At 69.5% G+C, this 54,667-nt stretch carries 54 protein-coding genes, 2 tRNA genes and 6 pseudogenes (1 of these 62 cut by a window edge); 22 read left to right on the top strand and 40 right to left on the bottom strand.

Annotated elements, in window-relative coordinates; translation table 11 throughout:
* Nucleotides 1–273, bottom strand: the beginning of a protein-coding gene (gene aroA / locus ACOFKS_RS08320; RefSeq protein WP_419808781.1) for a 3-phosphoshikimate 1-carboxyvinyltransferase. It extends 1,074 nt beyond the left edge of the window; the window shows 273 of its 1,347 coding nt (coding positions 1–273); its start codon is at nucleotides 271–273; the stop codon falls past the left edge of the window.
* 110 nt (nucleotides 274–383) lie between these two features.
* Here aroA and ACOFKS_RS08315 point away from each other — a divergent pair, with 110 nt between their 5' ends.
* A complete protein-coding gene (locus ACOFKS_RS08315) occupies nucleotides 384–710 on the top strand; it encodes a TIGR02300 family protein (RefSeq protein ID WP_419808780.1) in 327 nt (108 codons plus the stop codon).
* Nucleotides 711–801: 91 nt separating this feature from the next.
* A tRNA-Ala gene (locus tag ACOFKS_RS08310) sits at nucleotides 802–877 on the top strand.
* A 54-nt stretch (nucleotides 878–931) separates the two neighbouring features.
* Here the strand turns inward: ACOFKS_RS08310 and ACOFKS_RS08305 are convergent.
* Nucleotides 932–1,762 (bottom strand): aldo/keto reductase, encoded by an 831-nt coding sequence (locus ACOFKS_RS08305; RefSeq protein ID WP_419808779.1) that lies wholly within the window; start codon nucleotides 1,760–1,762, stop codon nucleotides 932–934.
* Between the two features lie 76 nt (nucleotides 1,763–1,838).
* Nucleotides 1,839–2,081, bottom strand: a complete 243-nt coding sequence (locus tag ACOFKS_RS08300) for a DUF3253 domain-containing protein (protein ID WP_419808778.1) — start codon at nucleotides 2,079–2,081, stop codon at nucleotides 1,839–1,841.
* 90 nt (nucleotides 2,082–2,171) lie between these two features.
* Here ACOFKS_RS08300 and ACOFKS_RS08295 point away from each other — a divergent pair, with 90 nt between their 5' ends.
* Nucleotides 2,172–3,596: an amidase gene (locus tag ACOFKS_RS08295; protein ID WP_419808777.1), complete on the top strand. Its 1,425-nt coding sequence runs from the start codon at nucleotides 2,172–2,174 to the stop codon at nucleotides 3,594–3,596.
* 3 nt (nucleotides 3,597–3,599) lie between these two features.
* Here ACOFKS_RS08295 and ACOFKS_RS08290 read toward each other — a convergent pair whose 3' ends face one another.
* Nucleotides 3,600–4,529 (bottom strand): DUF6454 family protein, encoded by a 930-nt coding sequence (locus ACOFKS_RS08290; protein WP_419808776.1) that lies wholly within the window; start codon nucleotides 4,527–4,529, stop codon nucleotides 3,600–3,602.
* Nucleotides 4,530–4,625: 96 nt separating this feature from the next.
* Between ACOFKS_RS08290 and ACOFKS_RS08285 the strand changes: the two genes are divergently transcribed.
* The 5 genes from ACOFKS_RS08285 to ACOFKS_RS08265 are packed head-to-tail and all read left to right on the top strand — an operon-like array spanning nucleotide 4,626 to nucleotide 11,240.
* Nucleotides 4,626–7,049 (top strand): TonB-dependent receptor, encoded by a 2,424-nt coding sequence (locus tag ACOFKS_RS08285; RefSeq protein WP_419808775.1) that lies wholly within the window; start codon nucleotides 4,626–4,628, stop codon nucleotides 7,047–7,049.
* Nucleotides 7,050–7,052: 3 nt separating this feature from the next.
* Nucleotides 7,053–8,336 (top strand): D-arabinono-1,4-lactone oxidase, encoded by a 1,284-nt coding sequence (locus tag ACOFKS_RS08280; RefSeq protein ID WP_419808774.1) that lies wholly within the window; start codon nucleotides 7,053–7,055, stop codon nucleotides 8,334–8,336.
* Nucleotides 8,333–9,475: a DSD1 family PLP-dependent enzyme gene (locus tag ACOFKS_RS08275; RefSeq protein ID WP_419808773.1), complete on the top strand. Its 1,143-nt coding sequence runs from the start codon at nucleotides 8,333–8,335 to the stop codon at nucleotides 9,473–9,475. The genes ACOFKS_RS08280 and ACOFKS_RS08275 overlap by 4 nt, the downstream gene beginning before the upstream one ends.
* Nucleotides 9,472–10,626 (top strand): hypothetical protein, encoded by a 1,155-nt coding sequence (locus tag ACOFKS_RS08270; RefSeq protein ID WP_419808772.1) that lies wholly within the window; start codon nucleotides 9,472–9,474, stop codon nucleotides 10,624–10,626. Before ACOFKS_RS08275 ends, ACOFKS_RS08270 begins: the two co-directional genes overlap by 4 nt.
* Nucleotides 10,623–11,240: a TetR/AcrR family transcriptional regulator gene (locus ACOFKS_RS08265; RefSeq protein WP_419808771.1), complete on the top strand. Its 618-nt coding sequence runs from the start codon at nucleotides 10,623–10,625 to the stop codon at nucleotides 11,238–11,240. Before ACOFKS_RS08270 ends, ACOFKS_RS08265 begins: the two co-directional genes overlap by 4 nt.
* Here ACOFKS_RS08265 and ACOFKS_RS08260 read toward each other — a convergent pair.
* Both ACOFKS_RS08260 and ACOFKS_RS08255 read right to left on the bottom strand, forming a co-directional pair.
* Nucleotides 11,185–13,212, bottom strand: coding sequence for a PAS domain-containing protein (locus ACOFKS_RS08260; RefSeq protein ID WP_419808770.1), 2,028 nt, complete (start codon nucleotides 13,210–13,212; stop codon nucleotides 11,185–11,187). The genes ACOFKS_RS08265 and ACOFKS_RS08260 overlap by 56 nt on opposite strands.
* Before the next feature lie 61 nt (nucleotides 13,213–13,273).
* Nucleotides 13,274–14,776, bottom strand: a complete 1,503-nt coding sequence (locus tag ACOFKS_RS08255) for an ATPase domain-containing protein (RefSeq protein ID WP_419808769.1) — start codon at nucleotides 14,774–14,776, stop codon at nucleotides 13,274–13,276.
* Nucleotides 14,777–14,884: 108 nt separating this feature from the next.
* Between ACOFKS_RS08255 and ACOFKS_RS08250 the strand changes: the two genes are divergently transcribed.
* Nucleotides 14,885–16,048 carry a glycosyltransferase gene (locus tag ACOFKS_RS08250; protein ID WP_419808768.1) on the top strand — a complete coding sequence of 388 codons (1,164 nt, stop codon included), beginning with the start codon at nucleotides 14,885–14,887 and terminating at the stop codon, nucleotides 16,046–16,048.
* Here ACOFKS_RS08250 and ACOFKS_RS08245 read toward each other — a convergent pair.
* The 6 genes from ACOFKS_RS08245 to yajC all read right to left on the bottom strand — a co-directional run bounded on the left by ACOFKS_RS08245 (nucleotide 16,045) and on the right by yajC (nucleotide 21,458).
* Nucleotides 16,045–17,289, bottom strand: a complete 1,245-nt coding sequence (locus tag ACOFKS_RS08245) for a DUF3089 domain-containing protein (protein ID WP_419808767.1) — start codon at nucleotides 17,287–17,289, stop codon at nucleotides 16,045–16,047. The genes ACOFKS_RS08250 and ACOFKS_RS08245 overlap by 4 nt on opposite strands.
* A gap of 153 nt (nucleotides 17,290–17,442) precedes the next feature.
* Nucleotides 17,443–18,000, bottom strand: coding sequence for an FxDxF family PEP-CTERM protein (locus tag ACOFKS_RS08240; RefSeq protein ID WP_419808766.1), 558 nt, complete (start codon nucleotides 17,998–18,000; stop codon nucleotides 17,443–17,445).
* A 131-nt stretch (nucleotides 18,001–18,131) separates the two neighbouring features.
* Complete coding sequence (locus ACOFKS_RS08235; RefSeq protein WP_419808765.1) at nucleotides 18,132–18,500, bottom strand: Mth938-like domain-containing protein; 369 nt, start codon at nucleotides 18,498–18,500, stop codon at nucleotides 18,132–18,134.
* 10 nt (nucleotides 18,501–18,510) lie between these two features.
* Entirely contained in the window at nucleotides 18,511–19,494 is a 984-nt protein-coding gene (secF, locus tag ACOFKS_RS08230) for a protein translocase subunit SecF (RefSeq protein WP_419808764.1), read from the bottom strand.
* Nucleotides 19,495–19,507: 13 nt separating this feature from the next.
* Nucleotides 19,508–21,112: a protein translocase subunit SecD gene (gene secD / locus ACOFKS_RS08225; protein ID WP_419808763.1), complete on the bottom strand. Its 1,605-nt coding sequence runs from the start codon at nucleotides 21,110–21,112 to the stop codon at nucleotides 19,508–19,510.
* Nucleotide 21,113: 1 nt separating this feature from the next.
* Nucleotides 21,114–21,458 (bottom strand): preprotein translocase subunit YajC, encoded by a 345-nt coding sequence (gene yajC, locus ACOFKS_RS08220; protein WP_419808762.1) that lies wholly within the window; start codon nucleotides 21,456–21,458, stop codon nucleotides 21,114–21,116.
* A 144-nt stretch (nucleotides 21,459–21,602) separates the two neighbouring features.
* Between yajC and ACOFKS_RS08215 the strand changes: the two genes are divergently transcribed.
* Entirely contained in the window at nucleotides 21,603–21,911 is a 309-nt protein-coding gene (locus tag ACOFKS_RS08215) for a putative quinol monooxygenase (RefSeq protein ID WP_419808761.1), read from the top strand.
* Between the two features lie 64 nt (nucleotides 21,912–21,975).
* A tRNA-Pro gene (locus ACOFKS_RS08210) sits at nucleotides 21,976–22,052 on the top strand.
* A 21-nt stretch (nucleotides 22,053–22,073) separates the two neighbouring features.
* Here ACOFKS_RS08210 and ACOFKS_RS08205 read toward each other — a convergent pair.
* The 3 genes from ACOFKS_RS08205 to ACOFKS_RS08195 are packed head-to-tail and all read right to left on the bottom strand — an operon-like array spanning nucleotide 22,074 to nucleotide 25,796.
* Nucleotides 22,074–24,071, bottom strand: a complete 1,998-nt coding sequence (locus tag ACOFKS_RS08205; RefSeq protein ID WP_419808760.1) for a M3 family metallopeptidase — start codon at nucleotides 24,069–24,071, stop codon at nucleotides 22,074–22,076.
* Nucleotides 24,064–24,876, bottom strand: coding sequence for a transglutaminase-like domain-containing protein (locus ACOFKS_RS08200; RefSeq protein WP_419808759.1), 813 nt, complete (start codon nucleotides 24,874–24,876; stop codon nucleotides 24,064–24,066). Before ACOFKS_RS08200 ends, ACOFKS_RS08205 begins: the two co-directional genes overlap by 8 nt.
* A complete protein-coding gene (locus tag ACOFKS_RS08195) occupies nucleotides 24,870–25,796 on the bottom strand; it encodes a transglutaminase family protein (protein ID WP_419808758.1) in 927 nt (308 codons plus the stop codon). The genes ACOFKS_RS08200 and ACOFKS_RS08195 overlap by 7 nt, the downstream gene beginning before the upstream one ends.
* Between ACOFKS_RS08195 and ACOFKS_RS08190 the strand changes: the two genes are divergently transcribed.
* Complete coding sequence (locus tag ACOFKS_RS08190) at nucleotides 25,790–26,608, top strand: N-formylglutamate amidohydrolase (protein WP_419808757.1); 819 nt, start codon at nucleotides 25,790–25,792, stop codon at nucleotides 26,606–26,608. The two genes, ACOFKS_RS08195 and ACOFKS_RS08190, sit on opposite strands and share 7 nt — an antisense overlap.
* A 395-nt stretch (nucleotides 26,609–27,003) precedes the next feature.
* On the opposite strand, the gene ACOFKS_RS08185 is transcribed toward ACOFKS_RS08190, so the two are convergent.
* Entirely contained in the window at nucleotides 27,004–27,219 is a 216-nt protein-coding gene (locus tag ACOFKS_RS08185; RefSeq protein ID WP_419808756.1) for a hypothetical protein, read from the bottom strand.
* 14 nt (nucleotides 27,220–27,233) lie between these two features.
* On the opposite strand from ACOFKS_RS08185, the gene ACOFKS_RS08180 reads away from it, so the two are divergent.
* On the top strand, nucleotides 27,234–27,611 hold the full coding sequence (locus ACOFKS_RS08180; RefSeq protein WP_419808755.1) for a hypothetical protein: 378 nt from the start codon (nucleotides 27,234–27,236) through the stop codon (nucleotides 27,609–27,611).
* Here ACOFKS_RS08180 and ACOFKS_RS08175 read toward each other — a convergent pair.
* The 3 genes from ACOFKS_RS08175 to ACOFKS_RS08165 form a co-directional block, all read right to left on the bottom strand.
* Nucleotides 27,581–29,071: a YcaO-like family protein gene (locus ACOFKS_RS08175; protein ID WP_419808754.1), complete on the bottom strand. Its 1,491-nt coding sequence runs from the start codon at nucleotides 29,069–29,071 to the stop codon at nucleotides 27,581–27,583. The genes ACOFKS_RS08180 and ACOFKS_RS08175 overlap by 31 nt on opposite strands.
* Before the next feature lie 2 nt (nucleotides 29,072–29,073).
* Nucleotides 29,074–29,823, bottom strand: coding sequence for a hypothetical protein (locus ACOFKS_RS08170; protein WP_419808753.1), 750 nt, complete (start codon nucleotides 29,821–29,823; stop codon nucleotides 29,074–29,076).
* 273 nt (nucleotides 29,824–30,096) lie between these two features.
* Complete coding sequence (locus tag ACOFKS_RS08165) at nucleotides 30,097–30,858, bottom strand: histidine phosphatase family protein (protein ID WP_419808752.1); 762 nt, start codon at nucleotides 30,856–30,858, stop codon at nucleotides 30,097–30,099.
* A 192-nt stretch (nucleotides 30,859–31,050) separates the two neighbouring features.
* Here ACOFKS_RS08165 and ACOFKS_RS08160 point away from each other — a divergent pair, with 192 nt between their 5' ends.
* Nucleotides 31,051–31,590: a glycoside hydrolase family 108 protein gene (locus ACOFKS_RS08160; protein WP_419808751.1), complete on the top strand. Its 540-nt coding sequence runs from the start codon at nucleotides 31,051–31,053 to the stop codon at nucleotides 31,588–31,590.
* 48 nt (nucleotides 31,591–31,638) lie between these two features.
* On the top strand, nucleotides 31,639–32,052 hold the full coding sequence (locus ACOFKS_RS08155) for a holin family protein (protein WP_419808750.1): 414 nt from the start codon (nucleotides 31,639–31,641) through the stop codon (nucleotides 32,050–32,052).
* A 122-nt stretch (nucleotides 32,053–32,174) separates the two neighbouring features.
* Here the strand turns inward: ACOFKS_RS08155 and ACOFKS_RS08150 are convergent, their stop codons facing one another.
* Nucleotides 32,175–33,467: a Yip1 family protein gene (locus ACOFKS_RS08150; protein WP_419808749.1), complete on the bottom strand. Its 1,293-nt coding sequence runs from the start codon at nucleotides 33,465–33,467 to the stop codon at nucleotides 32,175–32,177.
* Nucleotides 33,468–33,571: 104 nt separating this feature from the next.
* Between ACOFKS_RS08150 and hslV the strand changes: the two genes are divergently transcribed.
* Nucleotides 33,572–34,138, top strand: coding sequence for an ATP-dependent protease subunit HslV (gene hslV / locus ACOFKS_RS08145; protein WP_419808748.1), 567 nt, complete (start codon nucleotides 33,572–33,574; stop codon nucleotides 34,136–34,138).
* A 7-nt stretch (nucleotides 34,139–34,145) separates the two neighbouring features.
* Nucleotides 34,146–35,450 carry an ATP-dependent protease ATPase subunit HslU gene (gene hslU, locus ACOFKS_RS08140; RefSeq protein WP_419808747.1) on the top strand — a complete coding sequence of 435 codons (1,305 nt, stop codon included), beginning with the start codon at nucleotides 34,146–34,148 and terminating at the stop codon, nucleotides 35,448–35,450.
* On the opposite strand, the gene ACOFKS_RS08135 is transcribed toward hslU, so the two are convergent.
* The 17 genes and pseudogenes from ACOFKS_RS08135 to ACOFKS_RS08055 form a co-directional block, all read right to left on the bottom strand.
* A complete protein-coding gene (locus ACOFKS_RS08135) occupies nucleotides 35,447–35,794 on the bottom strand; it encodes a hypothetical protein (RefSeq protein ID WP_419808746.1) in 348 nt (115 codons plus the stop codon). The genes hslU and ACOFKS_RS08135 overlap by 4 nt on opposite strands.
* Nucleotides 35,791–36,195 carry a hypothetical protein gene (locus ACOFKS_RS08130; RefSeq protein ID WP_419808745.1) on the bottom strand — a complete coding sequence of 135 codons (405 nt, stop codon included), beginning with the start codon at nucleotides 36,193–36,195 and terminating at the stop codon, nucleotides 35,791–35,793. The genes ACOFKS_RS08135 and ACOFKS_RS08130 overlap by 4 nt, the downstream gene beginning before the upstream one ends.
* Nucleotides 36,196–36,218: 23 nt before the next feature.
* Nucleotides 36,219–36,932, bottom strand: a complete 714-nt coding sequence (gloB, locus tag ACOFKS_RS08125) for a hydroxyacylglutathione hydrolase (protein ID WP_419808744.1) — start codon at nucleotides 36,930–36,932, stop codon at nucleotides 36,219–36,221.
* Nucleotides 36,932–37,978, bottom strand: coding sequence for an NAD(P)H-dependent flavin oxidoreductase (locus ACOFKS_RS08120; RefSeq protein ID WP_419809272.1), 1,047 nt, complete (start codon nucleotides 37,976–37,978; stop codon nucleotides 36,932–36,934). Before ACOFKS_RS08120 ends, gloB begins: the two co-directional genes overlap by 1 nt.
* A 9-nt stretch (nucleotides 37,979–37,987) precedes the next feature.
* Nucleotides 37,988–38,416: pseudogene (locus ACOFKS_RS08115) on the bottom strand (VOC family protein); the annotation flags it as partial.
* A gap of 74 nt (nucleotides 38,417–38,490) precedes the next feature.
* On the bottom strand, nucleotides 38,491–39,141 hold the full coding sequence (locus tag ACOFKS_RS08110) for a tetratricopeptide repeat protein (protein ID WP_419808743.1): 651 nt from the start codon (nucleotides 39,139–39,141) through the stop codon (nucleotides 38,491–38,493).
* Nucleotides 39,129–39,854 (bottom strand): alpha/beta hydrolase, encoded by a 726-nt coding sequence (locus tag ACOFKS_RS08105; protein ID WP_419808742.1) that lies wholly within the window; start codon nucleotides 39,852–39,854, stop codon nucleotides 39,129–39,131. Before ACOFKS_RS08105 ends, ACOFKS_RS08110 begins: the two co-directional genes overlap by 13 nt.
* Before the next feature lie 145 nt (nucleotides 39,855–39,999).
* Entirely contained in the window at nucleotides 40,000–40,320 is a 321-nt protein-coding gene (locus ACOFKS_RS08100; protein ID WP_419808741.1) for a M48 family metalloprotease, read from the bottom strand.
* A gap of 115 nt (nucleotides 40,321–40,435) precedes the next feature.
* Entirely contained in the window at nucleotides 40,436–41,095 is a 660-nt protein-coding gene (locus ACOFKS_RS08095) for a hypothetical protein (RefSeq protein WP_419808740.1), read from the bottom strand.
* A gap of 1 nt (nucleotide 41,096) precedes the next feature.
* On the bottom strand, nucleotides 41,097–41,909 hold the full coding sequence (locus ACOFKS_RS08090) for a DUF898 family protein (RefSeq protein WP_419808739.1): 813 nt from the start codon (nucleotides 41,907–41,909) through the stop codon (nucleotides 41,097–41,099).
* A 91-nt stretch (nucleotides 41,910–42,000) separates the two neighbouring features.
* Nucleotides 42,001–42,201: pseudogene (locus ACOFKS_RS08085) on the bottom strand (DUF898 family protein); the annotation flags it as partial.
* Between the two features lie 71 nt (nucleotides 42,202–42,272).
* The gene (locus tag ACOFKS_RS08080; protein ID WP_419808738.1) at nucleotides 42,273–42,797 is read right to left on the bottom strand and encodes an alpha/beta fold hydrolase; all 525 of its coding nucleotides are present in this window, start codon (nucleotides 42,795–42,797) and stop codon (nucleotides 42,273–42,275) included.
* 73 nt (nucleotides 42,798–42,870) lie between these two features.
* A pseudogene (locus tag ACOFKS_RS08075) lies at nucleotides 42,871–43,032 on the bottom strand (alpha/beta hydrolase); the annotation flags it as partial.
* A 166-nt stretch (nucleotides 43,033–43,198) separates the two neighbouring features.
* The gene (locus tag ACOFKS_RS08070) at nucleotides 43,199–43,402 is read right to left on the bottom strand and encodes a helix-turn-helix transcriptional regulator (protein WP_419808737.1); all 204 of its coding nucleotides are present in this window, start codon (nucleotides 43,400–43,402) and stop codon (nucleotides 43,199–43,201) included.
* Nucleotides 43,399–43,809, bottom strand: a complete 411-nt coding sequence (locus tag ACOFKS_RS08065) for a hypothetical protein (protein ID WP_419808736.1) — start codon at nucleotides 43,807–43,809, stop codon at nucleotides 43,399–43,401. Before ACOFKS_RS08065 ends, ACOFKS_RS08070 begins: the two co-directional genes overlap by 4 nt.
* A gap of 238 nt (nucleotides 43,810–44,047) precedes the next feature.
* Nucleotides 44,048–44,302, bottom strand: coding sequence for a DUF6356 family protein (locus ACOFKS_RS08060; RefSeq protein ID WP_419808735.1), 255 nt, complete (start codon nucleotides 44,300–44,302; stop codon nucleotides 44,048–44,050).
* Nucleotides 44,303–44,320: 18 nt separating this feature from the next.
* A pseudogene (locus ACOFKS_RS08055) lies at nucleotides 44,321–45,744 on the bottom strand (glutamate ligase domain-containing protein).
* A gap of 51 nt (nucleotides 45,745–45,795) precedes the next feature.
* Between ACOFKS_RS08055 and ACOFKS_RS08050 the strand changes: the two are divergent.
* The 4 genes and pseudogenes from ACOFKS_RS08050 to infC all read left to right on the top strand — a co-directional run bounded on the left by ACOFKS_RS08050 (nucleotide 45,796) and on the right by infC (nucleotide 50,520).
* Entirely contained in the window at nucleotides 45,796–46,611 is an 816-nt protein-coding gene (locus ACOFKS_RS08050) for an LD-carboxypeptidase (protein WP_419808734.1), read from the top strand.
* 262 nt (nucleotides 46,612–46,873) lie between these two features.
* Nucleotides 46,874–48,885, top strand: a pseudogene (thrS, locus tag ACOFKS_RS08045) (threonine--tRNA ligase).
* Nucleotides 48,886–48,983: 98 nt separating this feature from the next.
* On the top strand, nucleotides 48,984–49,904 hold the full coding sequence (locus ACOFKS_RS08040; RefSeq protein WP_419808733.1) for a hypothetical protein: 921 nt from the start codon (nucleotides 48,984–48,986) through the stop codon (nucleotides 49,902–49,904).
* 85 nt (nucleotides 49,905–49,989) lie between these two features.
* Entirely contained in the window at nucleotides 49,990–50,520 is a 531-nt protein-coding gene (gene infC, locus ACOFKS_RS08035) for a translation initiation factor IF-3 (protein WP_419808732.1), read from the top strand.
* A 147-nt stretch (nucleotides 50,521–50,667) separates the two neighbouring features.
* Here the strand turns inward: infC and ACOFKS_RS08030 are convergent, their stop codons facing one another.
* From ACOFKS_RS08030 to ACOFKS_RS08020, 3 genes and pseudogenes are all read right to left on the bottom strand, one after another.
* Nucleotides 50,668–50,823 (bottom strand): hypothetical protein, encoded by a 156-nt coding sequence (locus tag ACOFKS_RS08030; RefSeq protein WP_419808731.1) that lies wholly within the window; start codon nucleotides 50,821–50,823, stop codon nucleotides 50,668–50,670.
* A complete protein-coding gene (locus ACOFKS_RS08025; RefSeq protein ID WP_419808730.1) occupies nucleotides 50,820–51,200 on the bottom strand; it encodes a VOC family protein in 381 nt (126 codons plus the stop codon). Before ACOFKS_RS08025 ends, ACOFKS_RS08030 begins: the two co-directional genes overlap by 4 nt.
* 11 nt (nucleotides 51,201–51,211) lie before the next feature.
* Nucleotides 51,212–53,958 (bottom strand): annotated as a pseudogene (locus ACOFKS_RS08020) ([protein-PII] uridylyltransferase).
* Between the two features lie 107 nt (nucleotides 53,959–54,065).
* Between ACOFKS_RS08020 and ACOFKS_RS08015 the strand changes: the two are divergent.
* Nucleotides 54,066–54,281, top strand: a complete 216-nt coding sequence (locus ACOFKS_RS08015; RefSeq protein ID WP_419808729.1) for a hypothetical protein — start codon at nucleotides 54,066–54,068, stop codon at nucleotides 54,279–54,281.
* Nucleotides 54,282–54,667: the final 386 nt, after the last annotated feature.

Below are 54,667 nucleotides of genomic sequence, written 5' to 3'. Positions count from 1 at the left end.
CTCCGGCTGGAGCAGCCCGCCGACCCCGACGCCGTGGATGCGCCAGACACCGGCGTCGTCGCGCGCGATGTCGGCACCCATCGCCCGCATCGCGGCGGCGGTGGCGAGGACGTCCTCGCCCTCCAGCAGTCCCTCGATCCGGCTTTCCCCGACCGCCAGCGACGCGAACATCACCGCGCGGTGGCTGATCGACTTGTCGCCGGGCACCGTCACCTCGCCGAGGAGCGGACCCGACGCGGCGAGCTGAAAGGGGCGGGGCGGGGCGGGCGACATGAAGGGCCGGGCTTTTGACAGCGGGGTTGTGCCATGGCAAGGCGCGCGCCACATCGGACGGGTCAATCCCTGACATCCGATCCCCACACCCTACCGAAAGGCCGAACGGCATGATAAAGCCGGAATGGGGCACGAAGCGCACGTGCCCGAAATGCGCGACACGCTTCTACGACCTCAGCAAGGATGATCCGGTCGCCTGCATCAACTGCAACTACAGCTGGATGCCCGAGCCGATCCTGAAGTCGAAGCAGCCGCTGGCGTTCGAGGTCGCCAAGACCGAGGACAAGACTCCCGACGCCGATCTGGAAGGTGGCGAGGAAGAGGACATCGCCGCGATCACCGGCGAGAACGAGGAGCCGTCGGCCGACGACGAGGTCGATCTGGGAGGTGACGACGACCTGGGCGTCGAGACCGTCAAGGAAGACGACGAGCATTGATCGGACAGGGCAGGCGGCGCGGCGGCAAAGAGTTCGCCCGCCGCTTGCCAGCCGCGCGGACCCTCGCTAGGGACGCGCCTTCCCGACGGATGGGGCCGTAGCTCAGCTGGGAGAGCGCTGCAATGGCATTGCAGAGGTCAGGGGTTCGATCCCCCTCGGCTCCACCATTCGTCCGTCCCGCAGCGTGCGGCACGATCCGCCGGTGCGTGGTCCTGCTCTGCTCATAGCATCTCCAACGGACGGCGACCGCGTGGGCGCGGGAATGCATCGTCCAGCGCGGCGAGATCGGCTGCGGATAGCGTGAGGTCGGCGGCGGCGCGGTTTTCCCGCACATGGTCGACCGTCCCCGCCTTCGGGATCGCGATCACGTCGCCGTTGCGGATCGTCCACGCCAGCGCGACCTGCGCCGGTGTCGCGCCGACCGATGTCGCGATGTGGTTGAGCGTCGGATCGGCGATCAGTCGTCCCTGCTCGACCGGGCTGTAGGCCATCGCCGGCATCGCGTGATTCGCGAGCCAGGGAAGCAGATCATGCTCCGGGCCGCGCCGCGTCAGGTTGTAAAGGATCTGATCGGTGGCGCATCCTTCGCCGCCGGCCGCGACCAGCTCGACCATGTCCGCGGTGTCGAGGTTGCTGACGCCCCATGCGCCGATCCTCCCCGCTGCGTGGAGCGCCGCCATCGCGTCGACCGTCTCGCCGAGCGGGATGTCACCGCGCCAGTGGAGCAAATAGAGGTCGATCCGATCCGTGCCGAGCCGCGTCAGGCTACGCTCGCACGCGCGGGGCAGGCGGTCGCGTGAGGCGTTGTGAGGATAGGCCTTGCTGACCAGGAACACGCGGTCGCGGATGCCGGCGATCGCCTCGCCGACCAGTTCCTCGGCCGCGCCGTCGCCATACATCTCGGCGGTGTCGATCAGCGTCATGCCGAGCGCCACGCCTTCGCGCAACGCGGCGATCTCGGCGGCGCGGCGGGCGGGGGTCTCGGCCATCTGCCAGGTGCCTTGGCCAAGGCAGGGGACCGGGGTGCCATCGGGAAGCTGGGTGACTTTCATCCGGGAGGAACGTCCGGCGGAGGGATCGGGGGTCATTCGCCGGCGGCGAAGGTGATAACCGGTGAAACGCTCACCCTCACTCGCGGGTGCGCGCGATGCGGTAGGGGCCGGCTCTGATCGGCAGCGCGGCGCCCTTCCAGCTCAGGCGCACCTCGCCCTCGGCGACCAGCGCGTCGACCGCGGCGTGGACGGCCGGCATCGCCTCACGCCAGCCTGCCGCGCCGGCGACAAGCGCCTTCGCCACTTCGCTGGGGCAAATCGTCGCGTCGGGCGCGCGTCTGGCCAACAGGGCGAGCGTGGTGTCGCGGGCATCGGTCACGGTGAGCTCCCTCGATCGCGACCGTATAGCGGCTCGCTCGTTGCCCGTTGCATGAAACCGGCGCATCCTGTGCCGCGACAGGGAGCGGATATGCAGGATTATTCGTCATATGACGCGCTCGGGCTGGCGGCGCTGGTGCGGGCGGGCGACGTCGGCGCGGTGGAGCTGGTCGATGCGGCGGCGGCGCGGATCGAGCGGCTGGACCCGGCGGTGAACGCGGTCGTCTTCGCCGATGTCGATCGGGCACGCGCGACGGCGGCGGGGCCGTTGCCGGACGGGCCGTTCACGGGCGTGCCGTTCCTGGTCAAGGACTTCGGGATCGGCGTCGAAGGCTGGCCGCGCACCAGCGGCAGTGTATTCTGCAAGGCCGTGGTCGATCGCGAGGATACGGGGCTGGCGCGACGTTACCGCGAGGCGGGCGTGGTGATGCTCGGTCGCGGCGCGTCGTCCGAATACGGCATCGTCGGCAATGTCGAGACGACGGCGCACGGCGCGGTGCGGAACCCGTGGAACCCCGCGCATATCGCGGGCGGCTCGTCGGGCGGGTCGGCGGCGGCGGTGGCGGCGGGCATCGTGCCGATGGCGCATGCGTCCGATGGGCTCGGCTCGATCCGCATCCCGGCCGCGTGCTGCGGGCTGGTGGGGATGAAGCCGACGCGCGATCGTGTGCCTAACCTGCCCGACGGGTTCGACTATGCGATGGGCTTCTGCGTCGACCATGTCGTGACGCGCAGCGTGCGCGACAGTGCGGCGATGCTGGACGCGACGGGGGTGCCGGAGGCGGGGTCGCCCTATGCGGTGCCCGCCAAGGCCGGGGCGTATCTGGCCGAGGTCGAGCGCGGCGCGGGGCGGCTCCGCATCGCCTGGTCCAGCGAGACGCCGTCGGGCAAGCCGATCGACCCGGACGTGCGCGCGGCCTTGGAACGGACCGCCGCGACGCTGGCGGCGTTGGGGCATGAGGTGCGCGAGGACGGGCTGGGCGTCGATCAGCGTGCGCTGGCGCGGGCGCGGGCGCCGGTGTCGGCGGCCAACTTCGCGGCGGGGATGCGCCGGGTGATCGACGAGGTCGGGCGCGAGCCGCGCGAGGACGAGCTGGAGCCGCTGACCTGGACGGCGTTGCAGGCGTCGCGGGCGGTGACGGGCGAGCAGGCGTTCTGGGGCTATCAGGAGCTGCGGAAGCTGACGCGCGCCGTGGTGCGGCGCTTCGACGAGATCGACGTGTTCCTGTGCCCGGTGATGAGCGCGCCGCCGCCCCCGATCGGCTTCACCGACCCCGCCACCGTGCCGCCGGGCGAGATCGGCAAGCGCCAGGTCGCGCTGTTCCCGTTTGCGGCGGTGTTCAACTTCACCGGCCAGCCTTCGGTCTCGTTGCCGCTCGGCACCTCTACGGACGGGCTGCCGATCGGGATGATGTTCACCGCGCGCTATGCCGACGAGGCGACGCTGTATCGGCTGGCGGGGCAGCTGGAGAAGGAGATGCCCTGGGTCGATCGGCGGCCGGCGGTCTGGATGTAGCTGTCAGGGCAGCTCGGCGTCGTAGATGAACAGCGTGGAGGCGTCGTCGTCGGGGATGAAATAGGCGCGCAGCCCCGTCGCGGTCGCCTCGATCCAGAACGGGTTCTGCGTCATCGCGCGGCCCGACGGCGCCCACAGCGGGATCGGCGTCTGCCACACCGGCCGATGCGTCACCAGGTCGACCAGGTCGAGACCGCCGAGCGGGAATACCGGCGCGTCCGGGCCGGTGCGGTATTCGGCCAGTCCGGCGCACAGCATCCGCCGCGCACCCGCATAGTGGCAGTCCTGATAGTCGATATAGCTTTCGGGATTGGCCACCGGCGTCGACGAGGGCGTGACGGTGCCGTCGGCGGCGATCGGCCAGGCGTAGAAGCGGCGCGACCCCCAGCTGACGCCGGCGATGCGCCCGCCGTCCCGGTCGTGGACGACCCCGCCGATATGGTCGGCGACGCGGAACGCCTCGGTCGCGGTCATCGTCGCGGGCGCGACTCGATAGACGATGCTGCGGCTGTTGGGGCTATACTCGGCGACCGGCAACCAGATCGAGGTGCCGTCGTAATCGATGCCGCCGGGATGGTAGATCGAGCCCTCGCCGAGCACGAGATCGCCCAGCAGCGCGCCGTCCGGTCCGATCCTGAACAGATGTCCGACCCCGACGCCCGCGTCATAGCTGTGACCGTCGCGCGGCTGTGCGAGCTTCTGCGGCTCGCGGCGTACCTCCACCGACGACAGGTAGAAATCGTTGCCGATCCTGACCATGCCCTGGGGATGAAAGGTGCGGAAGGGCAGCCGGACCGCCGCGACCTGCGTCCATGTCGTCGCGCGGTTCAGCATCGTCACCCGCTGCGCCACCAACGGATCGGTCGGCCCGGCCGACGCGGGCGCACCGATCGCGAGGAGGAGAAGGGTCAGCGCCCGCGCCACGATTTTCATCGACCGTTCCTTTGGGGCAGAAACATACATCATCGCCTACTTTCGGTATGCATCACTATATGATAGCCATCGCTTTCGGTAACGGGGGGATCGATCGTGACAAAGGGCAATCTGGTAGGTTTGTTGCTGTCGGGTGCGGCGATGACGACCGTCACGCCGGCCGTGGCGCAGGTTGCGGCGGGCGGTACGCCCGACGCGGCGGTGCCGACCCAGCCACCTTCGGCGCAGACGGATGCCGCGCCGGCCGACCAACTGACGCTCGGCGACATCGTCGTCACCGCGCAGAAGCGCGAGCAGTCGCTGCAACGCGTGCCGATCAGCATCAACGCCTTCGACAGCGCGGCGATCGAGGCGCTGTCGGCGGAGACGATCGGCGACCTCGACACCTTTACGCCGGGCCTGACGATCAACGACAGCTCGGTGACGCAGCCCAATTATGCGATCCGCGGCGTCCAGACCGACGACTTCGGGATCGGCACCGAGCCGTCGGTCGGCATCTTCATCGATGGCGTCTATTCGGGCCGCTCGGGCGCATCGTTGATCTTTTTCAACGACATCGCCCGCGTCGAGGTGCTGAAGGGACCGCAAGGTACGCTGTTCGGGCGCAACACGTCGGCGGGCGCGATCTCGATCATCACCAATCAGCCCGTTGCCGAGCCGATGATGCGCGGGACGGTGCAATACGGCAACTACGACAAGGTGCGGCTGGACGTGACCGGTAACTCGCCGATCACCGACAATCTGTTCCTCCGCATCAACGGCGTGGTAAACCGGCGCAGCGGCTATTTGCGCGATGCGCTGACCGGCGAGCGCCGCGAGCGCGAGGACAACACCTCCGGTCGCGCGGCGCTGCGGTGGGAGCCGACGAGCGCGATCTACCTGACGCTCGCGTACGACCACGACGACACCGCCAAGGACGGCCCGACCGCGGTCGGCATCAGCCGCAATGCGCTCAGCCTGTCGCCGTTCGGTCCCTTCTCCAACGACGTCATCGACAACAAGGAGACGCGGCTGCTCAACGACGTGACGTTCACCGCCAACGCCCGAATGGGCGCGGTGACGCTCACCAGCATCTCGTCGTTCAAGCATTTCGAGACGCACAATCGCGAGGACGAGGACGGCACCGCCGACCCGACCCGGTATCTCGATACCGAGAACATCGAGCGCAACAGCAGCATCTATCAGGAATTCCGTGCTGGCTATGCCAGCGACTTCGTCACCGGGATCGTCGGCGCCAGCTATTTCCACGAACGCGGGCGTCAGACCAGCGCGGTGACGCTGCTGTCGGATTCGGTCGATAGACTGATCGGAGGGCTTTACTCGGCGCTTGCGGCGACCGGCGTGTCCGGCCTGTTCGGGCAGCAATACCGGGAAGACATGAACAACCGTGCGGCGAACGAAAGCTACGCGCTGTTCGGCGACGCGACGTTCCGGCTGACCGATCAGCTGAGTCTGATCGGCGGCATCCGCTATACGCATGACGACAAGCGCTTCACCTGGCTCAACGGCGGCTTCGACGGGGGCGGTTTGGAGACGACGGGCGCCAACGGCGCAGTCTACAACGCGATCCTGGGCGGCCCGGTGTTGCCACCGGGCACGTTCTTCAGTGCGGCCGATTTCTTGCGTGCGATCACGGGTGGCCCGCAGGGATTGATCTTCGACGTGGGAGCGTTGGAGGGAGTCCGGTTTACCCGACGCGAGCGCTTCAACGACGTGTCGCCGCGCTTCGTCGTCCAGTATCAGTACGATCCCAACCTGCTGCTGTTCGCCTCGGCGACGCGCGGCTACAAGGCGGGCGGGTTCAACTCGGTCCAGATCAACTCGTTCTTCTCGCCGGAGAACGTCTGGAACTATGAGGGCGGGATGAAGTCCGAGCTGTTCGGACGCCGGGTCCGGCTCAATGCCTCGGGCTATTATTTCACTTACAAGAACCGCCAGTCGATCAGCCTGGAAGATACCGGCGGGCAGTTGCCGCAGTACATCACCCGCTCCGGCGACTCGCGCGCCTATGGCGTCGATCTGGAAGCGCGCGTGCTGGTCGCGCGCGACCTGACGCTGTCGGCGGTCGCGAGCGCGATCGACTCGCAATGGAAGACGCGGCTCGAGCGCGGCATCGACATCTCCGGCCAGACGACCGGCGAGCCACGCTTCCGCAGCGTCGTGTCGGCGCATTACGACCATCGGATGGGTAGTGGCGGCAGCGTGTTCGGTGACACCAGCTGGAGCTACACGTCGCGCGTCCCGCTGAACGACGCCAACCGCGACAGCAATGCCGCGATCGCGCCGTTCGTCGACTTCTCGCAGCTCCGCAAACTGTACAGCGCGCGCAGCAACGTCAACGCGCGGGTCGGCTGGCGGCTGCCGGGCGACAACTTCACGATCTCGGTGTTCGGCGAGAACATCCTCGACGATCAGCGGCCGCGCACGTTGAACACGATCAGCGCCGACATCTTCAACACGCCCTATGTCCGGCTCGATCGACCGGCCTTTTACGGCGTCGAGCTGGGATTCAGGTTCTAGGATATGGCGACGAAAGCACGGGCGGCATCACCGGGTCACTGGTCGAACTGGTCGGGCAGCGTCGAGGCGCGGGCGGAGGTTCTGCACCCGCGCGACGAGGCGGAGCTGGCGCGCATCGTTACCAGCGCCCGCACGGTACGCGCGACGGGGGCGGGGCATTCGTTCATGCCGCTGTGTCAGTCCGACGACGTGATCGTCAGCCTGGCGGAGATGGCGGGGACGCTGACCGTCGCGCCCGATCGGTCGAAGGTGCGTGCGCCGGCCGGGTGGAGCCTGAACCGGCTGACGGCGGCGTTGTGGGAAGAGGGGCTGGCGCTCGCCAACCAGGGCGACGTCAACCCGCAATCGTTGGCGGGATCGACCGCGACGGGCACGCACGGCACCGGCCGCGAGCTGGGCTCGCTGTCGACCTTCGTGCGCGGGATGCGGCTGGTCGGGCCGGACGGCACGGCGCGATGGTGCAGCTGCATCGAAAACCCCGAGCTGTACCAGGCGGCGCGACTGTCGCTGGGGACGGTCGGGATCGCGACCGAGATCGAGGTCGCGGTGGTGCCCGCATTCTGCCTGACGGAGCGGATCGAGAAGCGGCCGTGGGGCGAAATCCGCGAGCGGTTCGACGAGCTTGTCGAACGGCATCGCCATATCGAGTTCTGGTTCTTTCCCCATGCCGACAGCGTCATCCTGAAAACCCTGGACCTGTGCGACGCCTGCGAGCCGCCGCGCTCGACCACCGACATGGAGGAGACGACGTTCCGTCGCGTGCTCAATCTGGGCGCGGTGGTGCCGCCGCTGGTGCCGTTCCTTCAGCGGATGATGATGAAGACGCCGATGAGCGCGCGGCGGCGCGGGCCGGCGCATTCGATCTTCCCGTCCAATCGGTCGCTGCGCTTCGAGGAGATGGAATATGAGATGCCGCGCGCGGTCGGGCTCGACACGCTGGACGAGGTGATCGGCTGGATCCGCGCCAAGCGGCTGCCGGTGTCGTTCCCGTTCGAGTACCGCGTCGTCGCGGCCGACGACATCTGGCTGAGCCCGATGCATGCCGGGCCGGTCGCGTCGATCTCGATGCACCAGTACGCCAAGATGCCGTGGCGCTCGCTGTTCGCCGACGCGGAGGCGATCTTCCGCGCGGGCGGGGGGCGGCCGCACTGGGCGAAACGGCATACGATGACGCGCGACGACGTCGATGCGCTGTATCCCAAGGCAGAGGCGTTCCGGGTGCAGCGGCGGCTCGCCGATCCCGAGGGCAAGTTCCTCAACCCGCATCTCGCCGAACTGCTGTCGTGACCGACGAGGAACTGCATGGCGCGCTGATCGGGCAGCAGGGATCGCGCGCGGCGTTGAACACGCCGGTGCTGGTGCTCGACCGGGCGGCGTTGGACCGGAACATCGCGAGCATGGCGGCGCTGGCGGCGCAGCACGGCGTCGCGCTGCGTCCGCACGCCAAGACGCACAAGAGCGTCGACATCGCGCGACGTCAGATCGCGGCGGGCGCGGTCGGGCAATGCTGCGCCAAGATCGGCGAGGCGGAGGTGCTGGCGGACGGCGGCATCGAGGGATTGCTCGTCACCTCGCCCGTCGCGGCACCGGCGGCGATCGAGCGACTGGCGGCGCTGGCGGCGCGGTCGCCGGCGCTGATGGCGACCGTCGATCATCCCGACGTCGTGGCGGCGATCGCGCGCGCGCTGGAGACGGCGGACGCGACGCTGGAGGTCGTCATCGACATCGATCCTGGCATCCGTCGCACCGGCGTCGCATCGGCCGAGGCGGCGGTGGCGCTGGCGCAGGCGATCGCGACGCAGCCGCGACTGCGCTATCGTGGCGTGCAATTCTACTGCGGCGCGCAACAGCATGTCGAGGACTTCGCCGAGCGCCGCGCCGCGATCGGCGAACGCACCGACTATCTGTGCGCGGTGATCGAGGCGCTTGGCGAGGCGGGCTTCACCCCGGCGATCGTCACCGGCGGCGGCACCGGTTCGCACCGCATCGACCTGGACCTGGGCGTGTTCACCGAGCTGCAGGTCGGCTCCTATGTGTTCATGGACCGCCAGTATCTCGACTGCGATCTGACCGGCGACGGCGTGGTGCCGTTCGAGACGTCGCTCGCCGTCGATGCGCGGGTGGTCAGCGCCAACCACGACCTGCTCGTCACGATCGATGCGGGGTTCAAGTCGTTGTCTACCGACGGCGGCGTCGCGACCGTGCTGCGCGGCGCGCCCGCCGATACGCGGTTCGCGTTCATGGGCGACGAGCATGCCGCGCTGATCGCGCCGGGGATCGGCGCGACGCTGCGGCCGGGCGACGCGGTGACGCTCACCGTGCCGCACTGCGACCCGACGGTGAACCTCTACGACACTTACCATGTCGTTGCCGACGAGACGCTGGTCGCGATGTGGCCGGTGTCGGCGCGCGGGCGGGCGCGATGAGCGACGGCATGAGCGGCACGTTCACGCTGGCCGAGCGCGCGGCGGTGCTGGCGGTCGGCATCGTCGGTGTGCTGATCGCGGGACTGCAACCGCAGCTGCTCGGCGCGCTGGCGGTGGAGGGGCGGGTCGGTGAGAGCCTGCTCGGTCATGTCGCCACCGCCGAACTGCTGGCGATGGGGATCGCGGCGGGCGCGGCGGGGCTGGTGCTGCCGATCACGCGCCTGCGGGTGACGGCCGGCGTCGCGATCGCGGTGGCGGTGGTGCTCGACCTGCTGACGCCCGGCATGACCGGCGGCGCGCTGGTCGCGATCCGCGCCGCGACCGGCCTGGCGGAGGGCGTGCTGATCTGGCTGGCGATCGGGCTGATCGTCCGGTCCGCCGAACCGGCGCGGATGTCCGGCATCTACCTCGCGACGCAGACGCTGGCGCAGTTCGCGATCGCGACGCTGCTGGGGGTCTGGGTGATCCCGGCGGCGGGGGCGCCCGGCGGCTTCGCGGCGCTGGCGGTCGCCAGCCTGATCGGGCTTGTCGCGGTGCCGTGGATGCCGCGCCGCTACCAGCCGCTGGATCGCGAGCCGGGAGCGGCACCGATGCCGGTGCCGCTGCGTGGTGCCGTCGCGCTGGCGGGCGTCGTGCTCTATCTGGCGTTCGTCGTCGCGGTGTGGGTCTATGTCGAGCCGCTGGCCGCCGAGCGCGGCATCGGCGCGCGCGCGATCGCCGTCATCGCGCCGCTGTCGCTCGCGATGCAGGTGGTCGGCGCGGGGCTGGCGACGCTGCTCGCCGGCCGGGTGCGGGCGCTGCCGACGTTGCTGGCGGTCGGGGTCGCCAACCTGCTGCTGCTCGGTGCGATGGCGACGGTGACGAGCGCGACCGCGTTCATCGTCGCGACCTCGGTGTTCGGCTTCCTGTGGCTGTTCGCGTTGCCGTTCCAGGTGCCGGTGGTGATCGCCGCCGACCCCTCGCGGAACGCCGCCGCGCTGATCGGCGGCGCGCAGCTGGTCGGCGCCAGCATGGGGCCGTTCACGGCGGCGCTGTTGCTCGGATCGGGGAGCGTGCAGCCGGTGCTGTGGTTCGGTGCGGCGTGCATTGTCGCGGCGCTGGTTCTGACGTTGCTGGCGTCGATGCGCGGTGCCGGAGCCTCCGCCGGATGACCGCGCCGGGCCGCCCGCTGCCCAAACAGGAGCGCGCGCAGCAGACCTATGACCGGCTGCTCGCGGTCGCGGGCGAGTTGCTGGGCGAGGTCGGGATCGACCAGATTTCCACCAACCTGATCTGCACGCGCGCCGGGGTGACGCCGCCCGCGCTGTACCGCTATTTCGCGGACAAATACGCGGTGCTGGAGGCGCTGGGCCGGCGACTGATGGATCGGCAGAACGCGGTGCTGGAGGCATGGATCGCCCGCCATGTCGACGGCGGGGCGGCGGCGTTGCGCGGCCATAACGAGGAACTGCTGCGCGAGACGATGGCGGTCACCAATGCAGAGCCGGGCGCGGTGTGGATTCTGCGCGCGCTCCACGCATCGCCGCGGCTGATCCATGTCCGGCTGGAGTCGCATCGGCTGGTCACCGACCTGCTAACCGACGCCTATGCGCGACATCTGCCCGACGCCGATCGTGACGCGCTGTGGCGGCAGTTGCGACTGTCGGTGGAGATCGGCTTCTGCGGGATCGAGATGCTGCACGAGGAGACGTCGATGCCCGCCGACGAGGTCATCGCTCAGGTGGTGGCGATGCTGGCGCGGGAGCAGCTGGAGCCGCCCGCGTGACGACCATCTCGCCGATCTTGCGGGCTAGCTCGTCGACCGCGAACGGTTTGGCGATCATGCTCATATTGGTGCCGAGAAAGCCTGCGCGGATCGCCGCGTTTTCCGCATAGCCGGTGATGAACAGCACCGGCAGGTCGGGGCGATGCTCGCGCGCGATCTCCGCCAGCTGCCGTCCGTTCATGCCCGGCAGGCCGACATCGGAGATCATCAGGTCGATCGGTTCGCCCGAGGCCAGAATCGAAATCGCGGCATCGGCATCGCCCGCCTCTCGCGTCACGTACGAGAGTTCCTCCAGCACGTCGCGGACCAGCAGGCGCACCGAGACGTCGTCCTCGACCAGCAGCACGGTCTGGCCTGCGCCCTGGACGGGCGGTGCCGTCGCGCGGCCCTCGGGGGAGGCGACGGTCGCGTCGGTGGCGGGAAGGTAGATCTTGACCGACGTGCCTTCGCCCGGCGTGCTGTGGACGCGAACATGGCCGCCCGATTGCTGTGCGAAGCCATAGACCATCGACAGGCCCAGCCCCGTGCCCTGGCCGATCGGCTTCGTCGTAAAGAACGGGTCGAACACCTTGGCAAGGACTTCGGGCGCCATGCCGACGCCCGTGTCCGACACCGCCACCACGACGTAGCGACCCGGCGTCGCGTCTGGCCGTGTCGCCGCGTAGGACCGGTCGTGGTCGACGACGTCCGTCTCGACGGTGAGCTGGCCGCCGTCCGGCATCGCGTCGCGCGCGTTGATCGCGAGGTTGATGATCGCGTTTTCCAGCTGATTGGCGTCGGTGATCGCCGGCGGCAGCGTGCCCGACGCGACGATGCGAAGCGTTACGTTCTCTGGAATGGTGCGGCGGAGCAGTTCCTCCAGCGACAGGGTCAGCGCGTTGATGTCGGTCGGCTTCGGATCGAGCGACTGCCGTCTGGAAAACGCCAGCAACCGCGCGGTGAGTGCTGCGGCGCGTTGCGCGGATACCGTCGCCGCGTCCATGAACCGGTCCAGGTCTCCGTAGCGCCCGTCCGCGATCCGCCGCTTGACGATGTCGAGCCCGCCGATGACGCCGGTCAGCATGTTATTGAAATCATGCGCGATGCCGCCGGTCAGTTGACCCACTGCCTCCATCTTGTGGCTCTGGCGCAGTGCGGCTTCCGCCTCTTCGCGGATCGTCATCTCGCGTTCCAGCGCGGCGGTGCGTTCGACCACGCGCTGCTCCAGCCGCTGCGCCGCCAGCTTCAGCTCGGTGATATCCTGCACGAAGGCGTGGAAACCGTCGACGCTGCCGTCCGCCGCGACGCGCGGCAGGTAGCGGATTTCGGCCACGCGCGGGCGGCCGTCGGCATGGGGCCAGTCCATTTCCAGACGGACCGCGTCACCCGCCAGCGCGCGCTGCATCGCGGGCATCCGCGCGGCCGCCGCCTCGACGCCGATCGCCTGTGCGACCGTGCGTCCGACGACCTGATCGGGGGTAAGGGAGAACCAGTCCTCATACGCCTTGTTGGCGAAGCGATAGGTCAGGTCGCGGTCGATAAAGCCGATCAGCACGGGCAGCGCATCGGTGACGAGGCGCAGCTCGGCCTCGCTGGCGGCAAGCTCGCGCTGACTGCCGCTCAGCTCGGTGATGCGGTCGCGCATCTCGAATTGCCGCTGGCGCGACCGCATCGCGGAGGCGACCGCGCTGACCAGCGATGCGGCCCCGAGCGGCCGGTCGAGCACGATCGCGTTGGCGCGTTCCGGCAGCCGCTGCCGGACGATCTCCGCCGAGGGCGCACGGCCGGCGCGCTGCGACGCGAGCAGGACGAACGGCGGATCCGACCACGCGGGCTGGCGCGTGAGCGCGGCCTCCAGCGCGCCACGGTCGTCGACCAGGCCCTCTTCGGTGACCAGCACCGCGCCGACCTGCTCGTCCAGTGCGTCGGCGATGCCGACAACGTCGCGACAGACCTGGACGTCATAGCGCTGGCGGCGCAGCAGTTCGGCCACGCTGTCGGCGTCGCGCCCGAACGGTGCCAGGACGAGAACGCGGTGGCCTTCCGCAGCGGTCCTATGTCCCAACGGCGCGTTCTTCGAGCAGAGGCGACTTCTGGCCGGTATATTCGGGCGTCCCGGTGAGCACGCCTTTGAAGTCCACCAGCGGTTCGCCGACGCGGATACCTTCGCGATCGATCCGCAGCTCGCGGATCGTATCCTCGTGCATGCCGCCGCGGTTCTTGAGCACGGAGATCGCCTTGCGGATGCGACCCTCCGCCTCGAAGAAGCGCAACAGGATCACGGCGTCGGCGATGTAGGAGATGTTGAGGCCGGTCGCTATCGTGCCGAGCAGCCCCTGTTGCGGGTTGATGAGGAACGTGACCACCCCGCGCTGGCTGAGATACGAGAGCAGCTCGTGCATCTGGAGGATCAGCTGCTGTTCCTGCGGCATCGCGGCGAGATAGCCGTTGAGGCTGTCGATCACGATCATCCTGACGTCGCGATCCTCGACCTCATGGCGGATGCGCGCGGCGAACTCGCCGGGCGACAGCTCCGCCGGATCGATCTGCTGGATCACCAGGCATCCTGAGTCGACATGGCGCTGGAGATCGAGGTTGAACGCCCGCGACCGCGCCATCAGCGTGCCGACCCGTTCGTCGAACTCGAGCACCGTGCAAGCCTCGCCACGCTCGCACGCCGCGTGCAGATATTGCAGCGCCAATGTGGTCTTGCCGGTCCCGGCGGGGCCGGTGATGAGCGTGCTGGTGCCACGCAGCGGCCCGCCCGCGAGCAGGTCGTCGAGCGCGGCCAGCCCGCTCGGCGCGGGATCGCCGACGAAGTCCGCGTGGTGGTCGAGCGCGATCAGCCGGGGGTAGATTTCCAGCCCGCCCTTGCGGATGTTGAGGTCGTGATAGCCGGCGACGAAGTCGACGCCACGCAGCTTCTGCACCTGCATCCGCCGCCGCGCCGCGCCGAAGTCGAGCGTCAGCCGCTCCAGCGTGATGACGCCATGACACAGGCTGTGCAGATGCGGATCGCGACCACCATCGGAGCCGGTCATGTCGTCGACCAGGACCACCGTCGTTTTCCGCCCGGCGAAGAACTGCTTCAGCGCCAGCACCTGACGCCGGTAGCGCAGCGAGTCCTGCGCGAGCAGCCGCATTTCCGACAGGCTGTCGAAGACGACCCGGCACGGGTTGATCCGTTCGACTTCGGCCTCGATCAGCCTGACGGTTTCGGTCAGCTCCATCTCCCACGAATGGAGGATCGACTGCTGCCGGCCTTTGTCGAGCACCTCGGCCGCCGATCCGAATTCGAACACCTCGAACTCGTCGATGCTGAACCCGTGCGACGCGGCGACGACAGCGAGTTCCTCGCGGGTTTCCGACAGCGTGATGTAGAGCGCGGGCTCGCCAAGACGGACACCTTCGCGCAGGAACTGCAATGCCAGTGTCGTTTTTCCCGATCCGGGCGCGCCCTCCAACAGGTACAGACGGTTGGCAGGGAGGCCGCCCTTGAGGATCAGGTCGAGACCTTCGTTCCCCGTAGATGCGATCGCGGGGGTCGTGGGTGTCATCGCGATGTCGGGGGCCATACCGGTTTGTAAGGCATGTGGACCCCGTTTCACAACAGTCTCGCCGTGATCGTCGAACGAAGGTTAACGCCTGAGCGCTATAGATCCGGTGTGCTTCGCGTCCTGACCCTCTCCACGCTGTTCCCCGACACGACGCGGCCGAACTTCGGCGGGTTCGTGGAGCGGCAGACGCTCGGGCTGGCGGCGCTGCCCGATACGGCGGTGACGGTGGTGGCGCCGGTCGGGCTGCCGCCTTGGCTGATGCGGCGGAGCGGCCACCGCGCGCTCGCCGGGTTACCGCGCGTAGAAGCGTGGAAAGGGCTTACAGTGCATCGGCCGCGCTTCGCGACGCTGCCGGGCACCGGCGCGCGCTGGCATGCGGCGAGCCTCGTCCGCGCGCTGATGCCGGTGCTCGACGGGCTGCCCGCCTTTGACGTGATCGACGCCTCGTTCTTCTTCCCGGACGGACCGGCGGCGGTAGCGCTCGGGATGCGCTTCGCCGTGCCGGTGTCGATCAAGGCGCGTGGCGCGGACATCCATCACTGGGGTCGCGTCCGCCGCGAACAGGTGGTCGCGGCGGGGCTGGCGGCGGACGGGCTGCTCGCGGTGTCGGAGTCGCTGCGCGACGACATGATCGCGCTCGGGTTGCCGGCGGCGACGATCGCGGTCCACCGCACCGGCATCGACCGCGCGCGGTTCCGGCCCGGCGATCGGGCGCGGGCGCAGGCGGCGCTCGGTATCCACGGCCCGGCGGTGCTGTCGCTGGGCGCGCTGATCCCGCGCAAGGGGCACGGCATCGTCGTCGAGGCGGTCGCGCGGTTGCCCGGCGTGACGCTGATGATCGCGGGCGAGGGGCCGGAGCGGCCGGCGCTGGTGGCGCAGGCGGCCCGGCTGGGGGTGAGCGATCGGGTCCGCCTGCTGGGCGCGGTGCCGCACGCGACGTTACCCGACCTGCTCGCCGCCGCCGACGTCATGGCGCTAGCGTCGTCGTCGGAGGGATTGGCCAACGCCTGGGTGGAGGCGCTCGCGTGCGGCCGGCCGATCGTGATCCCCGATGCGGGCGGCGCGCGCGAGGTGGTGACCTCGCCCGCCGCCGGCCGCATCGTCCCGCGCACCCCCGCCGCGTTCGCGGAGGCGATCGCCGCCTTGCTCGCCGATCCGCCGCCGACCGCGGCCGTGACCGCCGCCGCCGATCCGTTCAGCTGGGAGCGCAACGCCCACGAACTCCGCGCGCATCTGGCCGGGCTGGTCGCCAGCCGAACGCCGGCCGGTTAGCGCCGCCGATTGTCGGTCGGCAGCCCGATCCCGCGCCACGCCTGCGCCTGACGATCCGCCAGCTCGACCAGATTTCCCATTGTCACGGGCATGTCGAGCAGGTGCAGGCCCCAGTCCTTCAACGTCACGCCGTTCGCGACCACGTCGCCGGTGATGGTGTCGGTGCGAGGGTCGGCGGGGTCCGCGTTCACCGTCACCGCGAGATAGCTGAACGCGCCGGTACGGGTGCATTCGGCGGCGATCAGCCCCGGCACCTTGACGAAGGGGGTGGTCGGCGCCGGACCGCTGCTCCACGCGGGCTGCGGCACGGAGGCGTTGCCCGCCCCGCGCGTGGAGAAGATCGCGTCGGTCACCGCCTTGCCGCCCGCCAGCGCGGCGGGATTGGTGCAGGCGGCGACCATGCCCGGCTGCGGCACCTTGCCGAAGCGGCTGTTCTCCGGCGGCGGTGCGTCGGCGCGGAACGTGACATAGGTCACGACGCAGCCATATTGCCCTTCGGCCGTGCACAGCTTCATCCGCTTGAAGTCGCCGCCCACCGTCTGCCCCTCGGGCACGGCGACGTTGGTCCCGAGCAGCATCGCCGAGATGACGTTGCGCTGGATCGGCTGCCCTTCGATGTAGCGCGCGATCAGTTCCTTGAGCACGCCCGACCCCTGGCTATGCCCGATCAGCACGACGCCGCGTCCGCCATTGTCGCGGCGCAGATAGTCGTTCCACGCGGCGTAGACGTCGGCCAGCGCCAGCCCGCGGTCGACGCCGACCGGCTGTCCGGTCATGATCTGGCGCAGCGCGGTCAGGGTCACCTGACGATAGAGCGGGACGAAGACGCGGCATTTTGCGGTGAAACGCGCGGCCTGGGCGATCGCGACCTGCTGTTCCTCCGGCTCGGCGGTCATGTCGCTGTTCGGCGTTGGGTCCATCGACACGGTCGGATAGACGTAGAAACAGTCGAACGCGGGCGTCGATGCCCGACGGAAGCGCTCGACTTTGGTGCGGCCGTTCGCCTGGACCACCGTCACGTCCTGATTGGCCGCGCAAGAGTCCTGTCGGCCGGGGCGACAGAGCCAGGCGGCGTCCTGCGCATAGTCGGGAGCGGGCGCGGCCGGTGCGACGGCGGCCGGTGGTGTAGCTGGCGATTGCGGGGCCGGGGCTGGTACGGCAGGCGTGGCCGGGGCGCCCGCCACTTGCGCGACGGCGGGGCCGGCCAAGACGGCCAACGCTGCAAAGGTGATCGGCTTCATCGACACTCTCCCTGATCCGCGCGGAGTCACTCCCGCATCATGCCCGAGGAAGAATATCAGCGCGGTCCGGCGCGTCGAGAGGCTATCGTCGCAAAGCGTAAGGGCCGCCGGTCGGGTGACCGGCGACCCCTCGTCCCGCCCGTGGGCGAGCGATCAGGCGTAGGTGACTGAGGTCGACCCGGCGGTACGACGACGCAGCGCGAAGCCGACCGCGCCGAACCCCAGGATCATCAGCGCCCAGGTCGCCGGCTCCGGCACGCCGCCGACCGTGGCGGACAGAATGCCCTCATAGGTGCCGATGCCGCCACCCAGCGTCAACGGGTTGATGTGAACGCCCGTGCCGCCGATGTTCAAGTAGTTGCCGCCCAGGGTGATCGAGTCCGCCGTGTTGATCGTGCCGCTGTAGTTCACGTCGTAACTGACCGGACTGCCGTTGAGCGTGCCCGTAAGCGTGAACACGCCACCGAACGGTGCCGGGCTGACGCGGTTGAGACCGATCGTGAAGGTTACGTCGTTGATGTTGTAGGTGCCGGGACCGGCATACGTCCCCGCGATCGGCGTGAAGTCGACGATGTCGAAGGTCTGATCGGGATAGGCCGGGTCCGCGCCGATGCCCGTGTAATTCGCCGTGCCACCTGCATAGGTCTGTGCCGCCGCCGGCGCGGCAATCGTCAAGGTGAGGGCCGTTGCGGCCAGTGCGAGATGCTTCATTTCAAACCCCCGTTTGAAGCGAAGCATCATCGCCCCGCGACTCCGCAACCTACAGTACATGAAGCGACTTGGCTTACGCCGTGTTAGCAATACTTGCTTAACGGCTGTCCCGGCTTGGCACAGCCGTGGGATCAGGGCTTGTCGAGCGGATAGAACGCCGCCGCGATCGGGCGACCCTCACTGCGCAATACGCCCCAGGCGCGCGCGGCGGCGCGGCTGTCCATCACCTCCAGCCCGATCCCCGCCGCGTCGAGTGCGCGGGCGAGGGCGGGGGCAGGGTGACGTAGCGTCGGGCCGGTGCCGAGCAGGACGAACTCGGGCCGCGCGCCGATCAGCCACTTCAGGTCGGCGACCGTCAGCGCGTCGAGCGGCGGCGGGGTCCAGTCGGTCGCCTCGGTCGCGGTCATCAGCACGGCGCGGTGGTGGGTCTCGCCGATCCGGAACCCGCCGGCACCGAACCCGGTGACGATCGGCCCGGCGGCGGTGCGGTCCTGATCCATCCGCACAGCGTCAGGTGTTGCGGGGCGTCACCCGCTCCGCATCCCCGGTGCGCTCCGCCCGATCGAGCGTGCCCGGATTTTCGCGGTTCGGCTCGGCGCGAAGGCCCAGCGTGATGAGCAGCGACGACGACACGTAGATCGACGAATAGGTGCCGACGACGATGCCCAGAATCATTGCCGCCGTGAACCCGCGCAGCACATGCCCGCCGAGCAGCAACAGCGCGGCCAGCGCGAGCAGGATCGTCAGCGAGGTCATTACCGTCCGCGGCAGCGTCTCGTTGACCGACAGGTTGATGATCTCGCGCATGTCCATCTTGCGATAGCGTCGCATATTTTCGCGGATGCGGTCGTCGATCACGATTTTGTCGTTGATCGAATAGCCGATGATGGTCAGCACGGCGGCGACGATGTTGAGGTCGAACTCGAACCGCGTCAGCGCGAAGAAGCCGATCGTCATCAACAGATCGTGGACGATCGCGACGATCGTCGAGACGCCGAACTGCCATTCGAAGCGGACGATCGCGAACAGGCCGATCAGCAGGATCGCCAGCCCGACCGCGAACAGCCCCTTCTGGATCAGCTCGCCCGACACCTTGCCCGACACCGTCGAATAACGGCTGAACGTCGCGCCGGGAAAGCGCTGCCCCAGCGCGGTCTCGACCTTCTTGACCACCGCGTTGGTGGCGCCTTCGTCGGCGCCCTGCTGGACGGGCAGGCGGATCGTGACGGTGCGACCGTCACCGACCGGCTGCAGGAAGGCTTCGCCGACTCCCAGGCGGTCGACGGTGGCGCGGACCTGATCGAGCGGCGGGGTGGTCGCGAACTTCTCCTCGATCATCAGCCCGCCGACGAAATCGACGCCGTAATTCAGCCCGCGCGCGACGGTCAGCCCGACCGCGAGCACCGACAGCAGCAGCGTCAGTCCGAACGCCCAGCCGCGCAGGCGGACGAAGTCGATGTTGGTGTGATCGGGGACGATCTTCAGGAGGCGCATGGTCGTCTCCGCCTCAGATGTTGATGTGCTGCGGGCGCGTGCGGCGGAGCCACTGAGCGACGAGCATGCGGGTGAAGGTGACGGCGGTGAACACCGACGTGACGATGCCGATCAACAGCACCACCGCGAAGCCCTTGACCGGCCCCGACCCGAAGATGAGCATCACCATGCCCGAGATCGCGTGCGTCGCGTTGGCCTCGAAGATCGTGCGGCTCGCTTCCTTGTAGCCCAGCTCGACCGCCTGCACCGTGCCGCGCCCGCGTCGCTGCTCCTCGCGGATGCGTTCGTTGATGAGCACGTTGGCGTCGACCGCGGTGCCGATCGTCAGCACGAAGCCGGCGATGCCGGGCAGCGTCAGCGTGCCGCCGATCAGTGCCATCACGCCCAGGATCACGAGCACGTTGATGGTGACCGCCAGGTTCGCATAGGCGCCGAACCGCCCATAGGTCAGAAACATGAAGATGACGACCAACAGCACCGCGACGATCGACGCGGTGACACCGGCGTTGATCGAATCCTGGCCGAGATCGGGGCCGACCGTCGACTCCTCGACCACCTTCAGGTTCACCGGCAGCTTGCCCGACCGCAGCGCGATCGCGAGCTGGTTGGAGCTTTCGGCGGTGAATCCACCGTTGATCGCCGCACGTCCGCCGAGGATCGGCTCGTTGATGTTGGGCGCGGAGATCACCTTGTTGTCGACGATGATCGCGAACGGCTTGTTGGTGTTCTCCTGCGTCACCCGCGCGAAGCGGCGACCGCCGGCGGCGTTGAAGGTGATGCCGACCTGCCAGCTGGTGCCGTCCTGCGGATTGATCTCGGCGCGCGCGTCGACCAGGTCCTCGCCGCGGATGATCGCGGAGCGGCGCACGGCGATGCGGCCGGTGCCGGTCTCCATCGGCAGCACCTGGCTACCGATCGGCGCGCGGTTCTGCGCCAGCGCGGCCTGATCCTGCGAGCCGGCCTGATCGACCAGCTTGAACTCCAGCTTCGCGGTCTTGCCGAGCAGGTCCTTCAGCGCCTGCGGGTTCTGCAACCCCGGCACCTGGACGACGATGCGGCTGTCGCCCTGGCGGATGATGGTCGGCTCTTTGGTGCCCAGCTCGTCGATACGACGCCGCACGACCTCGGTCGCGTCGCCCATCGCGGTGTCGACCGCCTGTTTCAGCCCGGCCTCGGTCTGCTTCAGGACGAAGCGCGACGTGTCGATGACGCTGATGTCCCACTCGCGCTGACCGGTGGTGCCGACCCCGCCGCCGGTGATCTTCAGCAGCGCCTCGCGCGCAGCATCGACCTTGCTCGGGTCGCGCAGCAGGAACGAGAGCTGACCGTCGCGGATCGAGATGTCGCCGATTTCGATGCGCGGCGTGGCGCGGCGGAACTCGGCTTGGACCTCGTCGCGCTTGGTCTCCAGCCGGGTATTGGCGAGATCGGCGGTGTCCGCCTCCAGCAACAGATAGCTGCCGCCTGCGAGATCGAGCCCCAGATTGACGCGCGGATGCGGGATCGCGCCCCATTGATTGGTATAGCGCTCGGGCACGAAGGTCGGGATCGCCAGCGCGCAGAGGATGCCGAGCAGCCCCCAGATCGCCACCCGCTTCCAGCGTGGGAAGTCCAGCATCTCAGTCGTTGGCCGGCTTGGCGGCGGACGCGGAGGTCACCTCGGCCAGCGTCGCCTTGACCACGCGGATGCGCGTGGTGGGCGCGATCTCCACCTCGACGAAGCGATCCTCGACCTTGGTCACGCGGCCGACGACGCCGCCGGCGGTGACGACCTGATCACCCTTCTTTACCGCCGCGATCAGCTCGGCCTGCTGCTTGGCGCGCCGCTGCTGCGGGCGGATCAGGAGGAACCAGGCGGCGACGAACAGCATCAGCAGCGGGCCGATGTTGACCAGGAACGCGGCCACCCCACTCGGGGCGGCGACCGCGCCGGCGGTCTGGGCGTAAGCGGAGGGAATGAGCATCGTTTCCGTCGGGTCAGGGGCGTGGCGGCGGCCGAGGGGGCGCCAGCCGGGAAGTCAGCGGCGCTAGCATCGCCGTTGCTTTTAGGCAATCACCGCCGCCCACCGCCCCGATGGCGCGGAAAACAACGAGGAGGAGAGGTCGAGATGATCCTGGTGATGGGACACATGAAGTTCGCGGCCGGCGAAGGCGCCAAGGCCGCGTCGCTGCTGGCGGACCACATGGGCGCGGTCGGGTCCGAGGACGGCTGCGAGCATTACAGCTTCGCGTTCGACGCCGCCGATCCCGACCTGGTGCGGATCGCGGAGCGCTGGGTAACGCCCGAGGCGCTCGCCGCCCACGGCCAGGCGCCGCACCAGAAGGAGTTCGGCCGCGCGTTGCGGGCGTTTCCGATGGAGGGGGTCAAGGTCGACGCCTGGGACGGGACGTTCTGGCGCAACCTGATCGGCGGCTGACGGATGCGTCGGGGGCAGGGCGCTTGCATCGCTCTGCCCCGGCGCGTAGACGCCGCCGCTCGGTCGGGGCGTAGCGCAGCCTGGTAGCGCATCACACTGGGGGTGTGGGGGTCGCAGGTTCGAATCCTGTCGCCCCGACCAAATTAATTCAGCGGCAGGGGTTCAGCTCGTCAGGCCGCGCGCGCGGAGCAGCGCGGCTTCCTGTGGCGCCCGGCCCCGGAACGCGGCGAACGAGGCGAGCGGGTCGCGGGTGTCGCCGCGCGCCAGAACCTCGCGGACGAAACGGTCGGCCAGGTCGCGATCGAACAGGTCGCCCGACTCGCCGAACGCCTCAAACGCATCGGCGTCCAGCACCTCGGCCCACAGATAGCTGTAATATTGGCTCGCATAGCCGCCGTCGAAGACGTGCGTGAAATGCGTCAGGCCATGGCGCGGGACGATCGCGGCGGGCATCCCCGCGCGCGCGAACAGCTCGGTCGCGAAGGCGGTCGGATCGACCGGCGCAGTCTGCCGATGCAGCGCCAGGTCGAGCATCGCGGAGGCGACGAACTCCACCGTCGCGAAACCCTGCCCGTACAGCTCCGCCCGGCCGACCGCCGCGATCAACGGCGCGGGCATGTTCAGGCTCGCCAGCACCTCGGGCGCGACGATCCAGTGTTCCATGAACTTGCTGGGAAACTCGACGAAATCGCGCGTCACCGCCGTCCCGGCCTGGCTGGGATAGGTCACGTCGGACAGCAGCGCATGGAGTGCGTGGCCGAACTCGTGGAACAGCGTCCGCGCCTCGTCCACCGACAGACCGGCATCCGCCGCCGCGAAGTTGGCGACGATATAGACGATCGGCCGCACCGCGCCGTCCAGCGCCTCCTGCACCCGCAGCGTGCCCATCCACGCGCCGCCATGCTTCTCCGCCCGCGCGACGAAGTCGGTGTAGAGCAGGCCGACATGGCGCCCCTCGCGGCCGGCGACCGCCCAAGCGGCCACGTCGGCGTGCCAGGTCGGCAGGTCGGGCCGCGCGGTGAAGGTCAGGCCGTACAGTCGCCCCGCCACCCCAAACGCCGCCGCGCGGACGCGCTCCAGCCGCAGGCACCGCTGCACCGCCGCGCCGTCCAGCGCATAGCGGTCCCGCCGGATGCGCTCGGCATAATAGCGCCAGTCCCACGGCGCGATCGTCACCCCGTCGGCATCGGCGAGCCGCTGCAGCTCCGCCTGTTCCTCGCCCGCGCGGACGACCGCCGGTGCCCAGACCCGGTCGAGCAGCGCGGCGGCGGCAGCGGGCGTCGCCGCCATCGTGCCGACCAGCGAATGGTCGGCATAGGTCGCCGCGCCGAGCAGCGCCGCCTTTTCGTGGCGCAGCGCCAGGATCGACGCGACGATCGCGCGGTTGTCGTGCGCGCCGCCGTCGCCGCGGCCGACGAACGCGCGCCAGATCCGTTCGCGCAGGTCGCGGCGGTCGCCGAACGCGAGGAAAGCCTCGACATCGCCGCGACCCATCGTGACCAGGTGCCCCGCCACGCCCTCGGCGGCGGCGCGCGCGGCGGTCGACGTCAGCATCGTCTCGGGCAGCCCGCTCGCCTCCGCCGCGCTCAGCCGCATCGACCAGTCGGCGGTCGCCGCCAGCACGTTCTGGCCGAAGCGCGTCGACAGTGCCGACAGCTCCTGCTGGATCGCCGCGAACCGCGCCTTGTGCTCGGGCGACAGCGCCGCGCCGCCGTCGACGAACCCGCGATAGCTGTCGTCGAGCAGGCGATGCTGCGCCTCGTCGAGCGTCAGGTCCGCGCGCTCCGCCCACAACCGGCCGACCCGCGCGAACAGCCGCGGATCATGCGCGGTCGCGGTGCCGTGCTCGGTGAGCAGCGACGCCACCTCCGCCTCGATCGCCCGGATCGCCGGCTCCGCCTGCGCGGACGACACCGTCCAGAAGATCCGCCGCACCCGCGACAACGCCGCGCCCGCGCGCTCCAGCGCCTCGACCGTGTTGGCGAAGGTCGGCGGCGCCGGATCGGTGGCGATCGCCTCGATCTCCGCGCGCGCCGCGAGGATCCCGGCACGCAGCGCGGGGAGGAAGTCGTCCGCGTCGATCCGGTCGAACGCCGGTGCGCCGAACGGCAGCGGGCTCTCGTCCAGCAGCGGATCGACCGCGGCGAGCGTGTCAGTCAATCGACTGGACCTCGTCGGTATGCACCTCGAATCCGGTCAGCCGCGCCGGGCCGAATACCGTCGTCAGCGCGGTATCGGTCGCGTCGCGGCCGCGCGCCATCAGGATGCGGCCGATCCGCGGCTTGTTGTGGCGCGCGTCGAACGTGTGCCACTCGCCGCCCAGATAGACGTCGAACCAGGCGGAGAAATCCATCGCGCCGTTCACCGGCACGCCGATGTCGCCCAGATAGCCCGTGCAATATCGTGCCGGGATGTTCATGCAGCGGCACAGCGTCACCGCCAGATGCGCGAAGTCGCGGCAGACGCCCTGCTGCTCCTGATGCGCGTCCCACGCGGTCTTGGTCGGGCGGGCGTGGTGATAGCCGAATTCGACATGGTTGTGCGTGTATTCGACGATCGCCTGCACGCGGCCCCAGCCCGGCGGCACATGGCCGAACAGCGCCCATGCGGCCTCGGACAGCCGGTCGGTCTCGCAATAGCGGCTGCCCAGCAGGAACAGCAGGACGTCGTCGGGCAGCTCCTCGATCGGGTGCTGCACCGCGTCGGGCGAATAGGGGTCGCCCAGCCCGCTGTCCTCGATCGTGAAATCGCAGCGCAGCGTCAGCCCGCCCGCCGGCACGGCGACGCGGGTACAGACGTTCCCGAACGCGTCGAGATAGTCATAGATCGGGACGTCCTGATCGGTCGTGATCCGGTGCGGCGTCCGCAGGTCCTTGTGGCGCGAGGGATGCACGCTCAACATCGCCATCATCGGCGTCGGCGTCTCGGCGGAGAAGCTGATGTCGTAACCAGCGCGGATCAGCATGGGGCTGTTTCCTTCAAATCGGCGGTGAGGATCGGGGTCGGCGGAATGGCGGCGTCGGCGATGGCGATGTCGACCGCCACCGTCATGTCGAGAAAGCTGCCGGGAAAGCCGCCCCACGTACCCGAGATCGGCACCGCCTGATAGATATCGCGCGCGATGGCGACCCGGATCAGCCCGGCGTTGCCGATCGTGCCGTTGGTCGGATCGAACTCGACCCAGCCGGAGCCGGGCAGGTAGACGCGCACCCAGGCATGGGTATTGCCGCCGCCGACGCGGCCGTCTCGGCCGCTCGGGTCATAGACATAGCCCGACACGAACCGCGCCGCGAAGCCGAGCGCGCGGACCGCCTCGATCATCAGCATCGCATAGTCGCGGCACGTCCCCTTGCGCCGGGTCAGCGTCTCGATCGGCGTCTGCGTCCCCTTTTCTGCGCGCGAGACATAGGTGAACTCGCGCCGGATCGCCGACGTCATATCGGACAGCAGCGTCAGCGTATCGGTCTGGCCGTTCCCCAGGAAACGCCGCACCCAGCTGTCGATCTGGCGCAACGGATCGGCGTGTTGGCGCTCGATCGAGCGCAGCAGGTCCGGCATGTCCTCGGCCGAATAGGTGAAGGGATAGGTCTGCGCGTAATCCTCGATGTCGACGTGCTGAACGTCGGCGGGCGTGTGCTGCAGATAGGTGTGGCTGTCGAAGCACAGCCGGCTCGCTTGCCGATCGAACGTCGCGATCGCCACCGCGTTGCCGAACACGTCCTGCAACCAGCGCACCTCACTGGGAGCCGGGTCGATGTCGAGCGTCGAGTCGAGAAGGCGGAGGTCATAGCTTTCGCGCGGGCGGACCATGATGCGGTGCTCGCCAAACGACACGGGCTGCTTGTAGGTATAGGTGGTGACGTGAGAGAGATTCAGGAATGGCATCGAATATCCATCATGGGTCGAACACTCCGCTCCTCGCCGCGTCCGACCCGCCCCCCGTTTCCGTCGTCAACGGGGCGGGGGCGTCGCCGTTCCTCTTCATCGGGGATCATGCCGGGAATGTCATCCCCTCTCGTCTCGATGCGCTGGGACTGGGTGCCGAGGAGCTGGGGCGGCACATCGCGATCGATATCGGGGTGCATGGGCTGGGCGAGCGCCTCGCCGAGGCGATGGACGCGACCTTCATTCGCCAGACCTATTCGCGGCTGGTGGTCGACTGCAATCGCTACCCCGACGCGCCCGACGCCGTCGCGCAGGTCAGCGACGGGACGGCGATCCCGGCCAACGCCGACCTGACGCCCGCCGATCGCGCGGCGCGGTTCGACGAGATCCACGAACCCTATCAGCGGGCGATCGGCGCCGAGATCGCGCGGCGGATCGCGGCGGGCGTGCCGCCGATCCTGATCTCGCTGCACAGCTTCACCCCGGCGCTGCGGGGCGGCGGGCCCCGTGGTGGAAGTCTGCGCCCCTGGCATGTCGGCGTGCTGCACGATGCGGGGCGGGCCGAGTTCGCACGGGCGATGCTGGCGGCGTTCGCAGCGGATGGCAGCCTCGTGGTCGGCGACAACGAACCCTACCGCATGGACACGATCGACTACACCGTGCCGCGCCATGCCTATCCGGCCGGGCTGGCCTATGCCGAGCTGGAGGTCCGGCAGGACCTGATCGGCGACGACGAGGGCCAGCGGCGCTGGGCGACGATCATCGCCAGGGCGCTGGCGACGGCGGCTACCGGGCTGGATCGGGAAGGGTAGCGATGGCGTAATAGTGCTCGGCCGCGATCGATCATCAGCGCCGCCAGCATGGGGACCAGACTTCCGACCATCCACCGTCGTCGCGTCGCCCGCCGAACAGCGCAACCGCCGACCCGTAACCGCGATGCGGCGCCTCCAGGAACGGCAGATGGATAGCGCGTACGTCGAGAACGCCGCATCGTCGAGGTGCGGCGAGATCGCCAGCAGCTTCACGGCAGCCGCGGTGTCGTGCGGAGGCGGCACGGCGTCACCGGCAGCGACGTGTCGAACGACGCCGGCGGCCGGCCCCGCACCGCCGCATAGTGCCTGTGCGACGTCGACGTCCGGCCCGATCCCGCTCACCGTTGCGGTCGCCGGCCGCCCGCTCACCTCGTCGGCAAAGCTGCGTCCGCCGATCAGCAGCGCGCCCGCGTGATCCAGCACCCGCCCGTCGCCAGCCGGTGCGGCTCGTAGCACGACCCCACCCGATGCCCGTCACCGCCCCGGATCGAGACGACGCAGGGCAGCCGTGACTCCGCGACCGTCTCGACCAGCATGCCGGGCTCGAAGCTGATGACGACGCGCTGGTCGGCGGCATGGTCGAGTAGAGGGCCCAGCCCGTCGTCCAGCACCCGCGCGCGGCCTCGTGCTCGACGCCCGGTTTGGGCACGCCCGCCCAGAAGGCACCGTCTCGCTGCCCATGATCGACCCGCCGCGTACGCGCGTCCGGGTCCGCCGTCACCAGCGTCGGCTCGTGCTTGTCGCGCGGGTCCAGCAGATGGCGCGCGCCGGTCTCGATCACGCTGCCCAGCTCGAGCCGATCGAGCAGCCCGCCGACGCGGTCGACCTCGCGTCATCACTCGTCCGCGAACGGGTCGAGATGATAGTGATCCAGCGTCAGCGCGACGCCGTCAGACTCCGCGTCGGCGATCAGCAGGGCGTCGTCCAGCCGGTGGTTCGCCGCGCCGTCGGCGCTTCAGGCGAAGCGCAGGTTCACGAATGCGCCTCCGACCAGGCGACGTGATGCGACTCCGGCTCGCGATAGAGCGGATATAGCGGCCCGACGATCGCATCCGCCGCCGCCGTGTCGAACCACGGCGTGCCACCCAGCCGCGCCGCCGCTTCCCCGGTCAGCCGGATCGGCCGCCGCGTGTCGGTCATTGCGCCGAAACCCACCAGCGGACTGTCGCGCCCGAGCAGCTTCGCGGCGTTGCGCTCGCCGATGCGGTAATAGCTCATCGTCTCCACCTCCATGCCCGGCACGATGACCTTGACCACCGCCACGCTGCGGTCGGCGGGCGACAGGTCGACGTAGAGCACGTCGAACCCCGCCGCCTCGACCGCCGCCCGCGCCAGCGCGCCGCGCGCATGTCCGTCCGGGACGTCGGCGACGGGCAGCGTCGAGAAGTCGCGGCGGCTCCGTTCCGACAGCATGTTGGTCGCGAGCCACGCGCGCAGCGTCGCCGCGTCCGTCCGCGTCCACCGCTGCATCTCGGTGAACGCGCGCGAGTCGCTCGACGCCGCCGCACCGCCCGCCTGCGCCATGAACCGCGCGACATACCCGTCGGGCGCGAGCCGCTCCACCAGCGCCGCCGGCCCGTGCGCGAACGCCTTGCGCGCACGGCTCGCGGCATATTCGGCGATCGCCTTGGTCACCGCCTGCGTCGCGTCGGGGTGCGCCGCCTCGCCGCACGCGGTCGCCATGATCGGCACCGTCGGCTCGGCGTCCTCGTCCACCCCGACGCAATAGACGTTGGCGAGGCCGAACTCGTCGGTCGCGACCTTGGGCATCACCCGCACGCCGGCTGCGTCGAAGCGCCCGACCAGGTCGGCAATCCCCTCGGGCAGCGGGTCGGGCAGGTCGAGCACCACGCCCGCGTCCAGCGCCCGGAACAACAACCCGTTGCCGTCGCGCTGCAATATCTCGCATAGCCCGTGCCCGATCGCCCAGTCCAGGTCCGGTCCCGCGCCCATGCCGTTGGAGATGATCGTCGTGAACGGCCGATAGCCGGGCGTCAGCTCCTTGGCCGAATAGGCGGCGAGCTCGATCGGCACGAGCACGGTCGATCCGTCCGCCCAGCGCCGCGCCTCCACCCAGTCGAGCGGCGTGTCGCGCCCGACCGGCGACCCGGCGGGCAGGCACAACGTCAGCGGATCGGCGACCGACCGCGCGCCGAGCGCCCGCGCCAGCTCGGCATAGCTGCCCAGCGTCTTCGCCCGCGCCGACAGCGTCAGCGTCGGCCAGACCATCTCCGCGATCTCGCCCAGCCCGCCCAGGATCGCGGCCTCGTCGGTCGCGCCGTAGCCGACGCCATAGGGCATGATCCCGGCGAGCGCGGGCGTCGCCGGGAACAGCGCCACGATCCAGACGGGCACGCCGACGCGGTCGATCGGGTGGATCGGGAACGCGACGACGTCGCCGGCCGGAAACGCGTCGAGATAGCGCCGGCACGCCGGGCTGAGATCGGCTGGAAATCCTTGCATCGTCATCTCCACGACAGCGGAAAGCCCGCGTCTTCCTGCATCGGCAGCGGCACCCGCTTCACTCCCGGCGCCCGCGCCCGCGCCGCGTCGAGTACCGTCAGCGCGACCTCGCGCCCCATGTCGGGCGCGTATCCGAACGGCGTCAGCACCGCGTCCACCGCCAGCGGCGCGGTCACGCCGCAATACCGGCGCGGCTCGCCGTGCGTCAGCGGGGTGTCCTTGTGGCTGCTGATCGCGGTCGAGCGGCCGGTCGCGTCCCGACCGATCTTGAACATGTCGCCACAGAACAGCCGCCGGTCGGGCGCGTCGTGCAGGCATGCCCGCCCCTCGTCATGCCCGCCGACATGGTGGAGCGCATAGCCGGGGGCGAGGTCCGGCACGTCGTCGGACGGCGGGTCGACCCGGCACGCCTTGGTCATCCGCAAGTCGTCCTTGTGGATCGCCAGCTGCTCGGCCGCGACCGCGATGTTACCCTCCGACCGCCCGATCTCACCCGCCCCGATCACGTCCGCCATCGCGCGATGCGCCCGATGATGACGCTGGTCGAAGGCGGTGCCGGCCAGCAGGCCATCCGTGGCTTCTGCGATCGCCTCCGCATCGGCCAGCGTCGCGGCGAGCGCCTTGCCGCACAGCATCGGCACGCCCGCCGCCGCCGCGCGGAAGTCCGACCCAGCCCGGATCATCGCCACGCCAGCCGTCGTCGCCACCACGTCGTCGAGGCCGATCACCGCCACGCCCAGCCGTTCACCCACATCCTCGCCCCGACCTGTTCCGATTTGCGCCGCCGCTAAACGGCCGAGTGCGCCCGGCGAACCCGCGACGAGCATGGTGGCGGTGGGTAATCAGGCGCGAGGCGACCTATGTTACCTGCCCCCCGCCAGCGTCGATGACCGAGGTTTATGGGACCGGGGGCGCGGCAGCGAAGCTGGAGGCCGGAGGGAGGCCATAGTGCAAGACGCCCGAACGCGTCGATCGCGTTCTTTAGCGCGCGGCTCGCCTCGGCGTGCGGCCCTACGCTCCGGCGTTCATCCCCGTGTCGTCACCGGCACGTCCGGTGCTACCGTCACTGGTGCCGCGCTCGCCTCCACCGCCTCGACCGCGTTGTAGCGGATCAGCGTCAGCCCGCCGTCGCCGGGCGCGCGCGGATCGACCGCGTATTCGGTGATCGAGCAGTTGGCGACGTCACCCGCCTTGTCGATGGTCAGGATCTCCGCCTCGCTCAGCCCCTCGATGACATAGCGCAGGCACAGCACGACGACCTGATGCGCGACGATCATCACCGGCTTGCCGCCATGATGCAGCGCCACCGTATCCAGCAGCGCGCGCAGGCGCAGGATCACGTCGCACCAGCTCTCGCCGCCGGGCGGGCGGTGATAGAATTTGCCCAGCTGCGTCCGGAACGCCGCCTGATCGGGATGGTGCGCCGCGATCCCGGCGCGGGTCAGCCCGTCGAGCACACCGAACTCTCGCTCGCGCAGCCGCTCGTCGAGACGTAGCGGCAGGTCGGCGGCGCACCCGCCGGCGTCGCGGAACAGTTCGGCGGTCCGTTGCGCGCGCAGATAGGGGGAGACCAGCAGCACCGCCGGCCGCTCGTCCGCCGCGGCGAACCATCGACCGAGGCCGCGCGCCTGCTCTTCGCCCAGCGGCGACAGCGGCACGTCGACGTCGCGCCCGGTCAGCGCGACCCGCTCCGCGCCCGAGGCATCGGCCGCATCGCGCGCGATGTTGCCCGCGCTCTGGCCGTGTCGGACGAGCCACAGGCGAGAGGGCCAGCGCGACGCGGGCATCAGCGGAGGTGCAGGGGGAGCGGCATCACCGACGAACCAAGCCGGGCAGTCGAGGTTCCTCGCCGACGCGACCCGCCCGGTGCGGGCCGGCCGCGGCGGCCCGTCGGCCGCCGGAGCGCGCGACAAACTTTCGCTGTCCTACAAACAAACCGATATGGTTCATCCGCTTCACCACGATCTATGGAGCACAGCATGGACCCGACCGACCTCATCGACGCCGCCATCGACCGCGAAGGCGGCTATGTCGATCACCCCGCCGATCCCGGCGGCGCCACCCGCTGGGGCATCACGCAAGCGACCGCGCGCGCCGACGGCTATGGCGGCGACATGCGCGAGCTGAGCCGCGCCCGCGCCGCGACGATCTATCGCCGCGTCTATTGGCAGCGCCCGCGCTTCGATCGCATCGCCCAGCGGGCGCCGGCAATCGCCGCCGAGCTGTTCGACACCGGCATCAACATGGGGCCGCCGGTCGCGATCGGCTTCCTCCAGCGTGCGCTCAACGCGCTCAATCGCGGCGCGGTCGACTATCCCGACATTGCCTTGGACGGAATGATCGGGCCGGCAACGATCGGAGCGCTCGACGGCTTCCTCGGTCGGCGCGGGCGGAGCGGCGAGACGGTCCTGCTCAAGGCCGTCGAGGCGCTCCAGGGCGAGCGCTACCTCAGCCTCGCCGAGCGCCGGCCGGCAGCCGAGGCGTTCCTCTACGGCTGGCTGGCTAACCGTATAGGATAAGCGTGCATCGTTTTTGGTGTTACCTTTGCTCACCTTTGGAGACCTGCGATGACCATATTCGACAGCATCATCGGCCCCGTGGCGGGGCTGCTCGACAAGATCATTCCCGATCCCAAGGCACGCGACGCCGCCAAGCTGGAACTGCTCAAGCTCCAGGGCGACCAGGGGCTCGATCAGGTCCGCGTCCAGATGCAGGCGGTGATCGCGGAGGCGCAGTCGCCCGACCCGTGGACCAGCCGCGCGCGCCCCTCCTTTCTCTACGTCATGTACGTGCTGCTGCTGTGGTCGATCCCGATGGGCCTGATCGCTGCCGTCGAGCCGCGCATGGCGAAGGATATCGCGGCGGGCATGACCGCGTATCTGGCCGGCATTCCCGAGCCGCTCTACGCGCTCTTTGGGACCGGGTATCTGGGCTACACGGTCGCGCGCAGCTGGGGAAAGGCGAAGGGTGTCGAAAAGTAGCCGCTATCTCGTCACCCCGGCAGTGAGCCGGGGTCCCGCTGCCTTGCGGCGATCGGGAGGCAGAAAAAAGCGGGATCCCGGCTCAGGGCCGGGATGACGAGGGAGGGGATCTTCGCTCGATCCTAATGAGCCAACGCCGCCAGCCGGCCCATGTCGACCGCCCCGACCGCCGCCTTCAGCGGGTCGATCGACGGCGCGCTGCCCTCCGCCGTCACGGCGAAGCGGCTGGCGATCATGGTCGAGAACTTGCCGCGATGGTCGCTGTTGTCCCATTCCTCGTTGACCATCGTGCCGTTCTGCATCGAGGTCCGCTCATAACCGGTGGCGGTCTGCTTGTTGGTGTTGACGTTGAGCGCGCCGCCCAGCGTCGCCAGGCTGCCCAGCGCGCCGACGTCGGCGACCGACAGCTCGAAGCTCTGATCGCCCGACGTATAGGTGCCCTTGGCGCTGGCGGCTCCGATGCCGCCCGCCGCCCCGCCGGAGCTCTCGACGGTGGTGCGGGTAAAGCCGGCGATGCTGCCCGGCAGCATCGCCTGCAACGCCGCCGGGTCGGCGACATGGCCCCCGTTCGCTCCTGCGCTGCCGGCCGCGACGGTGGTCATGCCGGCATCGGTGGTCTGCGCCGTCCGCTCAGCGTTCGCCGCGATCTGCTGACCGGCGACGGCGAGCCGGTTCAGGTCGATGCTGGTGCCGTCACCGGCGCTGACGCTGCCCAACGTCACGCTGCTGCCCGGCGTGCCCAGCGCGCCGCCGCCGAACGCCATCGCGCCGACGATCGCGGTGACGATCACGCCGATGATGAGATAGGCGACGATGTCCGCGACGATCGTCACGATCGCATAGACCGGCGCCTTGTCGGCGGGCGGCCGCTTCAGGATCGGCAGGCCCACCCAGAACAGGTAGAAGCCATAGATCATTGCCAGCAGCGCCAGGATGCCCAGCGCCGGGATGATGCCCAGCACGCCGGCGATCCAGCCCGGCGTCAGCGAATAGGCGGCGACCTGCATCGACTTGTCGATGTTCTTGGTGCTGCCGAAGTTCGGCGCCAGCAGGTCGATGATGAGCGCCAGTATCCACACGCCCGCCAGCGCGCCGGCATACTGGAACACGGCCGACACGATCGAGGACACCAGCGGCGGATGATAGCGGACGCCGAACGCGCTGATGCCGAATACCTGCATGCCGATCAGGCCGGCGATCGGCCCGATCGCGGCGAGCGGCACCGCCCACTTCGTGAAGGTCGTCATCGCGGGGGTCGGCTCGGCGTCGATGCGCTGCCACTCGGCGGTAGGCTGCGTGATGATGCGCTGGATACGGCCGACCATCCCGCCGCCGGCGGGTGACGGCGGCGGCGTGTAGGGCGGCGGCGGCGGCGTGATCGGCGGCGGGCTGTCGCCCGGAAACTGGCTGGCCATGGAATCGAGTCCCCTCTCGAAGTTCTACCGGCTGCAAGCTGCACCGTTTCGGCTCCGCGCGCCAGCCCGATTGCGTTCGGCGTGCGACGACCCATATCGCCGCCATGAGCGGGAACAGCACAGGCGCGCCGGTCTGGCACGGCACCACGATCGTCTCCGTCCGGCGCAACGGCCGGGTCGTCATCGCCGGCGACGGTCAGGTGACGCAGGGCCAGACGGTGATGAAGCCCAACGCGCGCAAGGTCCGCACGCTGGGGCAGGACGGCGCGGTGATCGCGGGCTTCGCGGGCGCCACCGCCGATGCCTTCACCCTGTTCGAGCGGCTGGAGGCGAAGCTGGAGCGCCACGGCAACCACCTGATGCGTGCTGCGGTCGAGCTGGCGAAGGATTGGCGGACCGACAAATACCTCCGCAACCTGGAGGCGATGATGATCGTCGCCGACAAGGACACCTCGCTGATCCTGACCGGCAACGGCGACGTGCTGGAGCCGGAAGGCGGCATCGCCGCGATCGGCTCCGGCGGCAATTTCGCGCTCGCCGCCGCCCGCGCGCTGGTCGACTACGAACAGGACGCGGAGGTCATCGCGCGCAAGGCCATGGCGATCGCCGCCGAGGTCTGCGTCTACACCAACGACCGGCTCACCGTCGAAGCGCTCGACGCGGCTGTTTGAGAGAACCATGAACGACCAGCTTACGCCAAAGGCGATCGTCGCCGCGCTCGACGCGCATATCATCGGTCAGGCGGACGCGAAGCGCGCCGTCGCGGTGGCGCTCCGCAACCGCTGGCGCCGGCAACAGCTAAGCCCCGATCTGCGCGACGAGGTCACGCCAAAGAACATCCTGATGATCGGGCCGACCGGCTGCGGCAAGACGGAGATCAGCCGCCGGTTGGCGAAGCTCGCCGACGCGCCGTTCGTGAAGGTGGAGGCGACCAAGTTCACCGAAGTCGGCTATGTCGGCCGCGACGTCGAACAGATCGCGCGCGACCTGGTCGAGGAGGCGATCCGGCTGGAGCGCGAACGCCGCCGCATCGCGGTCAAGGACAAGGCGGAGGCCGCGGCGATGGCGCGGCTGCTCGACGCGCTGACCGGCAAGGGTGCCAGCGAAGCGACCCGCGCCGCCTTCGAACAGCGCTTCCGCGACGGCCACCTCGACACCACCGAGATCGAGATCGAACTGGAACAGGCGTCGCAGATGCCGTTCGAGGTGCCCGGCGCGCCGCAGATCGGCATGATCAACCTGTCGGAGATGATGGGCAAGGCATTCGGCGGCGGCCAGACGCTCAAGCGTCGCAAGCTGACCGTCACGCAGGCGTGGGACAAGCTGCGCGAAGAAGAGGCAGACAAGCGCCTCGATCAGGACGACGTCGCGCGCGTGGCGCTGGCGGACGCGGAGGCGAATGGCATCGTCTTCCTCGACGAGATCGACAAGATCGCGATGTCCGAACAGCGCGGCGGCGGCTCGGTCAGCCGCGAGGGCGTCCAGCGCGACCTGCTGCCGCTGATCGAGGGCACCACCGTCGCGACCAAATACGGGCCGATGAAGACCGACCACATCCTCTTCATCGCCTCCGGCGCGTTCCACGTCGCCAAGCCGAGCGATCTGCTGCCCGAGCTACAGGGCCGCCTGCCGATCCGCGTCGAGCTGAAGGGGCTGACCGAGGCGGACTTCGTGGCGATCCTGTCCGACACCAAGGCGTCGCTGATCGCGCAGTACCGCGCGCTGCTGGGCACCGAAGGGGTGAGTATCGACTTCACCGACGACGGCATCGCCGCGGTCGCGCGCATCGCCGCCGAGGTGAACGGCGAGATCGAGAATATCGGGGCGCGCCGGTTGCAGACGGTGATGGAGAAGCTGCTTGAGGATGTGAGCTTCAACGCGGAGGATCGCGGCGGCAGCACGCTGGCGATCGACCGCGCCTATGTGGAGCAGCAACTCGCCGCGATCGCGCGCAACACCGACCTCAGCCGCTTCGTGCTCTAGGGCGTCTTGTCATAGGGTACGAAGCTGGTGAACCGGCACGTCGCGCCCAGGATCGTGCCGCCGCTGCGAACGCGGAATCGATCGTTCCGACAGATCTGCCTGCCGTAAAGCTCGACGATCAGCGCGTCGCCGGTTCGCATGAGGCCGCAGGTGCCGACGGGTCCGGTCTGCCAGATACGGCGGCCGTTCTCGCGATATAGGATGGTGCGGCGGTCGACGATCTCCGGCCCCTGCACGCGATCGAGGTCGATGCATTCGCGCGCCGGTCCCGCCGCCCGACCGGCGAGCGGATCGTCGCGCGCCGCCGTCAGCAGCGCCAGCAACAATACCGCCCGCGCGATCATCGCGCCCGACTGTACGGCACGAAGTCCCCGAACGAGCAGGCACCGATCTGTTGCCGGCTGCTGCGATCCACCACGGTCGCGATGTCGCCGCGACACAGCGAGGTGGAGGGCGTCCGCGTTACGATATAGCCGTTGCTGCCGTACTGCTCGCATCCGCCCGACGTCCGCGTGACGTACCGGACGTCGCCGGGACCAGAGTAGACGATGGTGTCGCCGAACCCGCGTGAGTCACGCGTACGGGTCTGCTCGATACAGCTCTGCGGCTGCCCCGGCGTCAGCCCGGCGAGTTCGCGGTCGAGCGCGGTGCGATAGCCGGCCTGCCGGTCGGCTTGCCGTTGCAGGTCGCCTGCGCTTGGGGTGCAGGCCGCCATGAGCAGCACGGATGGCAGCAGGATACGCATCGCCGTAACTCCTTGGACCGACATCAGAAGTTATCCTTGGCTACGCGCCGTTCGCCGAGTTGTTCCGCGCTGGTCGAACGCATGAAGGGGTTGGTGGCACGCTCACGCCCGATCGTGGTCGGCACCGTCGGCTCGCCCGCTGCGCGCAACGCATCGACCTCACGCACCCGCGCGGCGATGTCGGCGTTGTCGGGTTCGACCGAGGCGGCGAAGCGCGCGTTCGACTGCGTGTATTCATGCCCGCAATAGACCACCGTCGCATCGGGCAGTTCGGCGTAGCGCTGCATGTTGGCGAACATGTCGGCGGGCGTGCCCTCGAACAGCCGGCCGCAGCCCATCGCGAACAGCGTGTCGCCGGTGAAGATCACGCCGTCGTCGGCGAAGTGGAACGCGACATGGCCCTGCGTGTGGCCGGGCACGCGCATCACCTGCGCCGCACGGTCGCCGATCCGCACCGTGTCGCCCTCGGCGATCGGATGATCGACCCGGCCGATCTTGGCCGCTTCCTCGGCGGGCGCGGTAATGGGCGCGGCGAACGCCTCGTTGCCGCCGACATGATCGGGGTGCCAATGCGTGTTCCATACCGCATCCACCGTCCAGCCGCGCGCCGCCGCGGCGTCGAGCAGCGGCGTCGCCTCGCCCGGATCGACCACCACCGTCGTCCCCGACACGTCGTCGTGGAGCAGCCACGCATAATTGTCCGAGAGGACGGGCACCTGGACGATTTCGAGCGGCATCAGCGATACTCCATGGCGGCGAGCGCGGCGGCGCCCAATCCTTCGGTCAGGGTCGTGGCATCCAGCACGCGCGAAAGCGGCGCGGCTTGCCCGGCCCATAAAGGCGAATAGTCGGAGCGGCCCTCGGGTTCCGCCCGCGCGCGCAACGATGCGAGCGCGGCGGCGGCACGGGGAAAGGGCGGGGCGGCGGGGTGGAGCGGCCCGAGCGCGTCGATCACATGGTTGCGGAACCCGCGCGCGGCGCGGCCGGTCAGGACGTTGGTGAACACCGTCTCCCCCGTCTCGCCAAGCCGCGCACGCACGGCGTCGCTGGCCAGGCTCTGCGGCGTGGCGAGATAGGCGGTGCCGATCTGCACGCCTGCCGCGCCCAGCGCGATCGCCGCCCGCACGCCGCGCGCGTCGGCGATGCCGCCCGCCGCGATCACCGGCAGCGCCACCGCGTCGACGATCTGCGGCACCAGCGCCAGCGTGCCGACCGGCCGGTGGCCGTCGAGGAACCAGCCGGCATGTCCGCCCGCTTCGTACCCCTGCGCGACCACCGAGTCGCAGCCATGCGCCGCCAGCCACACCGCCTCCGCCACCGTCGTCGCGCTGGCCAGCACCAGCGCGCCGGTCGCGCGCACCCGCTCGACCAGCGCGGGCGAGGGCAGGCCGAAGTGGAAGGACACGATCGCCGGCCGCACCGCCGCGACGGCGACCGCGTGGTCGGAGCCGAACGGTTCTCGCCCGCCGCCATTGGTCGGCGACGGCGCCACGCCCTCCGCCGCGTGAAACGGCCGGAGCAGCGCCAGCCACGCGGCATCGTCGCCCGGCGGCGGCTCGGCGTGGCAGAAGAAGTTGAGCGCGAGCGGCCCCGCCGCCTGCGCCCGCACCGCCGCCGCCTGCTCGATCAGCGCGCCCGGCGTCACCAGCGCGCCCGGCAGCGATCCGACGCCACCGCCCGCCATGACCGCCGCCGCCAGATCGACTCCGCCCGACCCCGCCATCGGCGCGCCGATCACCGGCACCCGCGCCCCGACCCGTCGCCACAGGTCGGCACCGCCCATCACCAGTGGCCCGGTATTCGGCATCGACGCCCAAGGCTCCGCCGGCGGCTTCGGCCCGTCCGCCTGCAACAGCTCGATCGAGATGTTGTCGGGCGTCCGTACGAACGCCATGTGCCCGTCGCGCGGCGGCCGGTTGATCGTCACGCCCGCATCCTGGAGACGCTGACAGGTCGCGTAGATGTCGTCGACACGATAGGCGAGGTGACCGAAGTTGCGGCCTTCGCCATAGTCCTCCGGGTCCCAATTATGGGTCAGCTCGACCTCCGCCTGCCGCCGATCGCCGAGTTCGGCATGATCCTCGGGCGTGGCGAGGAAGATCAGCGTGAAGCGACCCTTCTCGTTGTCGAGGCGGCGGACTTCCTGAAGCCCGAGCAGCTCGAAAAAGGCGACGGTCTTGGCGGGGTCCGCGACGCGGATCATCGTGTGGAGATAGCGCATAGGCGTCAGATAGGAGGCACGGACGCGAGGTGCCACACCCTTCTTCCCTCTCCTCTGAAGGAGAGGGGAGTCCGCTACCGAAACTGCGCCAGCGCCGCGCTCGCCGCCCTGCCGCTCGGCCCATCGGGTTGCAGCCGCGCCGCCGCCTCCCAGCGCTCCTTCGCCGTCGCCTCCTCGCCCGCCAGCGCGGCGATGTTGCCCCCCTCGACCTGCACCGCCGCATCGTCGGGCGACAGGCGCAGCGCCTCGGCGATGTCGCGAGCGGAACGTGCCGGGTCGCCCATCCGCCGCGCCAGCGTCGCCGACAACAACCACACCAGCGGGTCGGCCGGCACCGCCGCCACCGCCTGATCGAGCACCCGTCGCGCGCCGTCCTGATCCCCGCCCGCGACGGCCGCCCGCGCACGGTCGAGCAGCAGTTCGCCGCGATCGAAGCCGGTCAGCCCCTCGCTCCGGACCAGCGCGGTATCGAGCGCCGTCCCCGCCCGCGCCGCGTCACCCGCCGCCAGCCAGGCATTGCCCGCCTGCGCCCACAGCGGGGCGGACTTCGCCGGTTCGACCTCGGCCGCCGCCGCCTCGAACGCCGCCGCCGCCTCGCGCCAGTGCGCGCCGCCCGCCATCGTCATCGCCTCGCACCGGCGCGCCGCCGCACGCGCGGGCAGCGCGTCGGGGTTGGGGCAGGCAGGCGCGGTCGCCGCCTGGAGCAGCAGGGCTAGTGCGAGCATGCGTCGATCACCTCTTCCACGGCGCGCGTCAGGAGCCGGAGGTCCTCGGGCCGCGACAACCGATGATCGCCTTCCTTGGCGAGGCAGCACTGCACGTCCGCTGAACCGAGCAGCTCGGCGAGGTGCGCGGTGCGATGCCACGGCACATCGGGGTCGCGCATGCCCTGGATCAGCCGCACCGGACCGGTAAAGGCGATGGGGCCGAACATCAGCCGGTTCGCCTCGCCCGACGACCAGAAGCCGCGCATGTAGACGATGGGGGCGGAGCCGTACCGGTTCGGGCGTTCGAGCCGGCCATGCTGGAGAAGGTGCATCTTCTCCTCGGTGGTGAAGCCCCAGTCGGTGAAGTCGGGCGCCGGCGCGACGCCGACCAGCCCGACGACCCGCTCCCGCCGGGCGAGCGCGACCAGCAGCATCAGCCAGCCGCCCATCGACGAGCCGACCAGCACCACCGGCCCGTCGATCAGCTCGTCGATCAGCGCCAGCGCGTCGTCGCGCCAGTCCGCCAGCGTCTGTTCCTCGAACGCCCCCTCGCTCTCGCCGCAGCCGGCATAGTCGAAGCGGACGAAGGCCCGGTCGTTCGCCTTGGCCCATGCCTCGAGCGCCAGCGCCTTGGTGCCGGTCATGTCGGAGGTATAGCCGGGCAGGAACACCACCGTCGGCGTGGCGCCGGCCGTGTGGTGATAGGCGAGGCGCGGGCGGGGGATGGTCATCGTCGGTACTCTACCGTCCGCGTGCGGCGTTCTGAAGCCCCCCCTAACGCCGTCATCCCGGCCTTGAACCGGGATCCCGCTTCTTCTTCGAAGTGGTGGAAAGCGGGACCCCGGTTCAAGGCCGGGGTGGCAGAGATACCACCCGTCAGAATCGCCAGCCCGACTCCTCCTTCGTGCCCCGGCAGATGTTCTTCAGCGCCGCCCATTGCGCCGCGTCCAGCGCCGGGCGGTAGGTCGCCTTCGCATCCCGGCTCGCCGCGAACGCCGCTGCGCGGTCGGCGGAGACCGGGTGCGTGTTGAGATAGGCGAGCATCCGCTCCGGCCCCTCCGCCCCCTTGCCCAGCCGGCGGAAGAAAGCGGCGGTGGCGGCGGGCGAGATCGCCGCATCGCGCAGCAGCCCCATCGCATAGCCGTCGGCATTCTGCTCCGCGCGCCTTGCGAGTATAGGCGGTTGCGAGCAGCGCATTGGTATAGCCGCCGACATGCCCTTCGAACCCGCCGAGCAGTACCGACAGCCCCAACTGCCGCACCAGCGCCTCCGTCACGTCGTGGTGGCGGACATGGCCCAGTCTCGTGCCCGATCACGCCGGCGACCTCGTCCGCCGATTGCGCCGCCTTTTGCAACAGCCCGTCGAAGATCGACGATGCGGCCCACCCGGCAGCGTCACCGCATTGACCATCTGGAGGCTTGCACGACATGCACCTCCAGCGTCGGGTCGGCATCGTCGATACGGCCGCACCAGCGCGTTCAGCGCCGCCTGGCCCGCCGGGTCGTTGCAGCCGTTGCGTCCGAAGTCGCCGACCATCATGTCGCCCAAGCGCCGCTCGACCGAGGCGGGGACCAGCCGCGCGACCAGCGCCGGGGTCCGCAGTACGATCGCGACGGTGATCGCCGCCAGGCAGGCGAAGATCGCGCTCGCCCGCCACAGCCCGAACCGGTCGACCCAGCGGCCGTAGCGCTGCTCGCCCGGCAGCTTCGCCGCGACGGCGGCGGGGGGTGGGTCGACGAAGCCGAGCCGCCAGCCATTGACGCCCTTCAGGCCATAGCTGGTCCGGCCGGCATCGGCATGGCCGGCGATCAGGTCGGCCCAGGCGAACGGCCCGGTTTCGCCGCCATGCCCGTCCGCTTGGCCGTGCAGGCGAAAAACGTCGCCCTCGTCGACCAGCACCGCCTCGCGGCGCAGCGCCGAGCGGCCGTCGTAATGCCAGACCAGCGGGCCGTCGGGCGCGTCCTCGTCCACTTCAGAACGCGCCGACGTCGAAGGCGTCGAGCAACCCCTCGCCCTGGCCCGGTTCGCGCGTGGTCGACTGGGTGAAGTCCTCCAGCACCACCTCGCCATAGGCCTGCGCGTGGGCGACGAAGAACGCCCAGTTGCGATAGGGTACGAAGATATATCCCACCCCCAGCGTCGCCAGCGTCAGCCCGACATTGCCGAGGTAGAGCAGCACCCAGTCCTTGGTCCGCGCGGTGAAGCCGAAGCGCAGCTGGCCGAGGCTGAGGCTGCCCGCCGCCTCGCGGAAGAAGGCGGCGTAATAGGTCATCGCCACCAGCCCGAGCAGCACGAAGAACAGCAGGTAGAGCACGACTGCCCCGACGATGATCGCCGCTATCGTGCCGCCGCTGGTCGGACCGCCCGAGAAGCTTCCAGTCGCCGCGCCGATGCCGCCGAGGATGGCGGCGATCGCGAACAGCAGGATGAAGATGATGGTCGGCGAGAAGTAGAACAGCAGGTAACGCCCGAACACGTTGCGCCACTCCGCCCGGCCCTGGAAGCGCAGCGAGCCGAAGCTCATCGCGCCCCAGCGCTCGTTCCACAGCTTGGTCATCGACCACGGCACCATCAGGCCCAGCGCCAGATAGCCGACGATGGTGCGCCAGAAATGGCTCCAGCCATAGGCGAAGCCCTGGTCGTCGCTGCCGCCGCGGATGCCGTGCCACCAGGTGCGGCTGAGCCGATAGCGGACCGCGCGGAACACGGCGACGCCGACCAGATAGATGAGCAGCAGGTAGATGCCGGCCACGATCAGGACCGCCAGACCCGTATGCCCCCGCATCAGCGCGCCCCGTCATCACGAACTGGACAAGGCCGAGCGGCACGAAGAAGAAGACGATGGCCAGGATATAGCCGATGAACAGCTCAAGCCCGGTTCCCGAATATTCCAGCCGGTCGTCGATGAAGCGCGTGCGGCTCCACAGATAGCGTCGCGTCCGCGCGCGCGCCCAGAATGAATACACCCCCAGCGTCACGATCGTCAGTAGCAGGTTGGTGAAGGCGATCGGCGCATATTCGCGCCAGCTGCCGGAAAAGCCGAAGGCGCTCTCGCCCCCGGCGGCTTCGTCGATCATGCGTGAACCCCTCCGTCGCGCGATCGTGAGTGCGCGAGGGAGGGGCGTAGCGTCAACGGGTTACGGCGGCTTTACTTCAGAAACGCATCGACCGCCGCCGCAAACGCCGCGGGTTGATCCAGCATCACGAAATGGCCGCTGTCGCCGATGTCGGCAAAGCTGACGTGCGGCGCCGCGGCATATTGCCGGCGATAGAAGGGGTCAGCCATCTCCTTGGTCGGTCCACCCGCGTTCCACGGATAGACCACCGTGATCGGCGTCACGATCGATGCGAGCGCCGGACGCAGGTCAGTGGTCAGATCCTCGTAGATCGCCTCGCCGGTCACCCGTGCATCGGCGGCGGCGGCCCAGCGCTGCATCGTCGCGATGCTGTCCGGCTTGATCGCCAGCCCCTTCGTCTGCGCGGCCAGCGTCGCGGGGTCGGCCGGCTTGCCATAGGCCGCAGCGATGCGGTCGCGCATCGTCCGCGCCTGCGGCTCCACCATCGCGACGGTCGGGTCCACCCCCGGTGGCGCCATCAGTACGGCGAAGAACGGCAGCGAGTCGACGATCATCAGCCTGCCGACATCGGCAGGGTGCTGCTTCGCCAGCATCATGCCAAGCAGCCCGCCCCATCGAGTGGCCGATCACCGCCGTGCCGGTGAGCCGGTTCGCGGCCAGATAGCTGTGCAGATCGGCGACGACGCCGTCGAGCAGCCCAGGCTGCAGGTTCGCGCCCGGCGCGTCGCCGCCGAAGCCGTTGACCTGGACCAGGATTACGCGGTGACCACGCGCGATTTCCGGCGAGATCCCGGCCCACACCTCGCGCGGCGAGGCGAGGCCGGGAATCATCACCACCGGGCTGCCCCGGCCCATCGTCGTGATCGTGATGTGGGGCAGGGTGGTAGCGGGGCCGGCCGCCGCCGTAGCGGCTTGCGCGTGACAGACGTGCGGCTGGAACACCGTGGCCATGGTGAGGGCGGACGCGGCGAGGCGGAGCTTGAGGTGCGAGATCATGTCAGTTCTCCTTGGATGGGCTGGTGAAGCATTGCTCGATCGCGAGCCCGAACAGCTCGGCGATGCGAAAGGCGAGGGGGAGGGAGGGGTCGTAGCGCCCCGTCTCGATGGCGTTGACGCTCTGGCGGGAGACGCCGAGCTGCTCGGCGAGGAACTGCTGGCTCCAGCCGCGCTCGCCGCGCAGGTCGCGAAGGTGGTTGGTCATGCCGCCCCCCGCCGGGCCGCCAGCCCGTTGATGCACGCGCCGAGACCGAGGCCGGCGAACCAGACCACCGCGACGTAATAGGCGTCGACGTGGCGCACGAGCCCGAAATTCTCCAGGAACCCCCAGGCGGTGGCGATCGCCATCGCCAGCCCGGTCGCGATCAGCGCCTGGCGCACCATCTGGTCGCGCAGATACTCGTCGCTCTCCTCGACCAGATAGCGGCCGATGGTGACGAAGAAGCCGATCACCGGCACCGCCGGCGCCAGCGCCACCGGCCAGGCGAGCGGGCCGGCGATCAGATGGTGCTTGAACAGATAGACCGCCGCGAACAGGCAGGCGGCATAGACCAGGCTGAGCAGCAGGATGCGCCGGTTGTAGCGGCGGAGCGCGGGAGAGGCGGGGAACATCGCGAATCGTCCTTGTTGTTGGCAAGGACGCTTTACATGGAAAGCAGACTTTACGTCAAGTGGGCTTTACAACTTTGGCCCTTGGCTCGGCAAAGGTGAGCAAAGGTTACACCAAAATGCGTCGGACACGCGCCGCAGCCCCTCCTCAACGAAAGGCGATAGATAGGCGGGAACAGAACAGTGCCGCATCGCGGCATGGTGATCGCCGGAGCGCATGTAGGACAGCGAAACCCGCCGCTTAGATCACATACTCGACGGTCATCATCTGCGTCTGCGCGGCGCGGGCGGCGGTGCGCTTGGCGACGAGTTCGGCGTGGAGGTCGCGGACCGTGTCGCTGCCGGCGGTCTTGAACACGAACGGCAGCGCGCCGTGGAGCATGCAGGCGACGCCGCCGCGCGTCAGCCGCCAGCCGAAGCGCGTCGCCACGCCGAAGTGATCGACATAGGTCTCGCCGACCGAGGCCGGATGATCGGTGAACAGCGCGCGCAACATGGAGCCTCCTGGTCGAGGTTACCTTGTATCACGTCCCAGCCGTTCCGCCACCCCCGCCAGCAGCCGCCGGGCGAGCTGGCCCAGCGTATCGTCGCGCGCGCCCATCACGACGATGCGGTCGCCCGGCCGGGCCGCGGCGACCAGCGCGGCGGCGGCGTCCTCGCGGTCGGCGAGGTAGCGCGCGTCGCGGCCGCGCGCGACGAGGTCGGCGGCGAGGTCGCCGCTGCCGACCTCCCGCGCGACGGTGCCGCCGTGGTAGACGGGATCGGGGAGCACGAGCACGTCGTCGGGCGCCAGTCCGGCCACGAAGGCGTCGGCGAGGTCGTGGCGGAGCTGCTTCAACGGGCCCGTAACCGTGCGGCTGGAACAGGATGAGCAGCCGTCCGGGGAAGGCGCGCAATGTCGCCAGCGTGGCGGCGATCTTGTCGGGGTTGTGGCCGAAATCGTCGATCACCGCGACGCCCTCCGCCCCGTCGCCGACGGTGCCGATCAGCTCGAAGCGCCGGCCGAGACCCGTAAAGTCTTCGATCGCGGCGGCGGCGTCGGCGAGCGGGACGCCGGCCGCGACCGCCGCGCCGATCGCCGCGAGCGCATTGGCGACGTTGTGCGCGCCGGGGACTTTCAGACGGACGCGCCGTACGTCCCCGCTCGCGTGCAGATCGAAGCCGATCGCGAAGGGTTCGGGAGTCAGATTGTGTGCCGACAGGTCGGCGTCGTCGTCGACCGCCACGGTCACCACCCGTTGCGACCGGACGGCCAGCGTCGCTGCCTCAACATCGCCGATATTGACCACCGCCGTCCCGCGCCCGCGCGACGAAGCCGCCGAACAGGTCGCGCAATTCGTCCAGCTCCTTGTGGTCGCGGCTGACGTTGTTGAGCACCGCCACGCCCGGCCGATACAGCGCGATCGAGCCGTCGCTCTCGTCGACCTCGCTGACGAAGACGTCGCCGTCGCCGACCAGCGCGCTCGCGAACGGCGCGTCGGCGCGCGCGAAGTTCGCCATCACCGCGCCGTTCATCACCGTCGGATCGCGGCCGAGCGCGTGGAGTATCCACGCGATCATGCCGGTGACCGTCGATTTGCCGCTCGTCCCCGCCACCCCGATCGAGATCGCCGCCGCGTTGAACAGCGTCGCGTTCAGCTCCGCGCGCGTCATCCGGGCGCAGCCGAGCCGCGCGGCGGCGGCGATGTCGGGCACGCTGTCCTCGACCGCGGCCGACGCGACGACGGTCTGGTCGGGCGAGACGACGCCGCTGCCGTCCTGCGCGTGGAGCGCGATGCCGGCGTCGCGGAGCATGTCGAACTTGGCCGGCACGCGGCCCGCGTCGAGCGAGCGGTCCGATCCCTCCACCCGCGCGCCGCGCCCGGCGAGGATCAGCGCCAGCGGCATCATCCCCGAGCCGCCGATGCCGACGAAGAAGTAGCGTTTGCCGTTCACCATGGCCGCGCGCTATCGCGGCTGGATGGGCAGCGGGCAAGCGGGGCGAGCGAAGTGAAGATCGGCGTCCTCGCCGCGTCCAGCGTCGGCAACCCCGACGCGATCCCCCCGGTCAGCGCGTTCGCCGCCGTCGCCTATCCGGAGGTCGACCTGCAATTCCACCCGCAGGTGTTCGAGCGCGCCGGGCATTTTGCGGGGACCGACGAGGTCCGCGCGGCGGCGTTCCTGGAGTTCGCCAACGATTCCGGCATCGACGCGATCTGGTTCCTGCGCGGCGGCTATGGTTCCAATCGCATCCTGTCGCGGATCATGCCCAGGCTCGGCCCGGCGGCGCGGCACAAGACGTATCTGGGCTATTCCGACGTCGGCTTTCTGCTCGGGGCGCTCTATGCGCGGCGGATCGGCCGGCCGGTGCACGGGCCGATGGCGAGCGACATCCGCCGCCAGCATGGCGACGAGACGGTCGCGCGGTCGCTGGGCTGGATGGCGCGGGGCGAGCGGGCCGGGCTGGAGCCGGGGCTCGGCGGACGGCCGTCCGTGGCGTTCAACCTCACCATCCTGACCGCGCTGATCGGCACGCCGTATCTGCCCGACCTCGCCGACCACGTCCTGATCGTCGAGGAGGTGTCGGAGGCGATGTATTCGATCGACCGGATGCTGTTCCAGCTGGCGCACGCGACGCAGCTGAAGGGGATCGCGGGGGTGCGGCTGGGCGCGTTGACCGACGTCCAGGCCAACGATCCCCCCTGGGGCGAGGAGCCGGACGCGATGATGACGCGCTGGTGCGGCGAGATGGGGGTGCCGTATCTCGGGCGCGCCGAGATCGGGCACACGCAGGCGAACCGGGTGGTGCCGTTCGGGATGGCGTGAGAGCGGTGGGTGCCGATGCCGTTGCGGCATCCATGGTCGGTGCTCGCCAGCGGCACGCCGCTCGTGGTGCGGGCATCGCGTGGCTGCCGAAACAAGTTCAGCATGACGAGAACGGACGAGAGTGCTACGCTTCCCTCGATGACGTTCCGCCCGCGCCCGCGAACTAGCCGCTGAGCCGCCGCCCGCACGGTCGGGCCGCGCGCTTGCGTCTTTCATCCCAGACACTTTAGGCGGGCCGCGCCCGTCAGCTATGGAAACCCCCATGTCAGCGATGTTAAAGATTTCGCTCCCCGACGGCTCGGTGCGCGAGGTCGCGCCCGGCAGCACGCCCGCCGATATCGCCGCCGCGATCGGGCCGGGATTGGCGAAGGCGGCGATCGCGGCGCGGGTGGACGGCGATCTGCGCGATCTGTCGCGGCCGTTCGAGGGCGATGCGTCGCTGGCGCTGGTCACGGCGCGCGACGAGGCGGATGCGCTGGAGCTTGCGCGCCACGATTTCGCGCACGTCATGGCGGAAGCGGTGCAGAATCTGTTTCCGGGCACGCAGATCACCTTCGGCCCGGCGACGGCGGACGGCTTCTACTACGACTTCGCGCCGCCGATGATCGACGGAAAGCCGCGGCAATTCACCGACGAGGACCTGCCCGCGATCGAGGCGGAGATGCGGGCGATCATCGCGCGCAACGAGCCGTTCGTGCGCGAGGTCTGGAGCCGAGAGCAGCTGATCGAGACGTGGCAGCGGCAGGGCGAGACGTTCAAGGCGCAATGGGCCGCCGAGCTGCCCGATAACGAGGAGCTGACGATCTATCGCCAGGGCGCGTGGCTCGACATGTGCCGGGGGGCCGCACATGCCGTCGACGGGCCGCCTCGATCCGCAGGCGTTCAAGCTGACGCGCGTGTCGGGCGCCTATTGGCGCGGCGATCAGAACAACGCGATGCTGTCGCGCGTCTACGGCACCGGCTGGCTCAACAAGAAGCAGCTCGACGCGCATCTGACGATGCTGGAGGAGGCCGCCAAGCGCGACCATCGCCGGATCGGGCAGGAGATGGACCTCTTCCACCTCCAGTCGGAGGCGCAGGGCAGCGTGTTCTGGCACCCCAACGGCTTCATCCTGTGGCGTCAGCTGGAGGCGTATATGCGCCGGCGGCTGGACGCGGCGGGCTATCAGGAGGTCAAGACGCCGCAGCTGATGGACGCACGCCAGTGGGAGCAGTCGGGCCATTGGGGCAAGTATCGCGAGAACATGTTCGTCGTCCCCGACGAGATCCCCAATGCGGACCGACGAGGGCGCGATCCTGTCGGGCGACGCCGACCTGATGGCGCTCAAGCCGATGAACTGCCCGGCGCACGTCCTGATCTTCCGCCAGGGGATCAAATCGTATCGCGACCTGCCGATCCGGATGGCGGAGTTCGGCTGCTGCCACCGCAACGAGCCGCACGGCGCGCTGCACGGCATCATGCGCGTGCGTCAGTTCACGCAGGACGACGCGCACCTGTTCGTGCGCGAGGACCAGCTGGTCGGCGAGGTGGCGGCGTTCATCGACCTGCTCGACTCGATCTATCGCGACCTCGGCTTTTCGGATTACGCCGTGAAGCTGGCGCTGCGGCCCGACAAGCGGTTCGGCGACGATGCGATGTGGGACAAGTCGGAGGACGAGCTGCGCCGCGCGGTCGGCGTCTCGAACCTGCCGCAAGCGATCAAGGACGCGTTCGAGGAGCTGCCGGGCGAGGGGGCATTCTATGCGCCGAAGCTGGAGTTCCACCTGACCGACGCGATCGGGCGGACGTGGCAGGTCGGCACGATGCAGTCCGATCGCGTGCTGCCCGAGCGGCTCGACGCGAGCTATGTCGGCGACGACGGCGAGCGGCATCGCCCGGTGATGCTCCACCGCGCCATCCTGGGCACGTTCGAGCGCTTCATCGGCATCCTGATCGAGCACCACGCCGGTCGCTTCCCGCTCTGGCTGGCGCCGGTGCAGGCGGTGGTCGCGACGATCGTGTCGGACGCCGACGGCTATGCGGGCGAGGCGGCGGCGGCGCTGCGCGCGGCGGGCATCCGCGTCGACACCGATCTCCGCAACGAGAAGATCAACTACAAGGTCCGTGAGCACAGCCTCGCCAAGGTCCCCGTGCTGCTCGTCGTCGGCAAGCGCGAGGCGGAGGAAGGCACCGTCGCCATCCGCCGTCTGGGGTCGCAGGCGCAGCAGGTGATGCCGTTGGGCGAGGCGGTGGCGATGCTGCGGGCGGAGGCGACGCCGCCCGACCTCGTCTGACCGGGCCTGACCGGCACCGGCGCCGTCGCTTTTTGATCCCGTCGCCATACCGCCCGTGACGATCCGGGCGCACCCGCGAAGGGGCAGGAGAGCGACTCATGGCGGACTTCATCGATCTCAAGGTCGGCACCGGCGTCGGACCGGTCCACCTCAACCGCTTTCGGACGGTGATCGAACCGACGCCCGGACGCGCGATGCCCAGCGGCCGCGATCTGGCCGCGGGTATGCCCGGCTTCATGGACGCGCGCACTGCCAGCGTCGTGGTGGATGCGGGTCACGTGTGGGCGGGTGAATCGACCCTCCTGTTCCGCGGCGTCGCACGGGTGCGCCCGTTCGCCGTGCTGCCGATCATCCCGATCCCGCCCGGCCTGCTGCCGGTGCCGGACGGCTGGGGCATTCCGGTGCCGGCGCAGATCCGCGACTGGATGATGCCCGACATCCACACCGACAGCGTCGGCTATGCGGCACCGCCGAAATCCGACGCCTTCACCGTCCAGACGTTGAAGCGGCTGTTCAAGACGGGCGACGATCACACGATCGAGGTGCTGATCGAGACCACCGTGCTCGGCATGCTCGGCAGCTACCTGCTTACCAATCCCGTCACCGCGGGCCTGGCACCGATGCTGCTGATCCCCTCGGTCCGAAAGGCGATCGCGGGGCCGCTCGTCGATTACGCCGTCGATATCAACCAGCATCACTTCCTCGCGGGCCGCCGGTCGTTCCGCATGGGCACGGCCGCCGACTATGGCCTGCCCGGCAGCAACTGGGTGTTCGAGACGGCGGCGGTGGAGCGTTACTCGCACGAGGTGTTCCGCAAGACGACCGACATCGTCATGGGCGGGGCCGCCGCGACGGTGACGCCGGTCTGGTTGCAGATGGGCGCGCGGGTCGCGTCGGCTTATGGTCGTCAGGTCGGCCCGATCACGCACAGCAGCTCGGAAGTCGCGAACGTCGCGCTGGTCGCGGGCGACCCCGCCTATCGCTCGATCGCCACGCTCCACGCCGACCTGCTGCCATGATCCGCACGCACCCTTTCGCCGAGGGGCATGAACAGCTATATCGGCGCCTTCATTCCCGTAAGGAGCCCTACCTATCCGTCCTCCCATGATCCGCCGACCGATGCAGCCCGCCATGAACGGTCCGCGATTCAACGAGTTCATCGTCAGCCCCAAGGTCCGGGTGATCGACCATGAGGGCGAAAATCTCGGCGTGATGTACACGCGCGAGGCGATGGCGCAGGCGCAGGAGCTGGGGCTCGACCTAGTGGAGGTGTCGCCCAACGCCGACCCGCCCGTCGCCAAGTTCCTCGACGTCGGCAAGTTCAAGTACGAGGCGCAGAAAAAGGCGAACCTCGCGCGCAAGTCGCAGAAGACGCAGGAGATCAAGGAGATCAAGATGCGTCCGAACATCGACGACCACGACTACGACACCAAGATGAAGAAGGTGCAGGAGTTCATCGGCGAGGGCGACAAGGTGAAGGTCACGATGCGCTTCCGTGGCCGCGAGCTGAGCCACGGCAACCTCGGCATGGCGGTGTTGCAGCGGGTGGCGGAGGCGACCAACGAGATCGCCAAGGTCGAGGCCTATCCGCGCATGGAAGGCCGGCAGATGCTGATGGTGCTGTCGCCCAAGTGAAATAGCTAAGCTATTTCACGTCGTGCGGGCGACGTCGGCCGGCGGGTCGCATAGCGAACCCGACCGACGACGCGGCTTCGCCGCGGCGCGGCCTGCGATGGCGGAAACGCGGCTAGTCGCAGCCACCGCCTGAGTCGCCGCCCCGGCTCAGTCGCTGCCGCCGTCGTCACCCCCGCCGTCGCTCCACGACGCGGTGCCGTCGCTGCTGTCGTCGCGTCGCGGTCCGTTCCGCGTCTGGACCTCGCCCCAGATCGAGAACACCGCCAGCGCCCCGAGGCCGCCGAACAGCAGCAACGGGATCACGCCGGCGGCTCCCACAGTTCGATCGCGTTACCCTCGGGATCGTGGATGCGCGCGAAGCGGCCGGTGCTGGGATCGTTCCATTCCGGCTTGGTGACGACCTCGATCCCCGCCGCGCCGAGACTCGCGATCAGCGCGTCCAGCTCGCTGACGCGCAGGTTGAGCATCCACTGTTTGTCCGCCGCGAAGTAATCCGTGTCGGCCTTGAACGGCGCGAACACCGTCGGCCCCCCTTGCGCGTTCCACGTCCACTCGCCCGCTTCCTCGACGGGGTCGGGCGAGCAGCCGGGGCCGACGTTCAGATGCTCGCGATACCAGGCGCCGAGCGCATCGGGGTCGCGCGCGCGGAAGAACAGGCCACCGATTCCGAGGACGGGCATCGTCGCATCTCCTAGGCGGCCAGTTCCTGTTCCTCGCCCGCGGCCGCCGCGGCGAGGCGGCGTTCCAGCGTCTTCAGCCGGGCGCTGCCGTCGACCTTATCGCCGGTCAGGTCGGTGAGATAGAAGGTATCCACCGCCCGCTCGCCATAGGTCGCGACATGCGCGGAGTGGATCGTCACCTTCGACTGGAACAGCGCATGCGCCAGCTGGTTGAGCAGCGCCGGCCGGTCGCGCGCGTTGACCTCCACCACCGTGAACCGGTTCGACGCGCGGTTGTCGATCAGCACGTTGGCCTGGATCGCAAAGGCGTCGGCGCGCGGCCGGGCGGCGGGCTTCGCCACCAGCCGGTCGACCAGCTTGCCGCGATTGGCGAGCGCGTCCTCCACCATGGTCTTCAGCCGTGCGAGCTGCCCCGCATCGTCGAACGGCCGTCCCCACGGGTCCTGCACCAGGAAATTGTCCACCGCCATGCCGTCGCGCGTGGTGTGGATGCGCGCGTCGATGATGTTGCCGCCGGCGACGTGGATCGCGCCGGCGATGCGATAGAACAGCCCCGGATGATCGGCGGCGTAGATGGTGACCAGCGTCGCGCCGCGGCCCGGATAGACCTGCGCGTCGATCGCCAGCGAGGCGTCGGCGTGCGCGGCGATGAAGCGGGCGTTGTGCGCGAGCACGTCGTCGGGCTCGGCCACCCAATAGGCTTCGGGAAAGCGCCGGACGAACGCGGCGAACCGCGCGCCGTCCCAGCCCAGCGCCGCCTGCAGCGCCTCCTGCCGGCCCGCGATCCGCTCGATCCGCCCGCGCTGCTTGTGGCCCAGCCGCAGCACCTCCTCGCCCGCCTCGTACAGGTCGGCGAGCAGCTGGCGCTTCCACCCGTTCCACACGCCCGGCCCGACCGCGCGGATGTCGACGATGGTCAGCACCAGCAGCAGCCGCAGCCGCTCCGGGCTCTGCACCAGCTCGGCGAAGTCGAGGATCGTCTTGAAGTCCGACAGGTCGCGCTTGAACGCGGTCGCCGACATCAGCAGGTGATGGCGGACCAGCCAGGCGACCGTCTCCGTCTCCGCCGCCGACAGGCCGAAGCGCGGGCACAGCCGCTCGGCGACGGCGGCGCCCAGCACCGAATGATCGCCGCCGCGGCCCTTGGCGATGTCGTGGAGCAGCACCGCGACGTACAGCACGCGCCGCGACACGATCTGCTTGACGATCGCCGCGCCCAGCGGATGGTCCTCGTCCAACAGCCCGCGCTCGATCTGCGACAGCAGGCCGATGGCGCGGATGGTGTGCTCGTCGACGGTGTAGTGGTGGTACATGTCGAACTGCATCTGCGCGACGACGCGGCCGAAATCGGGCACGAAGCGGCCGAACACGCCCGCCTCGTTCATCCAGCGCAGCACCAGTTCCGGGTCGCGCGGGCTGGTCAGCACGTCGAGGAACAGCGCGTTGGCGCGCGGATCGGCGCGATACTCGTCGATCAGCTTGGCGTCACGCGACGCGGCGCGGATCGTCAGCGGATGGATTTCCAGCCCCTCGCGATCGGCGAGCGCGAACAGCTCCAGCAGCCGCACCGGATCGTCGGCGAAGAAGTCGTCGCGCGGTGCCGCCAGCCGTCCCGGTCCAGCCGAAAGCCGCGCAGCCGGCGCGGGCTGCGGCGGATCGCGGGCAGCCACGACCGCCAGCCGCGCACCGCCGACTGCTCCTCCAGATGCGCGAGGAAGACGCCGGTCAGGTCGCCGACCGTCTTCGCCTGGAGGAAATAGAATTGCATGAACCGCTCGACCGCCGATTTGCCCGGCCGGTCGGCGAAGCGCATCCGCGTCGCCACCTCGCGCTGGACGTCGAAGGTCAGGCGGTCCTCCGCCCGGCCCGCGATCAGGTGGAGGTGACAGCGCACCGCCAGCAGGAAATCGTCGGCGGCGTGGAAGCGGCGGTATTCGGCGCGGGTGAACAGGCCCTTGTCGACCAGCTCGGCGGCGCGCGTGACGTCGTAGACGTACTTGCCGATCCAGAACAGCGCGTGGAGGTCGCGCATCCCGCCCTTGCCCTCCTTGATGTTGGGTTCGACGACATAGCGGGTGTCGCCCATCTTGCGGTGGCGCGCGTCGCGTTCGGCGAGCTTGTCGGCGACGAACTGGCGTTCCGAGCCGCGCTGCACCTCCGCCTTGAACCGGCCCTGCGCCTCGTCGCGGAGCAGGGCGTCGCCGGCGACGTAGCGCGCCTCAAGCAGCGCGGTGCGGACCGTCACGTCCGCCTTGGCCTGACGGATCATCTCGTCCAGCGAGCGGTCGACTGGCCCAGCTTCAGGCGCAGGTCCCACAGCATGTAGAGCATCGATTCGATGACCTGTTCGCCCCAGCCGGTCTGCTTGCCGGGCGTGACGAAGGCGATGTCGACGTCCGAATGCGGCGCCATCTCGCCCCGGCCATAGCCGCCGACCGCGAGCAGCAGCAGCCGCTCGCCGCTGGTCGGGTTGTGCGACGGGTGCAGCCGCTGCGTCGCGAAGCCGAACAGCGCCTGCAGCACCGCGTCGATCAGATAGGCACCCCGCGTTCGCCGCCTCCAGCCCGCGCGACGGATGCGCGGCGAGGCGGCGCGCGATCTCCTCGCGCCCGGCCGCCAGCGCCTCGGCGAGCAGCGCCACCGCCGCCCGCCGCAGCGCCGGCCGCTCGCCATCGGGCAGCGCCAGCAGCGCGTCCGCCAGCCCGCGTCGATCGACGATCGCGCGGCGGTGGGGCAGGTGGTCGAAACGGCCGGACATGGCCACGAGGCATAGCCGCGCGGTCGATCCGGCGCAAAGTGGACGCACACCGTAGTAACTTCGCGCCGGGTTAACTATGACCACCCGACGTCATCGCGAGCGACTCCATGACCGTCCCGCCCCACCGTCCACGGCTGTCCGACATCCAGCCGCCCAAGCTGTACACCGCGGGCGCGACGCTCCGGCGCGGCTACCCGCTGGGCCCGGCGGACACGCGCGAGGAAGAACGGCTGCGCGGCTTGCTGGAAGGCAAGGAACCGACCGACGACCCCGAGGGCGAGGAGGTGACGCGCTTCTCGCCCGGCAAGCCGATGGCGGAATAGAGCGCCGACAGCTCGCCCCCTTATCCCGCCGCAATGATTCCGAGTGTCAGGCAGCGCTTGATCGACATCGCTGGCGGGGTGAAGACGTTCCCGATTGCGGATGCTCAACCGCGAAAGTCGCGGTTTGACGACGGGTCGGCATTGACGCCCGTAGCCCTGCGAAAGAGGGTGGCGCGATGCTAAGAGCGCCCAATGCAAAAACGCCGCTTCGTAGCCTAATTCTGCGATCCGTCTACGCTCTTTGCTTGGCGGGTGCGACCTACAATCATTGGTCCGCTATATATCATCACGGGTTAGATTGGGACTATGGAGGATTTCCGCGAGCGAGTGCCACGTTCTGGACGGCGTTGGCCTTCGTTGACCCCGCCGCCGTCATCCTTTTGTGT

The sequence above is a fragment of the Sphingomonas sp. genome (genome assembly GCF_965200135.1).
Taxonomy (GTDB): domain Bacteria; phylum Pseudomonadota; class Alphaproteobacteria; order Sphingomonadales; family Sphingomonadaceae; genus Sphingomonas.
This window is presented reverse-complemented; position numbering and strand designations above follow the sequence as displayed.

Bases quoted from the DNA above. Each gene is read 5' to 3' on its own strand.
- ACOFKS_RS08315 (WP_419808780.1), top strand. From the start codon at position 384: ATGATAAAGCCGGAATGGGGCACGAAGCGCACGTGCCCGAAATGCGCG.
- ACOFKS_RS08305 (WP_419808779.1), bottom strand. From the start codon at position 1,762: ATGAAAGTCACCCAGCTTCCCGATGGCACCCCGGTCCCCTGCCTTGGC.
- ACOFKS_RS08295 (WP_419808777.1), top strand. From the start codon at position 2,172: ATGCAGGATTATTCGTCATATGACGCGCTCGGGCTGGCGGCGCTGGTG.
- ACOFKS_RS08290 (WP_419808776.1), bottom strand. From the start codon at position 4,529: ATGAAAATCGTGGCGCGGGCGCTGACCCTTCTCCTCCTCGCGATCGGT.
- ACOFKS_RS08280 (WP_419808774.1), top strand. From the start codon at position 7,053: ATGGCGACGAAAGCACGGGCGGCATCACCGGGTCACTGGTCGAACTGG.
- ACOFKS_RS08270 (WP_419808772.1), top strand. From the start codon at position 9,472: ATGAGCGACGGCATGAGCGGCACGTTCACGCTGGCCGAGCGCGCGGCG.
- ACOFKS_RS08265 (WP_419808771.1), top strand. From the start codon at position 10,623: ATGACCGCGCCGGGCCGCCCGCTGCCCAAACAGGAGCGCGCGCAGCAG.
- ACOFKS_RS08255 (WP_419808769.1), bottom strand. From the start codon at position 14,776: ATGACACCCACGACCCCCGCGATCGCATCTACGGGGAACGAAGGTCTC.
- ACOFKS_RS08245 (WP_419808767.1), bottom strand. From the start codon at position 17,289: ATGAAGCCGATCACCTTTGCAGCGTTGGCCGTCTTGGCCGGCCCCGCC.
- ACOFKS_RS08240 (WP_419808766.1), bottom strand. From the start codon at position 18,000: ATGAAGCATCTCGCACTGGCCGCAACGGCCCTCACCTTGACGATTGCC.
- ACOFKS_RS08235 (WP_419808765.1), bottom strand. From the start codon at position 18,500: ATGGATCAGGACCGCACCGCCGCCGGGCCGATCGTCACCGGGTTCGGT.
- secF (WP_419808764.1), bottom strand. From the start codon at position 19,494: ATGCGCCTCCTGAAGATCGTCCCCGATCACACCAACATCGACTTCGTC.
- secD (WP_419808763.1), bottom strand. From the start codon at position 21,112: ATGCTGGACTTCCCACGCTGGAAGCGGGTGGCGATCTGGGGGCTGCTC.
- yajC (WP_419808762.1), bottom strand. From the start codon at position 21,458: ATGCTCATTCCCTCCGCTTACGCCCAGACCGCCGGCGCGGTCGCCGCC.
- ACOFKS_RS08215 (WP_419808761.1), top strand. From the start codon at position 21,603: ATGATCCTGGTGATGGGACACATGAAGTTCGCGGCCGGCGAAGGCGCC.
- ACOFKS_RS08200 (WP_419808759.1), bottom strand. From the start codon at position 24,876: ATGCTGATCCGCGCTGGTTACGACATCAGCTTCTCCGCCGAGACGCCG.
- ACOFKS_RS08190 (WP_419808757.1), top strand. From the start codon at position 25,790: ATGGCATCGAATATCCATCATGGGTCGAACACTCCGCTCCTCGCCGCG.
- ACOFKS_RS08195 (WP_419808758.1), bottom strand. From the start codon at position 25,796: ATGCCATTCCTGAATCTCTCTCACGTCACCACCTATACCTACAAGCAG.
- ACOFKS_RS08175 (WP_419808754.1), bottom strand. From the start codon at position 29,071: ATGCAAGGATTTCCAGCCGATCTCAGCCCGGCGTGCCGGCGCTATCTC.
- ACOFKS_RS08165 (WP_419808752.1), bottom strand. From the start codon at position 30,858: ATGCCCGCGTCGCGCTGGCCCTCTCGCCTGTGGCTCGTCCGACACGGC.
- ACOFKS_RS08160 (WP_419808751.1), top strand. From the start codon at position 31,051: ATGGACCCGACCGACCTCATCGACGCCGCCATCGACCGCGAAGGCGGC.
- ACOFKS_RS08155 (WP_419808750.1), top strand. From the start codon at position 31,639: ATGACCATATTCGACAGCATCATCGGCCCCGTGGCGGGGCTGCTCGAC.
- ACOFKS_RS08150 (WP_419808749.1), bottom strand. From the start codon at position 33,467: ATGGCCAGCCAGTTTCCGGGCGACAGCCCGCCGCCGATCACGCCGCCG.
- hslV (WP_419808748.1), top strand. From the start codon at position 33,572: ATGAGCGGGAACAGCACAGGCGCGCCGGTCTGGCACGGCACCACGATC.
- hslU (WP_419808747.1), top strand. From the start codon at position 34,146: ATGAACGACCAGCTTACGCCAAAGGCGATCGTCGCCGCGCTCGACGCG.
- ACOFKS_RS08135 (WP_419808746.1), bottom strand. From the start codon at position 35,794: ATGATCGCGCGGGCGGTATTGTTGCTGGCGCTGCTGACGGCGGCGCGC.
- ACOFKS_RS08130 (WP_419808745.1), bottom strand. From the start codon at position 36,195: ATGCGTATCCTGCTGCCATCCGTGCTGCTCATGGCGGCCTGCACCCCA.
- gloB (WP_419808744.1), bottom strand. From the start codon at position 36,932: ATGCCGCTCGAAATCGTCCAGGTGCCCGTCCTCTCGGACAATTATGCG.
- ACOFKS_RS08120 (WP_419809272.1), bottom strand. From the start codon at position 37,978: ATGGGCGGTGCCGACCTGTGGCGACGGGTCGGGGCGCGGGTGCCGGTG.
- ACOFKS_RS08110 (WP_419808743.1), bottom strand. From the start codon at position 39,141: ATGCTCGCACTAGCCCTGCTGCTCCAGGCGGCGACCGCGCCTGCCTGC.
- ACOFKS_RS08105 (WP_419808742.1), bottom strand. From the start codon at position 39,854: ATGACCATCCCCCGCCCGCGCCTCGCCTATCACCACACGGCCGGCGCC.
- ACOFKS_RS08100 (WP_419808741.1), bottom strand. From the start codon at position 40,320: ATGCGCTGCTCGCAACCGCCTATACTCGCAAGGCGCGCGGAGCAGAAT.
- ACOFKS_RS08090 (WP_419808739.1), bottom strand. From the start codon at position 41,909: ATGCGGGGGCATACGGGTCTGGCGGTCCTGATCGTGGCCGGCATCTAC.
- ACOFKS_RS08080 (WP_419808738.1), bottom strand. From the start codon at position 42,797: ATGATGCTGGCGAAGCAGCACCCTGCCGATGTCGGCAGGCTGATGATC.
- ACOFKS_RS08070 (WP_419808737.1), bottom strand. From the start codon at position 43,402: ATGACCAACCACCTTCGCGACCTGCGCGGCGAGCGCGGCTGGAGCCAG.
- ACOFKS_RS08065 (WP_419808736.1), bottom strand. From the start codon at position 43,809: ATGTTCCCCGCCTCTCCCGCGCTCCGCCGCTACAACCGGCGCATCCTG.
- ACOFKS_RS08060 (WP_419808735.1), bottom strand. From the start codon at position 44,302: ATGTTGCGCGCGCTGTTCACCGATCATCCGGCCTCGGTCGGCGAGACC.
- ACOFKS_RS08040 (WP_419808733.1), top strand. From the start codon at position 48,984: ATGGCGGACTTCATCGATCTCAAGGTCGGCACCGGCGTCGGACCGGTC.
- infC (WP_419808732.1), top strand. From the start codon at position 49,990: ATGATCCGCCGACCGATGCAGCCCGCCATGAACGGTCCGCGATTCAAC.
- ACOFKS_RS08025 (WP_419808730.1), bottom strand. From the start codon at position 51,200: ATGCCCGTCCTCGGAATCGGTGGCCTGTTCTTCCGCGCGCGCGACCCC.
- ACOFKS_RS08015 (WP_419808729.1), top strand. From the start codon at position 54,066: ATGACCGTCCCGCCCCACCGTCCACGGCTGTCCGACATCCAGCCGCCC.